The 55,434-nt window shown below is 64.7% G+C and carries 56 protein-coding genes and 7 pseudogenes (2 of these 63 cut by a window edge); 20 read left to right on the plus strand and 43 right to left on the minus strand.

Annotated elements, in window-relative coordinates; genetic code table 11:
• On the plus strand, positions 1-182 hold the final stretch of the coding sequence (locus ACRXBZ_RS28975; RefSeq protein WP_433881757.1) for a hypothetical protein. The gene continues 550 nt to the left of window position 1, outside the view; 182 of the gene's 732 nt are visible here — the last part of the coding sequence; its start codon lies beyond the left edge, outside the window; it ends in the stop codon at positions 180-182.
• Between the two features lie 188 nt (positions 183-370).
• Here the strand turns inward: ACRXBZ_RS28975 and ACRXBZ_RS28980 are convergent, their stop codons facing one another.
• A complete protein-coding gene (locus tag ACRXBZ_RS28980; protein WP_433881758.1) occupies positions 371-844 on the minus strand; it encodes a YunG family protein in 474 nt (157 codons plus the stop codon).
• A 373-nt stretch (positions 845-1,217) separates the two neighbouring features.
• Here ACRXBZ_RS28980 and ACRXBZ_RS28985 point away from each other — a divergent pair, with 373 nt between their 5' ends.
• From ACRXBZ_RS28985 to ACRXBZ_RS28995, 3 genes are all read left to right on the plus strand, one after another.
• Complete coding sequence (locus tag ACRXBZ_RS28985; protein WP_433881759.1) at positions 1,218-2,189, plus strand: pentapeptide repeat-containing protein; 972 nt, start codon at positions 1,218-1,220, stop codon at positions 2,187-2,189.
• A 475-nt stretch (positions 2,190-2,664) separates the two neighbouring features.
• Entirely contained in the window at positions 2,665-2,820 is a 156-nt protein-coding gene (locus ACRXBZ_RS28990) for a hypothetical protein (protein ID WP_433881760.1), read from the plus strand.
• Positions 2,821-2,851: 31 nt separating this feature from the next.
• A complete protein-coding gene (locus ACRXBZ_RS28995) occupies positions 2,852-3,085 on the plus strand; it encodes a hypothetical protein (RefSeq protein ID WP_433881761.1) in 234 nt (77 codons plus the stop codon).
• Between the two features lie 217 nt (positions 3,086-3,302).
• On the opposite strand, the gene ACRXBZ_RS29000 is transcribed toward ACRXBZ_RS28995, so the two are convergent.
• From ACRXBZ_RS29000 to ACRXBZ_RS29015, 4 genes and pseudogenes are all read right to left on the minus strand, one after another.
• Positions 3,303-3,935, minus strand: a complete 633-nt coding sequence (locus ACRXBZ_RS29000; RefSeq protein ID WP_433881762.1) for a hypothetical protein — start codon at positions 3,933-3,935, stop codon at positions 3,303-3,305.
• Between the two features lie 327 nt (positions 3,936-4,262).
• Positions 4,263-4,669 (minus strand): annotated as a pseudogene (locus ACRXBZ_RS29005) (phosphoenolpyruvate carboxykinase domain-containing protein); the annotation flags it as partial.
• A gap of 52 nt (positions 4,670-4,721) precedes the next feature.
• Positions 4,722-4,958 (minus strand): annotated as a pseudogene (locus ACRXBZ_RS29010) (ArsR/SmtB family transcription factor); the annotation flags it as partial.
• A 27-nt stretch (positions 4,959-4,985) separates the two neighbouring features.
• Complete coding sequence (locus ACRXBZ_RS29015; RefSeq protein WP_433881763.1) at positions 4,986-5,663, minus strand: GntR family transcriptional regulator; 678 nt, start codon at positions 5,661-5,663, stop codon at positions 4,986-4,988.
• A 271-nt stretch (positions 5,664-5,934) separates the two neighbouring features.
• On the opposite strand from ACRXBZ_RS29015, the gene ACRXBZ_RS29020 reads away from it, so the two are divergent.
• Positions 5,935-8,730 carry an FAD-binding and (Fe-S)-binding domain-containing protein gene (locus tag ACRXBZ_RS29020; protein WP_433884001.1) on the plus strand — a complete coding sequence of 932 codons (2,796 nt, stop codon included), beginning with the start codon at positions 5,935-5,937 and terminating at the stop codon, positions 8,728-8,730.
• A gap of 582 nt (positions 8,731-9,312) precedes the next feature.
• On the opposite strand, the gene ACRXBZ_RS29025 is transcribed toward ACRXBZ_RS29020, so the two are convergent.
• Positions 9,313-10,461, minus strand: coding sequence for a Glu/Leu/Phe/Val family dehydrogenase (locus ACRXBZ_RS29025; RefSeq protein WP_433881764.1), 1,149 nt, complete (start codon positions 10,459-10,461; stop codon positions 9,313-9,315).
• A gap of 475 nt (positions 10,462-10,936) precedes the next feature.
• Here ACRXBZ_RS29025 and ACRXBZ_RS29030 point away from each other — a divergent pair, with 475 nt between their 5' ends.
• Genes ACRXBZ_RS29030 through ACRXBZ_RS29040 form a run of 3 tightly spaced genes read left to right on the plus strand, consistent with a single transcriptional unit; the run spans position 10,937 to position 14,927 of the window.
• Entirely contained in the window at positions 10,937-12,100 is a 1,164-nt protein-coding gene (locus ACRXBZ_RS29030) for an NAD(P)/FAD-dependent oxidoreductase (RefSeq protein WP_433881765.1), read from the plus strand.
• Between the two features lie 58 nt (positions 12,101-12,158).
• Positions 12,159-13,901: a thiamine pyrophosphate-binding protein gene (locus ACRXBZ_RS29035; RefSeq protein ID WP_433881766.1), complete on the plus strand. Its 1,743-nt coding sequence runs from the start codon at positions 12,159-12,161 to the stop codon at positions 13,899-13,901.
• Between the two features lie 51 nt (positions 13,902-13,952).
• Complete coding sequence (locus tag ACRXBZ_RS29040) at positions 13,953-14,927, plus strand: LysR family transcriptional regulator (RefSeq protein WP_433881767.1); 975 nt, start codon at positions 13,953-13,955, stop codon at positions 14,925-14,927.
• A 24-nt stretch (positions 14,928-14,951) separates the two neighbouring features.
• Here ACRXBZ_RS29040 and ACRXBZ_RS29045 read toward each other — a convergent pair whose 3' ends face one another.
• Complete coding sequence (locus ACRXBZ_RS29045; protein ID WP_433881768.1) at positions 14,952-15,104, minus strand: hypothetical protein; 153 nt, start codon at positions 15,102-15,104, stop codon at positions 14,952-14,954.
• A 3-nt stretch (positions 15,105-15,107) separates the two neighbouring features.
• Here ACRXBZ_RS29045 and ACRXBZ_RS29050 point away from each other — a divergent pair.
• The 4 genes and pseudogenes from ACRXBZ_RS29050 to amaB form a co-directional block, all read left to right on the plus strand.
• Positions 15,108-16,064, plus strand: a pseudogene (locus ACRXBZ_RS29050) (VOC family protein); the annotation flags it as partial.
• A 47-nt stretch (positions 16,065-16,111) separates the two neighbouring features.
• Positions 16,112-16,264: pseudogene (locus ACRXBZ_RS42185) on the plus strand (hypothetical protein); the annotation flags it as partial.
• Between the two features lie 111 nt (positions 16,265-16,375).
• The gene (locus ACRXBZ_RS29055; protein ID WP_433884163.1) at positions 16,376-16,501 is read left to right on the plus strand and encodes a hypothetical protein; all 126 of its coding nucleotides are present in this window, start codon (positions 16,376-16,378) and stop codon (positions 16,499-16,501) included.
• A gap of 36 nt (positions 16,502-16,537) precedes the next feature.
• On the plus strand, positions 16,538-18,073 hold the full coding sequence (amaB, locus tag ACRXBZ_RS29060) for an L-piperidine-6-carboxylate dehydrogenase (RefSeq protein ID WP_433881769.1): 1,536 nt from the start codon (positions 16,538-16,540) through the stop codon (positions 18,071-18,073).
• A 475-nt stretch (positions 18,074-18,548) separates the two neighbouring features.
• Here amaB and ACRXBZ_RS29065 read toward each other — a convergent pair whose 3' ends face one another.
• Positions 18,549-18,914 (minus strand): hypothetical protein, encoded by a 366-nt coding sequence (locus ACRXBZ_RS29065; protein WP_433881770.1) that lies wholly within the window; start codon positions 18,912-18,914, stop codon positions 18,549-18,551.
• Between the two features lie 184 nt (positions 18,915-19,098).
• Here ACRXBZ_RS29065 and ACRXBZ_RS29070 point away from each other — a divergent pair, with 184 nt between their 5' ends.
• Positions 19,099-19,878, plus strand: coding sequence for an IS66 family transposase (locus ACRXBZ_RS29070; protein WP_433881771.1), 780 nt, complete (start codon positions 19,099-19,101; stop codon positions 19,876-19,878).
• A gap of 405 nt (positions 19,879-20,283) precedes the next feature.
• Positions 20,284-20,616, plus strand: a complete 333-nt coding sequence (locus tag ACRXBZ_RS29075) for an FCD domain-containing protein (protein WP_433881772.1) — start codon at positions 20,284-20,286, stop codon at positions 20,614-20,616.
• Between the two features lie 162 nt (positions 20,617-20,778).
• Here ACRXBZ_RS29075 and ACRXBZ_RS29080 read toward each other — a convergent pair whose 3' ends face one another.
• The 9 genes from ACRXBZ_RS29080 to ACRXBZ_RS29120 form a co-directional block, all read right to left on the minus strand.
• Complete coding sequence (locus tag ACRXBZ_RS29080; protein ID WP_433881773.1) at positions 20,779-22,119, minus strand: MFS transporter; 1,341 nt, start codon at positions 22,117-22,119, stop codon at positions 20,779-20,781.
• Positions 22,120-22,240: 121 nt separating this feature from the next.
• Positions 22,241-23,443, minus strand: a complete 1,203-nt coding sequence (locus tag ACRXBZ_RS29085) for a mandelate racemase/muconate lactonizing enzyme family protein (RefSeq protein ID WP_433881774.1) — start codon at positions 23,441-23,443, stop codon at positions 22,241-22,243.
• Positions 23,444-24,342: 899 nt separating this feature from the next.
• Complete coding sequence (locus ACRXBZ_RS29090) at positions 24,343-24,570, minus strand: hypothetical protein (protein ID WP_433881775.1); 228 nt, start codon at positions 24,568-24,570, stop codon at positions 24,343-24,345.
• Between the two features lie 781 nt (positions 24,571-25,351).
• A complete protein-coding gene (locus ACRXBZ_RS29095; protein WP_433881776.1) occupies positions 25,352-26,164 on the minus strand; it encodes an urease accessory protein UreD in 813 nt (270 codons plus the stop codon).
• Positions 26,161-26,862: an urease accessory protein UreG gene (ureG, locus tag ACRXBZ_RS29100; RefSeq protein WP_433884002.1), complete on the minus strand. Its 702-nt coding sequence runs from the start codon at positions 26,860-26,862 to the stop codon at positions 26,161-26,163. The genes ACRXBZ_RS29095 and ureG overlap by 4 nt, the downstream gene beginning before the upstream one ends.
• Positions 26,863-26,875: 13 nt before the next feature.
• Entirely contained in the window at positions 26,876-27,535 is a 660-nt protein-coding gene (locus ACRXBZ_RS29105) for an urease accessory protein UreF (protein ID WP_168587155.1), read from the minus strand.
• 10 nt (positions 27,536-27,545) lie between these two features.
• Positions 27,546-29,474 carry an urease subunit alpha gene (gene ureC / locus ACRXBZ_RS29110; protein ID WP_433881777.1) on the minus strand — a complete coding sequence of 643 codons (1,929 nt, stop codon included), beginning with the start codon at positions 29,472-29,474 and terminating at the stop codon, positions 27,546-27,548.
• The gene (locus ACRXBZ_RS29115) at positions 29,474-30,028 is read right to left on the minus strand and encodes an urease subunit beta (protein ID WP_433884003.1); all 555 of its coding nucleotides are present in this window, start codon (positions 30,026-30,028) and stop codon (positions 29,474-29,476) included. The genes ureC and ACRXBZ_RS29115 overlap by 1 nt, the downstream gene beginning before the upstream one ends.
• 2 nt (positions 30,029-30,030) lie before the next feature.
• Positions 30,031-30,354, minus strand: coding sequence for an urease subunit gamma (locus tag ACRXBZ_RS29120; RefSeq protein ID WP_168587156.1), 324 nt, complete (start codon positions 30,352-30,354; stop codon positions 30,031-30,033).
• Between the two features lie 955 nt (positions 30,355-31,309).
• On the opposite strand from ACRXBZ_RS29120, the pseudogene ACRXBZ_RS29125 reads away from it, so the two are divergent.
• The 4 genes and pseudogenes from ACRXBZ_RS29125 to ACRXBZ_RS29140 form a co-directional block, all read left to right on the plus strand.
• A pseudogene (locus ACRXBZ_RS29125) lies at positions 31,310-31,714 on the plus strand (amidohydrolase family protein); the annotation flags it as partial.
• Between the two features lie 88 nt (positions 31,715-31,802).
• Positions 31,803-32,765, plus strand: a complete 963-nt coding sequence (locus tag ACRXBZ_RS29130; protein WP_433881778.1) for an ABC transporter ATP-binding protein — start codon at positions 31,803-31,805, stop codon at positions 32,763-32,765.
• A complete protein-coding gene (locus tag ACRXBZ_RS29135; RefSeq protein WP_433881779.1) occupies positions 32,758-33,726 on the plus strand; it encodes an ABC transporter ATP-binding protein in 969 nt (322 codons plus the stop codon). The genes ACRXBZ_RS29130 and ACRXBZ_RS29135 overlap by 8 nt, the downstream gene beginning before the upstream one ends.
• 134 nt (positions 33,727-33,860) lie before the next feature.
• Positions 33,861-34,361: an Lrp/AsnC family transcriptional regulator gene (locus ACRXBZ_RS29140; RefSeq protein WP_433881780.1), complete on the plus strand. Its 501-nt coding sequence runs from the start codon at positions 33,861-33,863 to the stop codon at positions 34,359-34,361.
• Between the two features lie 256 nt (positions 34,362-34,617).
• Here the strand turns inward: ACRXBZ_RS29140 and ACRXBZ_RS29145 are convergent, their stop codons facing one another.
• The 16 genes and pseudogenes from ACRXBZ_RS29145 to ACRXBZ_RS29220 form a co-directional block, all read right to left on the minus strand.
• A complete protein-coding gene (locus ACRXBZ_RS29145) occupies positions 34,618-34,740 on the minus strand; it encodes a hypothetical protein (protein WP_433881781.1) in 123 nt (40 codons plus the stop codon).
• A gap of 88 nt (positions 34,741-34,828) precedes the next feature.
• Complete coding sequence (locus ACRXBZ_RS29150; RefSeq protein ID WP_433881782.1) at positions 34,829-35,800, minus strand: nucleoside hydrolase; 972 nt, start codon at positions 35,798-35,800, stop codon at positions 34,829-34,831.
• A 171-nt stretch (positions 35,801-35,971) separates the two neighbouring features.
• A pseudogene (locus ACRXBZ_RS29155) lies at positions 35,972-36,772 on the minus strand (PfkB family carbohydrate kinase); the annotation flags it as partial.
• A gap of 655 nt (positions 36,773-37,427) precedes the next feature.
• Positions 37,428-38,945, minus strand: a complete 1,518-nt coding sequence (locus ACRXBZ_RS29160; protein WP_433881783.1) for a peptide MFS transporter — start codon at positions 38,943-38,945, stop codon at positions 37,428-37,430.
• The gene (locus ACRXBZ_RS29165; RefSeq protein WP_433881784.1) at positions 38,942-40,381 is read right to left on the minus strand and encodes an NAD(P)/FAD-dependent oxidoreductase; all 1,440 of its coding nucleotides are present in this window, start codon (positions 40,379-40,381) and stop codon (positions 38,942-38,944) included. The genes ACRXBZ_RS29160 and ACRXBZ_RS29165 overlap by 4 nt, the downstream gene beginning before the upstream one ends.
• A 43-nt stretch (positions 40,382-40,424) precedes the next feature.
• A complete protein-coding gene (locus tag ACRXBZ_RS29170) occupies positions 40,425-40,997 on the minus strand; it encodes a helix-turn-helix domain-containing protein (RefSeq protein ID WP_433881785.1) in 573 nt (190 codons plus the stop codon).
• Positions 40,998-41,303: 306 nt separating this feature from the next.
• A complete protein-coding gene (locus tag ACRXBZ_RS29175; protein WP_433881786.1) occupies positions 41,304-41,687 on the minus strand; it encodes a response regulator transcription factor in 384 nt (127 codons plus the stop codon).
• Positions 41,665-42,099 carry a hypothetical protein gene (locus tag ACRXBZ_RS29180; protein ID WP_433881787.1) on the minus strand — a complete coding sequence of 145 codons (435 nt, stop codon included), beginning with the start codon at positions 42,097-42,099 and terminating at the stop codon, positions 41,665-41,667. The genes ACRXBZ_RS29175 and ACRXBZ_RS29180 overlap by 23 nt, the downstream gene beginning before the upstream one ends.
• A gap of 137 nt (positions 42,100-42,236) precedes the next feature.
• Entirely contained in the window at positions 42,237-42,656 is a 420-nt protein-coding gene (locus ACRXBZ_RS29185; protein WP_433881788.1) for a hypothetical protein, read from the minus strand.
• 373 nt (positions 42,657-43,029) lie between these two features.
• Positions 43,030-43,215, minus strand: coding sequence for a hypothetical protein (locus ACRXBZ_RS29190; RefSeq protein ID WP_433881789.1), 186 nt, complete (start codon positions 43,213-43,215; stop codon positions 43,030-43,032).
• 348 nt (positions 43,216-43,563) lie between these two features.
• On the minus strand, positions 43,564-44,019 hold the full coding sequence (locus ACRXBZ_RS29195; RefSeq protein ID WP_433881790.1) for a response regulator transcription factor: 456 nt from the start codon (positions 44,017-44,019) through the stop codon (positions 43,564-43,566).
• A gap of 35 nt (positions 44,020-44,054) precedes the next feature.
• Positions 44,055-44,180: pseudogene (locus ACRXBZ_RS29200) on the minus strand (helix-turn-helix domain-containing protein); the annotation flags it as partial.
• Complete coding sequence (locus ACRXBZ_RS29205) at positions 44,156-44,506, minus strand: RNA polymerase-binding protein RbpA (RefSeq protein ID WP_433884004.1); 351 nt, start codon at positions 44,504-44,506, stop codon at positions 44,156-44,158. The gene ACRXBZ_RS29205 and the pseudogene ACRXBZ_RS29200, both read right to left, overlap by 25 nt.
• Before the next feature lie 5 nt (positions 44,507-44,511).
• Entirely contained in the window at positions 44,512-45,024 is a 513-nt protein-coding gene (locus ACRXBZ_RS29210) for a hypothetical protein (protein WP_433881791.1), read from the minus strand.
• The gene (locus ACRXBZ_RS29215) at positions 45,021-45,167 is read right to left on the minus strand and encodes a hypothetical protein (protein WP_433881792.1); all 147 of its coding nucleotides are present in this window, start codon (positions 45,165-45,167) and stop codon (positions 45,021-45,023) included. Before ACRXBZ_RS29215 ends, ACRXBZ_RS29210 begins: the two co-directional genes overlap by 4 nt.
• Positions 45,164-45,373 (minus strand): hypothetical protein, encoded by a 210-nt coding sequence (locus ACRXBZ_RS29220; RefSeq protein ID WP_433881793.1) that lies wholly within the window; start codon positions 45,371-45,373, stop codon positions 45,164-45,166. Before ACRXBZ_RS29220 ends, ACRXBZ_RS29215 begins: the two co-directional genes overlap by 4 nt.
• Before the next feature lie 399 nt (positions 45,374-45,772).
• On the opposite strand from ACRXBZ_RS29220, the gene ACRXBZ_RS29225 reads away from it, so the two are divergent.
• A complete protein-coding gene (locus tag ACRXBZ_RS29225) occupies positions 45,773-46,168 on the plus strand; it encodes a hypothetical protein (RefSeq protein ID WP_433881794.1) in 396 nt (131 codons plus the stop codon).
• 273 nt (positions 46,169-46,441) lie between these two features.
• Here ACRXBZ_RS29225 and ACRXBZ_RS29230 read toward each other — a convergent pair whose 3' ends face one another.
• The 3 genes from ACRXBZ_RS29230 to ACRXBZ_RS29240 all read right to left on the minus strand — a co-directional run bounded on the left by ACRXBZ_RS29230 (position 46,442) and on the right by ACRXBZ_RS29240 (position 47,740).
• Positions 46,442-46,822 carry a hypothetical protein gene (locus tag ACRXBZ_RS29230; protein WP_433881795.1) on the minus strand — a complete coding sequence of 127 codons (381 nt, stop codon included), beginning with the start codon at positions 46,820-46,822 and terminating at the stop codon, positions 46,442-46,444.
• Entirely contained in the window at positions 46,809-47,132 is a 324-nt protein-coding gene (locus ACRXBZ_RS29235) for an AHH domain-containing protein (protein ID WP_433881796.1), read from the minus strand. Before ACRXBZ_RS29235 ends, ACRXBZ_RS29230 begins: the two co-directional genes overlap by 14 nt.
• 353 nt (positions 47,133-47,485) lie before the next feature.
• Positions 47,486-47,740, minus strand: a complete 255-nt coding sequence (locus tag ACRXBZ_RS29240; protein ID WP_433881797.1) for a hypothetical protein — start codon at positions 47,738-47,740, stop codon at positions 47,486-47,488.
• 657 nt (positions 47,741-48,397) lie between these two features.
• On the opposite strand from ACRXBZ_RS29240, the gene ACRXBZ_RS29245 reads away from it, so the two are divergent.
• Positions 48,398-49,471 carry an NsdA family TPR-like regulatory protein gene (locus ACRXBZ_RS29245; RefSeq protein ID WP_433881798.1) on the plus strand — a complete coding sequence of 358 codons (1,074 nt, stop codon included), beginning with the start codon at positions 48,398-48,400 and terminating at the stop codon, positions 49,469-49,471.
• Between the two features lie 474 nt (positions 49,472-49,945).
• On the opposite strand, the gene ACRXBZ_RS29250 is transcribed toward ACRXBZ_RS29245, so the two are convergent.
• From ACRXBZ_RS29250 to ACRXBZ_RS29280, 7 genes are all read right to left on the minus strand, one after another.
• The gene (locus tag ACRXBZ_RS29250) at positions 49,946-50,116 is read right to left on the minus strand and encodes a hypothetical protein (RefSeq protein ID WP_433881799.1); all 171 of its coding nucleotides are present in this window, start codon (positions 50,114-50,116) and stop codon (positions 49,946-49,948) included.
• Between the two features lie 4 nt (positions 50,117-50,120).
• Positions 50,121-50,267 (minus strand): hypothetical protein, encoded by a 147-nt coding sequence (locus ACRXBZ_RS29255; protein ID WP_433881800.1) that lies wholly within the window; start codon positions 50,265-50,267, stop codon positions 50,121-50,123.
• Positions 50,254-50,784 carry an AAA family ATPase gene (locus ACRXBZ_RS29260; RefSeq protein WP_433881801.1) on the minus strand — a complete coding sequence of 177 codons (531 nt, stop codon included), beginning with the start codon at positions 50,782-50,784 and terminating at the stop codon, positions 50,254-50,256. The genes ACRXBZ_RS29255 and ACRXBZ_RS29260 overlap by 14 nt, the downstream gene beginning before the upstream one ends.
• 302 nt (positions 50,785-51,086) lie before the next feature.
• Positions 51,087-52,088, minus strand: coding sequence for a family 2 encapsulin nanocompartment cargo protein polyprenyl transferase (locus ACRXBZ_RS29265; protein ID WP_433881802.1), 1,002 nt, complete (start codon positions 52,086-52,088; stop codon positions 51,087-51,089).
• A gap of 278 nt (positions 52,089-52,366) precedes the next feature.
• A complete protein-coding gene (locus ACRXBZ_RS29270; protein ID WP_433881803.1) occupies positions 52,367-53,212 on the minus strand; it encodes a terpene synthase family protein in 846 nt (281 codons plus the stop codon).
• Between the two features lie 67 nt (positions 53,213-53,279).
• Positions 53,280-54,515, minus strand: coding sequence for a cytochrome P450 (locus ACRXBZ_RS29275; protein WP_433881804.1), 1,236 nt, complete (start codon positions 54,513-54,515; stop codon positions 53,280-53,282).
• A 66-nt stretch (positions 54,516-54,581) separates the two neighbouring features.
• On the minus strand, positions 54,582-55,434 hold the 3' portion of the coding sequence (locus ACRXBZ_RS29280) for a prenyltransferase/squalene oxidase repeat-containing protein (protein ID WP_433881805.1). It continues 443 nt past the right edge of the window; the window shows 853 of its 1,296 coding nt (coding positions 444-1,296); the start codon falls outside the window, past its right edge; the stop codon is at positions 54,582-54,584.

Here is a 55,434-nt window from a genome sequence, read left to right on the forward strand (position 1 = left end):
GGCGTGATGTAGCAGAACGATTCGATGCCGTTCACCTCACTGCGCGTGGATTGGTGGATCTAGACGGTATAGAGTTTGAGACGCCATATGGCGTCGCCGCATTTCGCGGTTGGGGTTCAGAGTCGACAGCATGGCTCAGGGGCATCCCGTCCGGCAAATTGAGTCTAGTCACGAATCGCTAGGCAAGGATGGATACTTGACCGCTCGGGTCTCATAATGCAGGGATGAACTCCTGTGTTTACGCGGCTGCCCTCACGCCGCCCAGCACGAGGAAATCATCCGGCTGCGCCAAGCCGCCTCCGGCGGCAGCCGGGTGAGTCACCTTCCCTTTTGCGCGGACCACAGTGATCGGAACCTGCGTTGAAGCCAGTCAGAGGGCAGGGCTGGGGATGTGACCCAGGTGCTTGATGAGGCGCTCACGCAGGAGGAGATACTCCTCATAGCGACGAAGTCGGCCCGGCGGGCGCTTGACCACACGGCCTGCGGTGACGGTCTGGCCGAGTTGGAACTGCTCGCGCGTCAGGTCAAGCTCAACTCCAGTGGGCAGCCGGTTCCACCAATGAAAGCCATGCTGTTCCCCGTCGAAGTGGACTTCGCCGACCATGAGGTCTCCGCCGAAGATGTCGTTGACGATCAAGGCCGTGATGTCGCAGTGACCCCATGCAGGGTTGTCGGGCTGCCAGCCAGCGCGAGCAAGGTCGTCCGGGGAACAGGTGTCAGCCGCCCAACTAGCGCGAAGGGCCTTGTCGAGGACAAGCAGGTTCCAATGGGTCATGTCGGCAGCATCGCAGCCGCCACTGACATCGAAGAGGATAACCCGACTTCCGAGCGTGATTCCAGTCATCGGGGTCACGACATGTCTTCTGGAATACGACACACTCAATGAAGTGCGCATCGAAAGACGTCTGCAGCGGCCCCTGCACAATCGCCACACGAACTGATCTGCACACGACGTCTGCGGACACAAGTCACTCGGCGTTGACCCACGCTGCCGAGGGCGGTGCCAACACCTCGACGCTGCTGGCCTTTTCCGGGCACACGTCGGTCGCGTCGCTGGCGAAGTACGCGCGGGTGTCGCCAAGGCCCTGGCCCGCTGGCAGCAGGCCAGGATCCTGCCGTACGGCGACGGTGATACTCGGATTTGGGCGGACAACCCGATCAGAGTAATTGATCGAAAGTAGCGGCGTAGTGCGAATCACTACGAGCACACTTCGATCATGGCAGATTCTCCGAACGCTCCTGATCTCTTGCCGTTGGAAGGCGGCGATGACGCTACCGCGGCCGGGCAACCTTCGACGCGTCGCTGGCTGTTAGGCATCAGCCTGACGGTCGGCCTGAACCTCGCGATCACGGTGGCCGCCTTCGCTGGACTATCAGTGCAGTATGACAGCCTCAGCCTGGAACAAGATAAGCTCAGCCTGGAACAAAATAAGGCGGTCACTGAGCAAGTAACCAGCGCGTCGGAGATGATCAGCAGCGATGACTTCAATGCTCAGGCGGTGGGGTTCCGGGCGTTGGAGCGTGTCGCAAGAATCTCGCCCCCCGACCGAGATCGTGTCGTCGATCTCGCTGAAGCTTACCTCACCAACGGCAGGCCCATAGCCAAGGACATCTTGGGCTACACCACCGAGGGGCCGGTATCTGTGGCGAACGTGGGCACGCAGGCCGCGGTGGACGTGATTCGGGGCCGCGGCAGCGAAGAAGACCCGGAAGGGCCTGGTGAGCGTGCGTTCAAGCTCCCGGGCATGGTTGTTGAGGCGGTGCGATTCCACGGCGTGGTGATGCGTAAAACGCAAGGTCAGATGTGTACTGCCAGGATGTCCGTGTGGAACAAGGCTGACCTCCGGGGAAGCGATTTTTGGGGGTGCGGGTTCAAATGGGCGCGGTTCATCGACGCCAAGCTGAATGACGTGACGTTGACGGAGGCAGATCTGGAAGACGCGGTGTTCACCAACGCCGACCTCACTGGCGCCCACCTTGACCGCGTGAGGATCAACGAAAAAACCGTGTTTCGGGGCGCGGATCTCAGTCATGCCACGTTCGCGGGCACCGACCTGACGAACACAAACTTCGCCGACGTGAAGACGATCGCCGACGCGGACTTCTCGCAGGCGATAGGCGTTGAAAAGGCTCGGAACCTGAGGAATGCGCAAGGGGCTGCGTCGGCAATCTGGCCCTGGTCGAAATGATCAGCACTGGCCCGGAATGGCAGCGCCTGTTCGGCTTCACCGCAGGCTGCGGCGAAGCCGAGGTGGACCTGCAAGCCACTGCGGATGGTCGACGCGGGGCAAGACCGACCGACAAAACGCCCGGCCCCCAGGAAGCACTTCCGAGCGAAGCGTTGGTTTTTCGGCGCGTGCACCGGAGCAGGTGATCGCGCGCACCGTCGACACCGACGAGCAAGAGTGAATCGACGCCCCTGATCAGCGGGGTCTGCCCGCGCCAAGAGACGCGGGCAGACCCTGGACCGTTGCTCTTAGTCGGTCTCGTCCTCGTCCCGGGTCGAGGGGTCGCGCAGCGGGCGCAGCACGCCGGCCAGTTCCGGGGAGAGGAACGAGCGCCGAACGACACCTCGGCACCGCGAGCGGCGGCCGGGACCTGCACGATCTACGGCACTTCCGGCTCAGCCACGCCGGAGAGGACGGCGCCACCGAGGCCGACCTGATGAAGCTCTCCGGCCGCGAGGACCGCCGCACCCTCCAGCGGTACCTCAAGCCGTCCAAGGAGAGCACCCACCAACGGTTGGACGAGATCGACGCTCAACGCGGCACCTGGACACCCAGCGCGGAGGAACTCGCCGCCCGCATGGCCACGCACTGATCAGAATCATCGCAGGTCAGATGGTGAAACGTTGCCTGCCGCGCGAAAGCTACCGGAACGCCCGGTCCTCGGCCCGCCCCCACCTGCGACCCGGACCGACAAATGGGTCAACACCGCCACGCTGCTGCCGGCCGACAAGGCCATGTACGAGGTCACCGACCTGGTCGTCGCGCTAGGCCCCAAACCATCTCGCACCGGCGCCAGCCTGCGCGACACTCTCTACGAGGAACTCGAGGACGAGCTGCGCACATACCGCCGGTGGTAGGCAGCCCACCTGCCGAAACACCCAGCGTTGCACGGGTTTCCAGTTGAGTGTGCAACGTTCTCCTCAGTTGCTGGCCTATTTCGCTAGGGCCGCCGCGCCTAGGCGTTCAACGCCTCCTACGATCTCTCTCCGAGATAGCCGGGCTCGTGGCGTCCAGCCGCAAGCGCACGACGCCGCCCGCCGCGTCGCAACGCCTGGCGCTGAACGACGTGAGCTCTCACTGCACAACTTTCGGATCACTGCGTGCAACTTTTGTCGATTCGTACTGTGCTGTTCGGGCGATCGGCGCCGATTCGGCTTTCTTTGCCTTCGTCAGGTTGGCATCGTAGAAATCGCGACCGGACAGGTTGCGCACCAACGGAAAACGGAAGGCCGGGCATTCCGACTGCTGGACCGGGGCCCGGCCACCCGTGGCCTTCAGAGACGAACCGAACACCAAGAACTGGGGGAAGCAATGAATTTGAGGACGATGCTGCGGCGCACCGCTGTTGGGTTCGGCGCGCTGCTTACGGCAGGCGCCTTGTCCTTGACGGCGATAGCCCCACCGGCCACCGCTGAGACAGCTGACTGCGTCAGGTACCTGCAATCCAAGACCTACAAGCCCACCAAAACAAGGATCAACGCCTGCTACCGCGCCGGCCACCACACCGGTGGCCTCGATAAGCTCGTGAGACACTCGTTCTGCACTCAACGTTTGGTCGGCACCGGAGTAGCACCCTCCCACGCCGACACCGCATGCGACTGGGCTCAATACGAACAGTGAAAGAGCTGATGCTCTCGAACTGTCGAGCAGGATCAGCGACAGCAGCAGTCCGATCGGAACATGCGGTCCTGGCCACCCCGGAATCATCAATTATTCCGGGGTGCACTACTTGACCTCGGCCAGTTCTGCCGCGTGGCGGTAACCCAAGTGACCGGCGATCCCCACCGCACCGGCAGCCGTGGTGTAAACGGGGTCGGTTTCCTACCTGGTGCAGTGCGCGGTGGAGCCGGTCGATTCTTCGCAACAGCACGGACAGCACGGTCATATCTCGAACCCAGCTTCCAGCGCGGTGAGGCCCAGCGCCCGGTGAAGGGCCGGGCGCTGGGGTGTTCTCAGGGGTTGGTGGTCAGGGCTAGCGCAGCGAGTCGAGCTGGTTGCGGAGTTCGGCGGGCATTCCCCGATGCCGGCGAACTATTCCTCGATCATCGGGATCTCGGCACGCCATTCGTCGGTGTCGACCGCGAGTGCCGCGTCGACGTCGGCGGGATCGCAGTCGAGACCCGCCAGGTCGAGGTCGGCCGCAGTGGGGACGAGCCCGATGGGCGTGTCGGCGGCGTCGGCGGTGCCCTCGATGCGGTCGACGATCCACTTGAGCACGCGGGAGTTCTCGCGGAAGGCCACAGGAATCGCCGGTCCTCGCCGCGGCGGAACCAGTTGACGTGGAAGATCTTCGGCAGCTTGGCGGCGTCGGTGTGCTCGGCGATGTGCAGCCAGTGCCCGAAGTAGTCGCCGGCGTGGTAGCCGATGAACGGCAGCATCGCCATCGGGTCGCGGCGGACGACGCCGACCTTGCCGGTGGCCGCGGCGGTGGTCCCGCCTGATGTCCTGCACGCGGGCGAGTACCTGTCGTGCGGCATCGAGGACATCGGCGATGTCTGGCGAGCTCAGGGAGTACTCCACGCTGCCGCCGGCGCGGTCAGACGTGACGATGCCCGCGCTGCGGAGCACTGCGAGTTGCTGCGACAGCCGGGACGGTTCGATCTCGATGTCGTCGAAGAGTTGGCGTACCGTTTTCGGGCCGTCGTCGAGAAGCTCCAGCACCCGCACGCACACCGGGTGGCTCAGGGTGCGGAACAAGTCGGCCTTCGCGCGATTCAGGCGGCCATCCATTGCCCGTTCAAGAGCCAGATGTGTTGTTCATGGCTGTTCCAGGGACAACCATTCCCGGAGTTCGGTGCGGTGGGTAGCGATTAGCAGTTCGGCGGTGTTGAGCAGGTGTTCGTGCATGGTTCGGGCGGTCAGTTCGCGGTCGCCTGCGCGGATGGCTGCCGCGATCTCTTCGTGTTCGGCGAGGATTTCCGCCGGGCTGCGCGCACCGGGGATGGTTCGGCGGCCCTGCAACGAGATCGCGTCGCGCAGTCCTGCGACGAACTCCGCGAGCCGCTCGTTGCCGCTGGCCCGCAGGATGACGTCGTGGAACGCGCGGTCGGCGGCGAAGAACGCTTCGCGGTCGTCTTGTTGGGCCGTCATCTGGGCCAGTGCGGCGTCGAGTTCGGCCACGGGGAATGCCGGTTGTCCGGCGGCGCGCGCCGCTGCCGGTGGTTCTAGCAGCAGTCGCAGCGTGAAGACCTCGTTGATGTCCTTGTCGGTGCTGGTGAGGATCCGTGCGCCGCGGTTTCGCTCGATGCGCACCAGGCCCACGTTGGCCAGCTTTAAGAGTGCCTCGCGCACAGGGGTGCGCGAGACCCCGAAGCGCTCGCCGAGCTCTTGCGCGGAGTACAAGCGTCCCGGCGCGAGCTCACCGCTGAGGATCGCGTCACGCACCACGACGGCCAGGCGCTCACTCTTGGTGAGCTCCTCCGGCAACCGGTCCACTGCGCTCCTCCCGCTGTTGCCTTGAATCCTAGTAGCCGGCCGGTACGCCCAGCGCCGTCGGTCCGGCTGGGGAACAGCGGCTATGACGAACGGTCACTGAGGGCTCGCAGCCGTCGCGGCGGCTACGAAGTGCGGACTCGGTGCCTTCCACGAAACTAAGTTGGAATGTAACATGCAACTGTTGCATGCAACTATGCTGGCCGGTGCGGCGGAAGGTGGGGCAATGGTGGTCGAGGCGAAACCGGCAGCGTTGCTGCGGGAGCTCGAAACGATGCTGCCTGGGTTGGTTCGCATCGATGAGGCCACCCGCGCGGCCTACGCCTCGGATGCTTCGATCTATCGGCGAGTACCGGTTGCCGTTGTTGAACCCTGCTCGGCGGCCGACGTCGCGATGGTTGTCCGGGCGGCCGCCGCCGCAGGAGTTCCGGTGACCGCGCGTGGCGGAGGAACCTCGGTAGCGGGCAACGCCATCGGACGCGGCGTGGTGCTTGACTTCTCGAGGCGAATGGACAAGATCATCGAGATCGACGCACACGCCCGCACCGCACGTGTGCAACCCGGCGTGGTGCTCGACAACCTGCGCGCTGCAGCGAGCGAGCACGGGCTGACCTTCGGTCCGGATCCCTCCACCCATTCCCGCTGCACCATCGGTGGGATGATTGGCAACAACGCCTGCGGCTCGCACTCGGTGGCGTGGGGAACGACCGCTGACAATGTCGTCGAGCTGCGCATGGTGCGCGCTGACGGCAGCGAGGTGACCGTCACCGGTTCCTCCAGCGGTGACCCGGGTGTGGACGAACAGCTGCGCGCGCTTGTGGGCGACAACCTCGCGCTTCTGCGCACCGAACTGGGCCGGTTCGGTCGGCAGGTGTCCGGTTACGGGCTCCATTATCTGCTGCCGGAACGGGGCTTCGACGTGGCGAAAGCCTTGGTGGGCAGCGAAAGCACGTGCGGTGTGATCACCGAGGCGACCGTGCGCCTCGTCGATCCCCCTGCCGCCCGCGCCCTGCTGGTGCTTGGCTTCCCGGATGTCTACCTCGCTGCCGAGGTCGCACCGCAGCTGGCTTCGGCCGGGGCGATGACAGTTGAAGGCATGGCCGCCGACCTGCTCGCGGCGTTGCGATCGAGGCCGGGCAAGGCCAACGCTGGTGACGCGCTGCCAGTCGGCCAGGCGTGGCTGTACTGCGAGGCCGGAGGAGTGTCGTTGGCCGACGCGATGGCGCGGGCGCATGATCTCGCCCGGATCGCGCAGCGGGGAGGCGCGGTCACGTCGCTGGTGGTGACGGACGAGATGGAATCCCGGGCGCTGTGGCGGATCCGTGAGGCAGGCGCAGGCATAGTGACCCGGCTCGCCGACGGAGGCGAGGCTTGGCCGGGCTGGGAGGACTCCGCGGTGCCGCCCCGAAACCTGGCCGCTTACCTGCGAGATCTGTACGCGTTGCTGGATGCGCACGGCTTGCGAGGCGTCCCATTCGGGCACTTCGGCGAGGGCTGCGTGCACCTGCGGTTGGATTTCGAGCTCGGCAGTAGGGGAGGACTCGCCCGGTACCGGTCGTTCGTCGCCGAGGCCGCCGAGCTCGTGGCGGCGCACGGCGGGTCGGTCTCCGGCGAGCACGGTGACGGACGGGCCCGCTCTGAGCTGCTTGAGGCTATGTACTCAAAACCGATGCTGGACTGCTTCGCCGCGTTCAAGCACATCTTCGACCCCCAAGGGACGCTGAACCCCGATGTGCTGGTCGATCCCGCGCCGCTAGACGCGGATGTGCGGCCGGGCCCCTTGAGCCGTGCGCTCGAAGTAACGCCAGTGCATGCGCTGCACCGGGACCGCGGATCGTTCGCGGCAGCGGTGAACCGATGCGTCGGGGTCGGCGCTTGCCGATCGCTCGACTCCGGAAGCATGTGCCCGTCGTTCAAGGCGACCCGGGACGAGGTCCACTCCACTCGCGGGCGCGCCCGGGTGCTGGCGGAGATGCTGCGCGGCGAGTCCATTCTGGATGGATGGCGGGCGGCGGAAGTTCGCGATGCATTGGATTTGTGCTTGTCCTGCAAGGCATGTGCCAACGACTGCCCTGTCAACGTGGACATGGCTACCTACAAGGCCGAGTTCCAGCACCACCACTACGCCGGCCGCATGCGACCGCTGGCCCACTATTCGATGGGCTGGCTGCCGTTGTGGGCGAAGCTGGTCGCGTCGGTTCCCGGGCTGGCGCCCACGGCGAACGCACTGCTGTCGAAGCGACCGGTCGCGGCCCTGGTCAAGCGGCTCGGCGGGATCGAACAGCGCCGGGAGATGATCCGGTTCGCACCGCGGTCGTTGTCGCGGTGGATGCGGCGTCGTACGTCGCGCGGTGCACGGACGGTCGTGCTGTGGCCGGATACCTTCACCAACTTCCTCAGCCCGGACGTAGGACGGGCCGCAGTGGAAGTCCTTGAGGCGCTGGGGTATCGGGTTGTGCTGCCCGACGGTTTCGTCTGCTGTGGTCTGACCTGGCACTCGACGGGGCAGCTATCCAGCGCTCGCCGGGTGCTGGCGCGTTCGCTGGACGCACTCGGTCCGCACTTGGCTGCGGGGCGGACGATCATCGGGCTGGAGCCGTCCTGCACGGTAATGCTGCGTGACGAGGCGACCGAACTGCTGCCGGACGATCCGCGTGCCCAGCGCCTCGCCGCGCAGGTCCGGACCTTCGCCGAGTTCGTCGCCGCGCATGATGGGCCTTGGCCATTCGACCGGCTCAACATGCGCGCGGTGTCGCAGGTGCACTGCCACCAGGAGGCGAAGGGAAGCTACGACGCGGACTGCGAGGTGTTGGAGAGAGTCGGCGTCGACACCGATGTGGTCTCGGCCGGATGTTGCGGGCTGGCGGGCAACTTCGGCTTCGAACGCGGCCACTGGGAGGTTTCCCAAGCCTGCGCCGAGCAAGAACTCTTCCCGAAGATCCGTACCGCTGGGGCCGACGACCTGGTCCTGGCCGATGGGTTCTCGTGCCGCACCCAGATCGCTCAGGGCACCGACCGAGAAGGCACTCACCTAGCCAAGGTCCTCCACCAAGCCCTGCGCAAGTCTTAATTGATCAGTAGGGCGAATATGTAATGTTAGACGCCGCCGGCGGAAGCGGTCGCGACGTCTTGGGTAGCCGATCCTGCGGTGTCCACATTGGACGGTTGGGTGTGCGTGGTGCAGGACCGAGGACCGTGAGCGTTTTTCGGTGCTATGGCACCCAAAAACGCTCACGGCCTCGACACCAGGGCTGTCGCCAAGAGTGCAGTCAGGAGGAGTCAGGAGGGTTAGTTCTTTATTCACACATTGATCACATTGATCTTGAACACCCTTCTCCGCTACCCACTCACCGACCCCTCCCTTCACGTGATCTTCACGGAATAAATCATCTAGTTGTAGCCGCGGATGAGGTGACCTTCGTCAGCCTCGTTGACTAGGCCGTTGGGTAGGTTGGCTCGATCCGGAGATGCCCCAGGCGAGTCCGCTTGGTGCACTGAAGGTTGCTCCGGCATTGATAGGTGCGGTTTCTCCGCCGCCGCTTGGTGGTGCGACTCGGCTCCCTCCTTGGCGTGCGTGGGACCTGTCCCGGACCAGTGCGCCCAAGACCGTTCGTTCTCTGCGGTCGGGAGCGGCCCAGCGGGTCGGACGAAATCAAGTGAGCGGGATTCGGCCCTTGCTGCGCATGGCCTCACGGACGCGAGCCTCGGCGAGCTGCCGACCTGCCTGGTGCGGGGTGACGGAGCCACGCAGAGCGGTATCGAGAACCAGGTGGGCGTTGCTGCGGAGTTTGTCGGAGATAGTGCGGAACACGGTGTCTGTGTCGCCGCGGAAGCCGGAGTAGCGGCTGTCCATGGCGAAGGCGGCGGCGATGACGCCGCCGGCGTTGGCCACGAAGTCAGGCACGATGGTGATGCCGCGGTTGGCGAGGATCTGCTGCGCGCTCGGTGAGGTCGGCAGGTTCGCCCCCTCGACGACCAGGCTCGCCTTGAGTTGGTGGGCGATGTCGTCGTCGATGACGTCCTGCAGCGCGGCGGGGACGAGGACATCGCAGTCGACAAGGAGCTCTGCTCCGGCAGGCAGGACGTTGCCGACGGTCATGCGGGTGACGAAGGCGTCGCCGTGCTCGTCGCGGAGCCGGTTGAGCTCGGCCACGTCGAATCCCGCCGGGGTGTGCCGAGCTCCGTGGGCGGTGGAGATCGCGACGATGGTGGCCCCGAGCTCGGTAAGCCGGTCGGCGGCGGCGCGTCCGACGGCGCCGTAGCCCTGGATGGCGACGCGGGCACCTGACAGCGGCAGGCCGATGGCCTGGGCGCCGGCGTCGGCGGCCTCGGCGACTCCGAATCCGGTCACGCCGAGCTGGTCGTAGGCGACGCCGCCGAGGTGCGTGGGTGTGCCGACGGCGGCTCCGCGATCGCCGAGTTCGTCCTGGATGATCGCGGCGTCGTTTTCCGTAAGGCCCATGTCGAGGCCGAACACGTACTCGCGCGGCACCTCGTTGGACAGTGCGCGGGCGAATGCGCGCAGGATAGCTTCCTTGTCCGGCGCGGTGGGGTCGGCGGTGATGCCTGCCTTGGCTCCGCCGTAGAACAGGTCGACACCGGCCCACTTCCACGTCATGTTGCGGGCCAGGCGGGCGATCTCGGTGACGGTGACCGACGGGGCCATGCGGGTGCCACCCTTACCGACTCCCCGGGCAGTGTTGTCGATGACCAGCACGCCTTTCATGCCGGTGCGGCGGTGGGAGACAACGACGATCTTCTCTGGGCCCCAGTCGTCGATCAGGTCGAGCGAGTTGGTCATGATCCATCCTCCGCGCGGGCGGGCTGTGCGGCCATCGGTGGGCCGTCGACTTAGCCTGACGATGCGGGAAGCACCTGGAACATCCAAGCCCGCAAGTGCAAGACATTCTTCACCGCGCCCAACGGAATCTGGAACTGCCTCAATCACCATGAACGAGTACATCAAGATGTTCTTAAACTCATTGTTGATGGTGTGGAGCTCGAACGCTTAAGTTCGTCGGTGCTCTCTGGTTAGCATGTTTGAGCCGAGTCGGGAGCGAACCAGCGAAAAGGCGGAGAACCTTGATTCTTCGCCTTTCAGAACCAGGGCGTCCCGCTTGACCTGGAGCGTCAGTGTAGTCCACGCGACTATGCAGGTTTAATCGCTCTTGAAATCGATGAATTGGAACTGACGCTTGGTTCCCTTGCCGTGTCGTTGCTCTCCGGGTGAGGTTGTTGACGAGCATGGCGAAGCCAATTCCCGAGGGGGATCGTAGATGACACCGTTGAGCGGCGGACGTGTTGTGATTGTCGGTGGCGGCGTGATCGGCGCTTCCATCGCCTACAACCTGAGCATTCGCGGATACCGCGACATCACGGTGCTCGAGCGCAATCTCGTCGGCGAAGGGGCCACCGCCCACGCCACCGGAGGGATCAGGCACCAGTTCTCTTCGCGGGTCAACATCGAGCTCGTCAAGCGCTCGGTCCCGTTCTGGGAGAGCTTCACCGAGCAGACGGGGTGCTCGTTCGATTTCCGGCGGCACGGCTACCTGTTCCTCATCTCCGACGAGGCCCAGTTCGAGTCCTTCAAGCGCAATGTCGCCCTGCAGAGATCGCTCGGGGTCGACGTCGAGGTGCTGACTCCCGATGACGTCAGGAAAATCTTCCCCGCGACGCGCACCGACGACCTGGTCGGTGCGACATACACCCCCGGCGACGGTTCTGCGTCACCGGCTGACGCGGTGGCCGGTTTCCTGCGGGTCGCGCGAGCCAACGGGGCGGAGGTCCGCCAGCAGACCTACTTCATCGGACTCAACACGGCCGCCGACGGCTCCATCAAATTCGTCCAGACCTCGGATGGACCGGTTGAGGCCGAACGGGTCATCATCGCGGCGGGTCCGCAGGCACGGCAGGTGGGCAACCAGTGCGGTGTGGACATCCCGGTCTTCCCGCACTCGCGTCAGGCCTTCTCCACCGCTCCGCTCGCCAAGATCGACGCCAGCCTTCCACTGGCGGTCGACATGGCATCAGGCGCTTACGTCCACCCCGAGGCCAGCGGCGGAACCGCGGTTATCGGCGGCAACGACCGTGCCGTCGCCAGTAGTGACACCGCCAGCGTCGACTGGTCGCGAGTATGCGACCTCGCCGAGGCGCTCAGCCACCGGTTCCCGTACCTCGACGACCTGGAAATCACCAACGGATGGGCGGGCCTGCGCGAGATGACGCCCGACGATCACGCCATCGTCGGTCCGGTCCCGAACAAACCCGGCCTCTGGATCGCCGCCGGGTTCTCCGGGCACGGCTTCATGCAATCGCCCGCTGTCGGCCAGTGCCTCGCGGAGTGGTTCCTCGACGGCAGTCCCGGTCTCGATCTCGCCGCACTGTCGCTGTCCCGGTTCGGAAGTACGGCGAAGCCCGAGCTCGAGAACGCCGTCTTCTGAACCAGCCTGCCGCCCGCACTGCCGACGAGACACTTAATCCTGCTTGATGGAGCATCCAATGACTCATCGTCCCGACACGACCGATAGCGCCCCCACCGGGGCCCACCTGCTGGTCGATTCCCTGATCGGCCACGGCATCGACACCATCTTCGGCGTCCCCGGCGACACCGGGGTCAACCTCTACGATGTCCTAGCCTCGCGGAAGGACCGGATCCGGCACGTGTTGGCTCGCGATGAGCGGGACTCGGGCTACATGGCTGACGGGTTCGCCCGGACTGGACGCCGGCTCGCCGTGTGCGAGGCGTCAAGCGGCGCCGGTGCGGTCTACCTCGCGAGCGGTCTCGCGGAGGCCTTCGCGTCGAGCATCCCGGTCCTGGCGATCACCACCGACATTCACCGCAGCAGTCGCGGTTCCGGGGCGATCACCGAGATCGACCAGGTGAAGCTGTTCAGCGCCGTTACGAAGTGGCAGAAGGTAGCGGAGCGGGCCGAAGACATCCCCGCGCTCGTGGCCGAGGCGGTGGGTGCGGCACTCGGTGGGCGACCAGCTCCCGTCGTCCTCATCTGCCCGGAGGACGTGCTCGACGAGCACGCGGACGTCGAACCGAGTCGGGGGCGCTGCGTCGTGCCGACCGATACCCCGGCCGCTCCTGCGGAAACGCTCACGCAAGCAGCCGAGGTTCTGCGGCGCGCGCAAAGCCCCGTCATCCTCGCCGGCGGCGGTGTGCACGCCTCGGGCGCCTGGGACGAGCTTCGCCTGTTCGCCGAGCACCTCGGGGCGCCGGTCGCCACGACCATCCACGGGAAATCGTCGTTCCCGGAAAACCACGCTCTCTCGCTGGGAGTGGCGGGTGGGAACGGGTCACGCGGCTACGCCAACCCCCGGCTCGCCGAGGCAGACGCGGTGCTGATCGTCGGCAGCCGCAGCAACTCGACTGACACCAACGGGTTCACCGCGCCGCCACAAAACGGCCCCGCGGTCGTGCAGATCGACATCGACGAGAGCCGGGCAGGGCGGAACTTCCCGGGAGGCATCGGGCTCGTGGGCGACGCGGCGACGGTCCTGCGACAGCTGCGCGAAATACTTCCGTCCGCGTCTGAGGGAACCGTACGGAATCGCACTGTCGAGATCGCCGCTGCCCGGCACCAGTGGGACGAGGAGACGTCGGTCCCCCTGCTGCCCACCGAGGACGGCTCGCTTCAGCCGCGCGAAATCGTTCGTACGCTGCACCGCGCGCTCGGCCCGGACTGCTGGGTGGCGGCCGACCCCGGCACACCAACTCCGAATCTTTCGGCCTTCTGGGAGACCGACGGCACGGCATGGCGTGTCGTGATCCCGCGAGGGCATGGCCCCATGGGGTACTCGATCTCCGCTGCGATCGGCATCTCGCTGGCCCACCCAGGCGACCGAGTGCTCTGCCTGACCACCGAGGGCAGCCTCGCCATGGGCGTCGCTGACTGGGAGACCGCCGGTCGGCTGAGGCTTCCGATCACGTATGTCGTCCTCGACAACTCCTCCTTCGCGTGGATCAAGATGCTGCAGCACTTGTTCATGCAGCGCCGCTACTTCCAGGTCGACCCGGGCCCCATCAACCCGGTGCTGCTGGCGCAGGGCATGGGATTGCCCGCATCCCTGGCTGGGGATCTCGACGAGCTCGAGCTGCTGGTCAAGCAGTCGGCGGCCACCGAAGGACCCTCCGTCATCCACGTCCGGGTCCCAGAACACAAGGACTCTCCTCCGCCGGTCGCGCCGTGGCAGACTGCGCTTGCGAATCCGGCGGCCAGCAGGCCGGTGTACTGAGCTCATCGACGACCGAAGGACCGGGCGAGGGATGTGGACGGGAGGTGGACGATGCTGAATTTCATCCATCTGCAGACCTTGCAGGCCGTCCTCGAGACGGGGTCGCTCAGCGCCGCCGGGAAGAAGCTCGGGTACACGACCTCCGCTGTCTCACAACAGATCTCAGCACTGGAACGCAGCCTGGGCGTTCAGCTGTTCGAGCGCGGGCCGCGCAACCTCTGGCCCACTGCGGCGGCGCAGCAGGTCAATGAGATCGCGAGCGGCATCCTCGCCAGACTGGATGAGTTCGAGGAGGAGATGCGAGGCGCCGCCCGCGGCGATCGCGGGCGACTCCGACTCGCCTCGTTCCCCAGCATCGGCTCCCGTCTGCTGCCGCGGGCCCTGTCCCCGCTCGTGGCGCGGTTCCCGGACGCGGAGTTCACCGTCCACGACGAGACCCGGTCGTCAGCCATTGCCGAAACGATCCGCTCCATGAGAGCCGATCTCGGATTGGTCTTCGAGTACGACGCCGTCCCGGAAGCATGGCCCGACGACCTCGCCGTTCATCCGATCCTGGACGAGCAGATCGTCGTACTGGCGGGCGTGAACGGCAGCAGGTCGCTGGCTCCGACAGTCGATCTCGCCTCGCTCTCGGACAAAATCTGGGTCGCCAACAGGCCGGACTCGACGGGTCGGGCGAACCTGGAGTACTGGTGCTCCCAGGCCGGGTTCGCCCCCCACGTCAGGTTCGAGACGAACGACTTCGACGTGATCCGGGGAATCGTGCGCGAGAACCTTGCCATTGCGTTTGTGCCGGCGCTCGCGCTAGGGGTAGATCCCACCATCACGATGCATCGCATTTCCGGTCGGCGCCCTCGGCGCAAGATCCGGGCTGTGCATCGGTCGGCAGATCAAAACCCCCTGCTCGTTGAGACGATCGCAGCGATCAACGAAGCAGCGGATCATTTCATCACGTGGACGAAGAGTGGATTCGGTACGGACACCGTCCACGAGGCCCTGGCCGCCCGCGGCCGACCGAGCCGGTAGATCCCGCCTGGAGACATGGCAGATTCAGGTTTGCTGACCTGAGAGCGCGTCCTGGTTCTGCTGAGCGGAGACCTGCGCTTTGCGTGTCCGGCCCGCGCTGACCGTCATCGACGACGAGCGGACTCCGTCGTTGATTCGCTCGCCCGCGTCCTTTTGAGCCTTGAAGAAGGAGTGCACCGCATGACAATCGTCCCCACTTGGAAGTTGAGGGCCCGCTTCGCGGCGGCGTTGTCGAGCATGTATGCGCAGGAGGTCCCGGCGTACGGCGACCTCGTGGAGGTCTCCGCGTCGGTCAACCGCGACGTGCTTGCCCGGCAGGGGGACAGCGCGGAGCGGCTCGGGAGCATCGAGCGGGTCACCGCCGAACGGCATGGAGCGATCCGCGTCGGGACCCCGCGGGAGCTGGCGCAGGTAGCGCGAATCTTCGCCGCGCTCGGGATGTACCCGGTCGGCTTCTATGATCTGCGAGAGGCCGCCCGCAGCGCTGTCCCGGTCGTGTCGACCGCATTCCGTCCGATTGACGGCGACGAACTGGCCCGCAACCCGTTTCGCGTGTTCACCTCCATGCTCGCCGTCGACGACGAACGGTTCTTCGACGATGACCTCCGCGCGCGGCTGCGAAACTTCCTCCATTCCCGCGAGCTGTTCCCACCGGCGCTCCTCAAGCTTGCGTCGCGGGCCGAGGCCGCAGGGGGACTGCTTTCCGACGAGGCCGAGTTGTTCCTTCAGCACGCGGTGGGTGCTTTCAAACTCTCGCCGCAGCCCGTCGACAGGTCCTGGTACGAAGAGTTGGAGAGGGTCTCGGCGGTCGCCGCGGACATCGGCGGTGTTCGGAATACTCACATCAACCACCTGACTCCGCGGGTGCTGGACATCGATGAGCTCTACCGCAGGATGAACGACCGCGGTATCACCATGATCGACGCCATCCAGGGCCCACCGCGGTGGCAGGGCCCAGACGTCCTGCTCCGGCAGACGTCCTTCAAGGCGCTCGCAGAGCCACGCCTGATGCGGGCGCAGGACGGTTCGGTCAGTCAGGGAACGCTGCGCGTCCGCTTCGGCGAGGTCGAGGCACGGGGTATCGCCTTGACCAGCAGTGGCCGGGCTCGTTACGACGCCCTGCTTGTTGAGACCGCCGCAAGGCGGACGCCCCCAATGTGGATAGGGACGCGATCGCTCGACAGGTGTGGAGCGAGGGCTTCCCGAACAACGAACAAACGCTCGACGACGAGGGACTCGGTTTCTTCACCTATCAGCTGGCACCCGACCGCCCGGTCGGTCGCGAGAGGCCTCCTGCCTCGATCCGTGAACTGCGCGAGGCGGGTTGGGTACGAGCGGAACCGGTCGTCTACGAGGACTTCCTGCCCCGGTCTGCGGCTGGAATCTTCCAGTCGAACCTGACCGGCGAAGGATCCCGCGACGCGAACCAGGCAGGAGCGACCTACGACATGAACTGGATGGCCGCCGCCATCGACCGTCCTGTGCACGACCCGTTCGAGCTCTACGAACAGCAGCGGATCGCCTCCATCCAGGCCATCGCACAATCGCTGGATCTAGCCGGTGCCATTTCCTGACCCCTTCCGCAACCGACCAATCGACGAGAAGGCCTCATGACCAACACAACGGCATTCCTGCCCAACACCGACACGCTCTTTGAGCGCGCGCTCCGCGCCCTGCGCAACGTCGGCGCGAGCGTTCCTCGCGGCCACGGCGTGCACGGTCGAACCCCGTTGACGGGTGCGAACCTCTTCGAACTGCAGGCATGCACAGCGGATGACGCAGCGGCGGCCGTCGACGCGGCGCAGGCCGCGTTCCTGCAGTGGCGGACCGTTCCCGCCCCGCGCCGGGGCGAGCTGGTCCGCCGGCTCGGTGAGCTCCTCCGCCGGCACAAGACCGACCTGGCCGACCTGATCACGATCGAGGTCGGCAAGATCCGCTCCGAGGCCCTCGGCGAGGTTCAGGAGATGATCGACATCTGCGAGTTCGCCGCGGGCCTGTCACGGCAGCTGTACGGCAAGACCATCGCCTCGGAGAGGCCCGGCCACCGCCTCGCCGAGACCTGGCACCCGCTCGGCGTCGTCGGTGTGATCTCCGCATTCAACTTCCCCGCAGCCGTGTGGTCGTGGAACACCGCGATCGCGCTGGTGTGCGGCGACACCGTGGTCTGGAAACCGTCCGAGCTCACCCCGCTCATCTCACTGGCGGCCAACCACCTCCTCGCCCGGGCCTGCGACGAGACCGGTGTTCCCCAAGACGTCCACCGGCTCGTCCTCGGCGACCGCGGCGTCGGCGAGCAACTGGTCGACAACCCCGCTGTGGCACTGGTCAGCGCGACGGGCTCGACCCGGATGGGACGGGAGGTCGGGCCGCGGGTTGCAGCGCGGTTCGGACGGTCGCTGCTCGAACTCGGCGGAAACAATGCGGCCATCGTCGCACCGACCGCGGACATCGACCTCGCCACGCAGGCCATCGTGTTCGCTGCTGCGGGCACCGCAGGCCAGCGGTGCACGACCCTGCGCCGCATCATCGTCCACGCGGACATCGCCGAGGAGCTGCTGGATCGGCTGACCGCTGCCTACGCCAAGCTGCCGATCGGGAACCCCTTCGACGACGGCACATTGGTCGGGCCGCTGATCAACACAGCCGCGTTCGACTCGATGCAGGACGCGATCACGCGAGCCCAAGGCGAAGGCGGGAGCTTGCTGGTCGGGGGCGGCCGGCGGCTGGCCGAGGAGGCACCTGACGCCGCGTTCGTCGAGCCGGCAATCGTGCGGATCTCCGACCAGAACGGTGTCGCCCGCGAGGAGACCTTCGCCCCGCTCGTCTACGTTCTGACCTACAGCGACTTCGACGAAGCGCTGCGCCTGCACAACGATGTGCCGCAGGGACTGTCTTCCTGCATCTTCACCAACGACCAGCGCGAGGCAGAGCGCTTCTTGGCCGCCGACGGCTCGGACTGCGGCATCGCCAACGTCAACATCGGAACATCCGGCGCGGAGATCGGTGGAGCCTTCGGCGGAGAGAAGGAAACCGGCGGCGGACGCGAGTCTGGCAGCGACGCTTGGCGGTCCTACATGCGGCGCTCCACCAACATTGTCAACTACTCCACCGAGCTGGCCCTCGCGCAGAACGTCACCTTCCTCTGACCACCGGTCAAGGCCGTTGGTCCTGCTGCGGCAACGAGCCCGCAGCAGGACCAACATCGAAGGGTGGCGGAGCTGCGCTCGGCATGCCGCGGTTGTTTAAAGATCCTTTTCGGTTTTTGGGTAAGATGGCATATAGGGAAAGGCGGGTGTGACCCGCAGCGTTTGGGCTGAAACCTTTTCAACAGGAGTAATGAACATGCCGATTTACAGCGCTGAAATCAATGAAGCTCGGTTGATTCCGGGGCTCGGCAACAAGACATGAAAGAAATGGAAGCATTGGCGGATCTTCTTGTCAAACGTATGAAAAAATATCTCCTCACTGAGGCCATGAGCCGACAATGGGAACAAAAGAGAAGCCGATCTTAGTCGTGGCCCCGCCACCCGCAGCGATGCCCCGCACCCACGGTGCGGGGCATCGCCACATCACGGACACTGTGCGGCTTGTTCACATCACGACGCTTGTTCACATCAGCCGTTACAGTGCGTACAGGGCGATTGGGGCGTTTGTTTTGATCATGGCCATCAGGTGGCCCGCGAGAAGGGCCTGAAGCTTCATAGCCTGTTCCCGCAGAATCCCGCGGAAATCGTGTCCATCATGGCTTGGGTTGAGCTGGTGGGGCGTGTCTGGCTTGATCTTGTTGGCTTGATCGTCGATCATTGTGGCCGTGTCCGTACCGCCCGAGCAGCCTGCGCCGTCGTATGAGCAGCTTGCGGAATTGGTGACGGCGCTGTCGGCCGAGGTGGCGGCACTGCGGGCGGAGAACGCGGAGCTGAAGCGCAGGTTGGGGATGGATTCGACGAATTCCTCGACCCCGCCGTAGCAGGATTCGCTTGCGGCCAAGGGGAAACGCCGCGCGCAGCGCTCACAGCGGGTGCGATCGAAGGACCGTAAGCCGGGCGGCCAACCCGGGCATCCAGGCTCGGGTTTGCAGCGTGTGGTGAAGCTGGATCGCAGTGAGACCGCGCCCGAGCCTGCGTAGTGTTCGGGCTGTGGCACGGATCTGGCAGAGGGCCGGGATGCGGGGATGTCTTGGACGCAGGTCTGGGATACCCCATCGATCCGGCTGCAGCGGGTGCAGTACCGGCTGCCGAAATGGCAGTGTGGCAGTTGCGGGAAGACCACGACCGCGGCGGTGCCTTTCGGGCAGGCCGGGGCGGTGTGCTACGGGCCGAACGTCAACGCCGCGGCGGTCCTGCTGTCCTCGACCGGGAATGTGCCGGTGGAGCGCACCGCGACGCTGATGGAAGCGTTGCTGGGCGCTGCAGTGTCGACCGGGTTCGTCGCCCGCGCGCACGAACGTGTCGCTGAGGCGTTGGATCAGGCAGGATTCGATGACGCGATGCGCGCCGTGCTGGCCGCCGAACCGGTGCTGTGCGCGGACGAAACACCGGTCAACATCGCGTACCCCGACACTGGCGAGGACGGCGACCTGCTAGCCGACCTGCGTGCCCGCTACGACAAAGCCGTCGCTTGGGGAATCGCCACCAACCGCCACCGCGACTGGGACAAAGGCAACCACCCTGGCTACAACCTCGCCACCCGACTGGCCGGCAAAGCCGGCCAAGTCTGGCTGTTCACCAGGGTGTTCGCGGTGCCCTGGACCAACAACGCCTCGGAACAAGCACTCAAAAGCCCGAAATTGCACCAGAAAGTCTCCGGCTACTGGCACACCCTGGCCACCCTGGCCCGGTTCTGCCGAGTCCGTTCCTACCTGACCAGCGCCACCAACCACGGGCGACGCGCCATCGACGCCATCCACGCCGCCCTCACCGGCAACCCCTGGATGCCACCGGTCACAGCCTGACCACAAAGATCAAACCGCCCAGCGTCCTGTTCAGCCCTGAATGGACACCGGAAATCCCAGTGCAGCATCGTCACGCCGGCCATCACGAAGTCCGCGATGACATCACCGTGGATACCGCGGGCCTTGGTCACCGTGACGCTGCCTAGCCGGTCCCGGACCGCAAGCAGCGAATCGACGCCGGCGCCGGTGCACTGAAACCACCGCAGCTTGCCGGCTCGCTCGAACACCTCCACTGGGAAGCGGAGGGCAAGCAGCGCGTCCGCCTCCCCAATGTGCCGCTCAAGCCTGTCGGAGTCCGGTGCAATGATGGCGCGAACCTGTGGGAAACGGTCCCCGATAAGCCGCGCATTGGATTCAGCGGCGGGATGACTCAGGACAATCGGCAGCTCCGCTTGTCCACGCCCATTGCGCGAGGCATCCGACGTGGGCGTGCGGGCAACCGCCACCCGTGAGCTGGACCGGATGAGGCGGGCCGGGCTGGACTTCCACCTGGGCATCATCGCGCTCGCCCGCTCGCCAAGCCTCGACACCTTCGCGGCGAAGCTGTTCACCCAGCTCCACCTCGCCTACCACCAGACCACCGACCCGGCCGAATTCCACGCCTCATACTTCAAGCGCAACGCCCAGATCTGCACGCTGCTCGAGGAAGGCCGAAACACCGAGGCATCCAACGAGATGCGCCGGTACCTCCAAGACGCCCAGGCACACCTGCTGAGCGCGATCAGCACCCGAGACTGAACGGGCGACGGCTGGCCGCCGCTTCGCAGGGATCTCAACCACGTTCATCCGGCGTCGCGCGGTGAACGGGATCCTCCTCGCCGCGGGGCCGAACCGGCGTAGGGATTCGTCCACCGCCAGCCACCGCTGCGCGGGCGCGCGGGAGACAGCCTCAGGGCCGGTTCATTCGTCGATGCGCTTGCGGTAGGTCTCTTCGAGCAGCAGCGCGCACACCACGGAGATGACTGCGGAGGCGATGACGTAGACCGAGATGGAGTCCGTGTTCCCCGTCGCCGTCACCAGCCACGCCGCCACCAGCGGTGCCGGTGTGCTGGTCACGATTCCGGACAGCTGGAACGCTAGCGACGCCCCGGTGTAACGCATGCGCAACGGGTATTGCTCGGTGTAGAGCGGCCCGTTGATCCCGCCGGTCGCCGCGTGTCCGATCCCGAGGGCCCCGATCATGGCAAGCCAGACGAGTGGCTGGGTCTCCGAGCTGAGCAGGGCGAAGAACGGGAATGCCCAGGCACCGATGAACAGAGACCCGAAGATGTAAACCGGTTTCCGCCCGATGCGGTCCGACAACGCGGCGAAGACGGGCTGCATGACCAGGTCGACGGCGGCCGCGATCATCAGGGCTTCCAGCAGGAAGGATCGAGGCATCCCCAACTGCTCGGTCGCGTAGGATCCGGTGTAGACGGTGAAGATGTAGTAGCCCGTGTTGCACGCGAACTGGACGAGCGCGAGAAGAATGGTTTTGCGCTTGGCAGTGGCCAGGACCTCCGCGATCGGGAGCTGTGCGGCCCTGGTTTCCTCCACCTGCTGGCGGAATGCCTTGGGGTCCTCGAGCACGGTGCGCAGCCAGTATCCGACCACCACCAACGCGATGCTGAGCAGGAATGGAACCCGCCAGCCCCAGCTGAAGAAGGCTTCGTCCGGCAGCGTCGAGGCCAGCGCGACGACAGCGGTGGAGAGCAACAGCCCGGCGGGCACACCCATCTGAACAGCAGCACCGTACAACCCGCGTCGCCTGGGCGGTGCGTGTTCGACGACGATCAGCGCCGCGCCGCCCCATTCCCCACCGAGCGCCAGCCCCTGGACCATCCTCAGCAGGATCAGCAGGATCGGTGCGAAGATTCCGGCCGCCGCGTAGGACGGCAGAACTCCGATGAGGAAGGTGCTGCCGCCCATCATGATGAGCGTGATCATCAGCATCTTCTTACGGCTGAACCGGTCGCCGAAGTGGCCGAAGACCACCCCGCCGATGGGCCGCAGGAGCCACGAGACGGAGAAACTGGCCAGGGATGCGAACGTGGCCACGCCGGGCGAGAGGTTGCTGAAGAAGACCCGGGGGAAGATCAGTGCCGACGCCGTTCCGTAGAGGAAGTAGTCGTACCACTCGATCGTTGTCCCGATGAACGACGCGCGGGCGGCTCGCCGCACCTGCGAGAGCTGTTCGGCGGTGGATGTCCTGGTCGCCTCGGAGTGTGGTGACAACTCCAAGTCCGCAGGCTTCTGGCTCATGGCGTCAGTCCTTCTGGTGTGACGACGGGGCGAGGTGGAGGTTGAGTTCTGTTGAGTGGTGGCGGCGAGTGGGTGCTGCCATGGGCCCCTTCCGATCTGCCGGGAACGGGGCGAACGGGTTTTACTCGAGCGCCTTTTTGTCGACGTGGTGACGGGTGTGTGCGAGGGCGCGGACCTTGTCCTCGTCGACGTCGATTCCGAGCCCTGGACCGAGCGGAGGAAGGACAGCGCCGCGTTCGTACCCGATGCCATCGTGCGTGAGGTCATCGACTAGGAGTTGCGGGCCGAACAATTCGCAGCCGTAGGACAACGGGATCCCTGAGCCTGCGAACGCGAGGTAGGCGGCAGTTCCGATGCTGCTCTCGATCATGCATCCGAGGTATCCCTCGATGCCCGACGTTTCCGCTACAGCGGCAACATGGCGGGCTTGCTCCAGGCTGCCGTGCTTGGCGACCTTGTAGACGAACACACGAGCAGCATCGGAGCCGGCGAGCGCCGTCGCGTCAGCGAGTGTTTGCAGGGACTCGTCTGCGGCGATCGGTATCCGGGTCGCGGTTTGCAGCGCGGCCATCCCGGCGATGTCATCCGCGGCCAAGGGTTGTTCGACGAAGGCGATGTCGAGCTGCTCCAGTACTGGCAACGCGCGGCCGGCTTGGGCGCGGCTCCAGCCCTGGTTAGCGTCGATCCGCAGCGAGACGTGGGGCCCCAGCGCTTCTCGAATGGCCGTGACGCGGGCGAGTTCGGCATGCAGCGGAAGAGCGCCAGCTTTGATCTTGAATATTTCGAATCCGGCTTCCCGTCGCTCGGCCGCTTCAACGATGTCCTGCTCGACGGTGCGCCCTGCGAGGCTCCAGCTCAGCGGTATCGTGCCAGGGTGGTGGCCGCCCCACAGAGCGCCGAGCGGGATACCCAGGGTACGAGCGCGGAGGTCCGCGAGTGCGATGTCCAACGCCGCCTTGGCGAACCGGTTGCCGCGGATATCGGCATGTGCGTCGACAAGGCCGCACGCGGAGTGGATCGGGCGACCGACCAGCCGCGGCAGGAGGTACTTGGCGAGCGTCGCGACGACGGATTCGGCGCTTTCCTCCGACCAGTGCGGCCCACCGAGCAGGGTCACCTCGCCCCAGCCGCTAGTTCCGTCGTCGGAGGTTGCGCGGACGACGACGAGATCGGCCACCACCGCGGTGCCGAAGGACATGACGTGCCCTCGGCGTAGTTTGACCGGGACATGCCAGACGTCGAGGCCGACGATCTTGGGGCTTATGACGCCGAAACCCGCGACCGGCGCATCCGGTCCGGCTTCAGTAAGGTCGCTACAAGTCATCGCATCGCATCCTTCGTTCCGCCGCGCTGTCGCGGTTGGTCAACATATCCCGGTGGGTCGATTGGCGACCGCCGCGCGGTGTGCACTTTGTAGCTCCGTGTCCCAGCTCACAGCAAGGGAGTCTGGAACAGTTCTTCTTCACGGCCGTTCAGGAGATCTGCAGCATGCTTGATCCGAAACGTCGGTGAAACACGATCCAAATAAAATCTCAGCCACCGATCGCCTGGTGTAAATCTCCACTCCGATCGCATACGCACCAGTGTTCGAGTCGGACTGTCCTTTCGAATCCAGTCGGATCAGGCGTTTGTGCTCATGGTCAGGCGTGTGCTTATCAGTGGTTGGACGTGCTGCTGCCGCACTTGGCTGGCGTGGTGGCTGAGAGGATCGATCAGACCGTACGCTGACCCGTGTTGTACTGCGCTGAACGGTGCCGAGCTGCACTGCCTTGACCTGCGTTTTCTCTGTTTCTGCAGCTCACTGTCTCTGTGGACACAACTTCGCTCCCATGAGGGAGCAGTGGGACGGTCTGATCCGTGACTTCGGCTAGACCCTGAAGCGCGAGAACAAGTCGGCCAACACCATCGAGATCTACAGCTCGACGGCGCGCCGGTTCGCCGACTGGGTTGAGGCACACGACCGGCTCGGCTTTCCCGCCGACGTCGTGCGCGCCGACGTTGGCGACTGGATCATCGAGCTGCTGGAAACCCGCAAACCCTCGACGGCCAACGGCCGATTCCGCGCGCTGCAACAGTTCTGGAACTTCCTTGTCGACGAGGAAGAGATCACGACCTCGCCCATGACCGGGATGAAACCGCCGCACGTGCCGGAGTCCCCGGTACCTGTCATTCCATTGACGAGCATCAAGGCGTTGCTCAAACAGTGCGACGGCCGAGACATGATCAGCCCTCGGGATCCGCGATCATCCGTCTGCTCATCGACACGGTGGCCGGCCGTCGGAAGTCGTCGGCATCATGGTCGACGATCTCGACGTGGACCAAGACCAGGTGCTTGTCCTCGGCAAGGGCAGCCGCCCGGGAGGTCTCCGTCCTGTACGAGAACGAAATCAGGGAACTGATCTTCCTGTCCGCCGTCCCGAGGTCAAGTCCATTAAGGAACGCGTCAGGCAAGTTCCGAAGGAGATCCGCCAGCGTGGCGGCTACATCAGCCCGCAAGCCACGGACGGCCAGCTTGTCGACTTGCAGGACGAGGTCGCCCGCAAGCAGCGCGAGCGCGCCGCGGTCAGCGAAGCCCGGATGCGGGCACTCAACGCCGCCCGGGGCGTGGTCGATTCGATCAGTTCGGCCGCATCGAACTGTCCTGGATGCTCGGCACCGAACCGGAGCTGGACCCGAGACCAAGCCTCTGACGGTGAGCATCTACCTCAGTAAGGATCGGCGGCTGACCGCCGCGCAATGCCGGAAGCTCGCGCCGGTCACGGGGGCGGCAGGTCAAGAAGTTCTACGTCGAGAGGTACGGCGAAAAGCCGCCGGTCATCGAGGGCATCGTGGGCCGCCACACCGTGACGGTGGCGCAGTACCAGGAACAGCACCGGCCGCTGTTCGACGCTGCCTGGGAACTGCTCCGCGACCAGCTGCCTGACGCCGCCTGACCAACCCGAGCCACCTCAACGGGCATCGCAACCGCGGTGCCCGTTTTCTATTGCAGGAGGAAAACCCCGCCATCGCGACGTAGCGGCGACGGAGCCGCCCATCGAGCATCCGCCCAGGACGACCAGCGGCAGCTCCAACCGGTCCAGCAGGGCCAGGATGTCGGCGGCCGGACTTTCCGCTACCGATCCGACGCGCCGCCGCGGCGAAGGTCGTCACCTGGCCGTGAGTGATTTTGGGTGCCATAGCACCGAAAAACGCTCACGGGCATTCGGTGGAGGCGCGACGAAGTTGGTCGAGGCTATGGCGTGTCGGTGAGCCCAGCCAGGGTCAAGCCTTTGGCCGAGATTCGGGTTGCTTCCTCCACGTGCTTGGCTAGCACGCTGATGACCAGTGCTGGGCCCCCTGCCAAGGGGAGTAGGCAACTACCTGGGGCCAGTAGTTGTGCTGGTACGTCGTGCGTGGCGCTGTGCCACCACAGGTCGGGGCGGACGAGCAGGGTTTGTTGCAGCACTTGGGCTCCAGCGGTGATGGCCGGCCCCATGCTGCCCGGGGCCTCGTCTCCGATGGCGGTTTCTTGGTCCCACAACGGTTTTCCGTTGAGCGTGACCCTGATGTGGGAGAGAGCCATGGCCGGGAGCCTGCCGTGCAGGCCCAGCGCCAGGGTCTCCCGGTAGATGAGGCTGGCGCCATCGCGGAGTTCAATGCTGGTGGTGGTGTGGTGACGACTACCTCCGCCGTAGATGGTTGGTTGCGGTGCCCACAGGAGACGTCCGCCGGTATCGACATGGATGTGCGTTGCGATATGGGAGGGGTGCTGGTCGGAGGAGGGCAGCGCGACGGCGGCTGCGGCACTGCCGAATTCCAGGGCCGCACCGCGTCCCACATCGACGTCGACGGTGTAGTGGTCGCCGCCCAGCGGGCCGGCGCAGGAGCCGCTCATGAGCACCCGGAGTGGCGCGGTGTCGGCTCGGCCGACCTGCTGGAGGTGGTAAGGGGGCTCTCCGAACATCTGGGTTGGCACGGTCAGGCCCCGTTTTCCCTGCCGGACGGTGAGGCGGGCCCGCGCACGAATGCCGGTTCGCCCCACGGTGGGAGCGGCAGAGCGGGTCATGATCGTCCGGAACGGGCCGGTTGCCGCACGTCTAGCAGATGCCGAATCCAGTCGACCACGTGCGAGGCAGCCGGGTCCTGCTGCAGGGAGTTCATGACCGTGGGTCGGCCTTCCCTTCTGGCTTGGCCGTCATGGATCATGCGGTCGGGGTCGGCACCCACATAGGGCGCCAGGTCGACCTTGTTGATGACGAGGAGGTCTGCGCTGGTGACCCCCAGACCGCCTTTGCGGGGAACGTCGTCGCCGCCGGCAACATCGAGTACGAAGATCCAGGCGTCCACCAGCCCCCGGCTGAAGGTCATGGTGAGATTGTCGCCGCCGCTTTCGATGAGCAGCAGGTCCAGGGGCTCGCCGTCTTGGGCCCGCGCCTTCCTTGCCAACTCTTCGGCGGCTTCCAGGTTGGCCGAAATGTCGTCGCGTACGGCGCTGTGGGGGCAGGCTCCTGTCTCCACGGCGACGATGCGTTCGGGCGGGAGTGCGCCCCGGTTTTTGAGGTAGTCGGCGTCCTCGGTGGTGTAGATGTCATTGGTCACGACACCCAGTCGAAGCTGTTCCCGTAGCTGTTCACAGATCGCGGCCACCAGTGCGGTCTTGCCGACTCCGACCGGGCCGCCGATGCCCACCCACAGGCCCCGTTCGGCTGGGTCTCCCGGTGGGGCCGCGACTGGGGTGCTGACCGTTCCACCACCCCAGTGCAGATTATGGTTGTCGTCACGATGCAAAGAGATGCACCTCCATGGCGGCGTGTTGTTCGGCGTAGACCTCAAGCAAGGGTGCGGCCCTGGACGGCAGCGTCCCGGCGGCGACGAGCATGGCCGCGTTGTCGGCGACGGCATCCGCCGCACCCGACAGTTCCGCCAGCACTCCGGAGACTTGGAACGGGTCCAGGCCCAGGAGCCGGAGAGCGGCTGCGGCCGGAGTGGTGATGGAGTCGACTGCCGCCAGCAGCGCCGCCTCGCGCGGGGTGAGTTCGGCCGCAGCCGACAGGCATCCCAGGACCACCGGGTGGTGCGGACCGTCTGGCGTTTCTGCAGCGGCAGCCAGCCGCTGGGACCACCACAGGTGCCGTGCTGTGCGCAGCATCTGCCGGCCAAGCCGCCGGGAGATGGACCGCAGCGCCGGCGAAGGCGTGCGGGCATCCGCCTCGGCGTCCAGGTGCGCAAGGTCAGCGCCGCTGGCGGCGGCTGCGGCCAGTCCCGCCGCAGTGCTGCCGGTGGTGTGCAGCCGGCCCCGGCAGAACTCCCGCAGTTCGTCAATGGTGCGCACCACTCCGGTCGCGACCGCAGTCTCGACTCCGCCTGAGTGCGCGTGGCCACCGGTAGGCAGTCGACCATCAGCCAGCAGAAGCGCTGCTGCGTGCAGGATGGGCATGCGAGCGCTCCTAGAACAGGGAATACCGTTGCGTCATCGGAATACGTTCCGGTGGTGATGCTGGCGCCGGATACTCCTGGCCGTCGATGGTCACGACGTAGGAGTCCTCCGCGTTCTCCTCCTTGTTCCCGACGTGAATCGTGGGCAGGGCAGCGTTTTTCTTCATGTTCTTCTTGTTCAGTTCACCGGTCGGTTTGATCGGCACCCACGGCGTTTCGGTTCCGAGGGCGTCTTTGCTGGGCGTCGCCACCGGAGCCACGAACACGCGCGTGCACGAGGTCACCGCCTTGCCCGAACTGCCCCAGTTGATGCGCCCCCAGTAGGGCTCCGGCTGCGACACGGATGCGTTCGGGTCACCACACACTGCCCAGACCTGAACTCCGGCCTGCAACACCATCTCGGCGCGGACTCCGAAAAACCGCGGATCCCACAGCACCAGGTCCGCGTACTTGCCGACCTCAATGGACCCGATGTCGTCGTCCATGCCTTGGGCGATCGCCGGATTGATGGTGTACTTGGCGATGTAGCGCTTGGCACGCTCGTTGTCGTGGCGCATGTCCATGTCGCCGGCCTGATCCCGGTCCGGGAACTGCCCCTGCATCGTGTCGGCCCAGTACTGCTTCATCACGTGAGCCGTCTGCCAGGTGCGCATCACCAGTTCCCCGACACGTCCCATGGCCAGCGCGTCGGAACTGGTGATGGACAGCGCTCCGAGATCGTGCAGCACGTTCTCCGCGAAGATGGTGTGCCGCCGGACCCGGCTTTCGGCGAAGGCGATGTCGTTCGGGTCTCGCGAGTTCAGATGGTGCGCAAGGATCACCATCCACTTGGCCTCCGCGGCGGTGTTCCTCGTCAATGGCAGGGTCGGATTCGTCGACGCCGGAAGAACTTTGTCCATCGATGCCAACTGCAGGATATCGGGGGCGTGCCCGCCGCCGGATCCCTCGGTATGAAAGCTGTGAATGCTGCGGCCACTGTTTCTGATGACCTGCGCTGTGCTTTCGTAGAACCCGGCCTCGTTGAGGGTGTCCGAATGCAGTGACACCTGCAGCCCGAACTCGTTCGCTGCGGCGAGCGCATCTCTGAGGGCTACCGGGGTCGCCCCCCAGTCTTCGTGGATCTTCAGGCCGCAGGCACCCGCCTTGGCCTGGCTTTCCAGCGCCTTCCACGCTTGTTGGCCGCCGCCTGCGCTGCCTTTGCCATGCAGACCGATGTTGAGCGGCACGGTGTCCATTGCCTTGATCGCCTGTTGAATGTTCCAGGCGCCAGGGGTCGCGGTCGTTGCCAGACTGCCGGTGGCCATTCCCGTGCCGCCACCAACGCAGGTGGTGATACCACCGCTGAGCGCATGCGCGGCCAGCTCAGGCAGAAGGAAGTGCACGTGCGTGTCGATCGCCCCGGCCGTGAGGATCTTTCCGTTGCCGGCGATGATCTCGGTCTCCGGGCCGATCACGAGATCGTTCACCGGGTCATTTGTGTGGGTCTTGATCGGAAGATCTGCGGCCCGCACATCGCTCATGCACTGGGGGTTACCTGCTTTGCCGATGGCGTAAATCTTGCCGTCCCGCAGCGCCACGTCCGCCTTGACGATGCCCCACCAGTCCAGGATCAGCGCGCCGGTGATGACCGTGTCCGGGGTGCCTTGCTCACGGGAGGAGGAGGCTTGGCCCATCGACTCGCGGATGACCTTGCCGCCGCCGAACACCACCTCGTTGCCGCTGCCGTGCTGGCCCCGGCTGTAGTCTTCCTCGACCTCGATGCAGATGTCAGTGTCGGCCAGCCGGACTCGGTCGCCCTTCGTGGGGCCGAAGCTCTCGCAGTAGGCCTGTCGGTCAATCGTCCTGACGGGGGTGGGCAGCGGGACGGGTTGATCCGTCCCGTGAAGCCGCTTCAGGGAGGCGGGAAACTCCCGCGAATCACGCCCGGTTTCCTCGCTCATCACGCGTCTCCCCTGGCAGTGTCCGAGCCACGCACGGCATCCTGACCAACCGAAGCCGACTGAAAGGTTTCGGCGTCGTCTGAGTCTTTTTCCTGCTCTGGGTACCAGACCCAGTTCTTGAGGTTTCCTCGCGTGCTCAGCCCTGTTACCGTCCCGTCACCGGCGAGCGCCACGAGGGGCACCTCGTAGGTGCATCCCGGCTCGAACCGCCACGCTGTCCCCGCCCGGATATCCAGTCGGTATCCGGCGGTCCGTTTCCGTTTTTCTTCCTCGCTGACCGGATCCCCGTCTGCGCCGGCAAGGACCGCGAGACCTTTTGGCCCGGTTATTACCGCCGGCCCGACGTTCGCCGAGGCGTCGGACTCGGTGTTGGCGTACCCGGAGTTGGCCTCGTAGAAGTGGAAGTGTGACCCTACCTGAATGGCCCGGGTTCCGAAGTTCTTGACCCACACCGTGCGCCGCCACGGCATACCCTCCGGCAGAGGCGGAGGCGGGACGGGTTCGTCGTTGAAGGAAACGGGCTCGTCACCGGGGATCACTTGCCCGGGAACCATGCTCACACCGACACCTCGTCCTGCTGGATCGGCTTTTGCAGCACAACCATCTTGGTGCCATCCGGAAATGTCGCTTCGACGGCGAGGTCACGCATCATCTCGGGCACCCCTTCCATACATTCGCTGTGCCGTACCACCTTGGTGGCGCTGTCCATGAGTTGCGGAACGTCCTGACGGCCGGCTCGGGCTTCTTCCAGAATGTAGGCAGTGATGATCGCCATCGCCTCGGGATAGTTGAGCTGAACTCCTTGGGAACGCCGCGTGCGGGCAAGGTCGGCGGCAACATGCACCAGCAACATTTCACGATCTCTCGGGGACAAACGCATGGATGGCGCCTCCACTTGAATCTGGTTCGGGCGCACGCGCGGACGCGTGCTGCACTTCGGGAAAGACAATCAGCTCGTAGGGACTTGCGCCCTCAATCTGAGCAACTCGCACGGGTATGTCTCAAAGCGCCGACACCAGCGCTGTGCACTGTCGGCTTGTCCCCAGCGGAGCTTCGGGAGGCACCACCGCCGTCCGCATTCGGTGCATCATGGCAACGGTGGCGTGAAGATCGCATGCGATCGCGATATGGCCGCAGGAAGTGACTTCGTCAGAGCCGGCACATGCCGCTTGAGGGGGATCACAACCCGGAATGACAGTGGCGGGCCCGACAAACAGAGGTGTCGGGAGCCGTCCCGTATTCGGGCGTGGCGTAGTCCTTCTGCGGGATAAAGCCGCAACACTCGGGGCGTTCGATGAGCACAGTGCGACCCTAGAGCAAGAGCGGGCAGCCCTTGCTCTGGCAGAAGCATGAAAGATTAACCCATTCGGGTGGTTACATGCTGCGACGAGCACATCGGAGTGGGGTATGGAGTGTGCGCCTGCCAACAGATGTGCCAGCGCCGCATAGCAGAAATTCCATAGTGGACATTGATTGTCCTTTGATTTCCGGGTTGGGTTGGGGCATTTCTCATGCTGCCGGAGTGAATGTTCCTGGGCGGCGGTTGAGATTTCCTGCTCAATTGGGACCCTCGGTAAACGACGAGTCTTCGGTGCCGGTCAGTGCGTGTCGTGGCCGCGAGGTAGTCGGCCCAGCTGGTGTTCGCAGGGCTAAGAAGCGCGCCCCAACTTCCGGAGGTCCATTGTGGACTATCGCTGGGGCGTAGAGCGTCCGGGCACCCGGACCCTGGACCTGGCCGGCACCACGTTGTTGCCGGGCCTGACCGATGCCCAGTGCATCTGAACCTTCCGGGAGACGGGTCCGAGTTCGAGGCCTGGGCGCGGGAGAGCGATGGGGTGCTGGTCGCGGCCAGCGACCACGCCGCCCGGATCGCGCTGGAGGCGGGCATCACGACGCTTCGGGACACCGGTTCGCGTGGCAGCACCGTTTTCGACCTGCGCCGGGCCGCCGAGCTCGGCCGGGGACGCATTCCCCGGCTGCTCATCTGCGGCCACCCGCTGACCATCACCGGCGGCCATACCTGGCCGTTCGGTGGCGAGGCGGATGGCGTCGAGGGGGTCCGCGGGGCGGTGCGGCGGCTGAACAAGGCGGGCGCCGACTGGATCAAGGTGATCGGCTCGGGTGGGGGCACGAAAGGCACCCTGGTGCACCGGGCGGCCTTCACCCGGGCCGAGCTCGCCGCGATCGCCGAGGAGGCCCACCGGCTCGAGCTCAAGGTGACCGTGCACACCGTCTGCGCCGAGTCGCTCGAGGACGCCATCGAGGCAGGTGTGGACGGCATCGAACACGGCCTGTTCCTGGGCTCCCGTCCTGGAAGTCGTGGATCTCGTGGCCGAGTTTCCGTCCGGCAACGGGCATGTCACCGTGATCGACGGGGTGAGCTTCTCGGTCGCGCCCGGCGCGAGCGTCGGCCTGGTCGGCGAGTCGGGCTCGGGGAAGAGCATGACCGCGATGTCGGTCGTCGGGATGCTCCCGGCCCCCGGGCGGGCAACGGGTGGTTCGGTGCGCTTCCGCGGTCAGGACATTACCGACGCCTCCGGGAAGTCGATGCGTGCGTTGCGGGGCAAGGAGATCGGCCTTGTCCTGCAGGACCCGATGACGGCGTTGAACCCGGTACAGCGAATCGGCTCCCAGATCGTGGAGGCGATCCGCGCGCATCAGCACATCGCCAAGTCCGCCGCGCAGGCGCGGGCCGTCGAACTACTCGGACAGCTGGGCATCCCGTCGCCGGAGAAGCGGTTCCACGAGTACCCACACCGGCTGAGCGGCGGCATGCGGCAGCGGGTGGTCCTCGCGATCGCCCTGGCCAACGATCCCAGCCTGCTCGTGCTCGACGAACCCACCACCGCGCTCGACGTGACGGTGCACGCAGATCCTGGACCTGATCAAGGAGCTGCGGTCCCGGGTCGCCACGGCGATCGTGATGATCACCCACGATGTGGGTGTGGTGACCGAGATCTGCGACGAGGTCATCGTGATGTACGGGGGCGGGTGATGGAGCACGCGTCTGCCGCGCGGCTGCTCACCGATCCGCTGCACCCCTACACGATCGGCCTGCTCGGTGCGGTGCCCTCGGCCGAGCGCAGGGGAAAGCCGTTCGCGACCATCCCCGGGGTGGTCCCCTCGCCGGCCGGCATGCCGCGCGGCTGCCCCTTTTCCAACCGGTGCACGAAGGTCATGACCATATGTCAGGACAGGCCGCCGGTGATTCGGTTCCCCGACGGGCGATCGGTCGCGTGCTGGCTGTATGAACACGTCGGCGTCTCGAACGAGGAGGTGGCACATGGTTGAGGTTCCGCTCCTGGAACTCCGGGACGTGCGAACGCACTTCTCGGTGAAAAACCGGGATGGTGGCCGCTCGCGCGGCATCGTGAAGGCCGTCGACGGGGTCTCGTTCACCATCCGCGAGGGCGAAACCCTGGGCCTGGTCGGCGAATCGGGCTGTGGTAAGAGCACGCTCGGGCGCACGATCATGAACCTGGAGCGGGCGAGTTCCGGCTCGATCCGCCTGGCCGGTCAGGACATCACCCGAGCCGGGCCCCGTACGCTTCAGCGGACCCGCGCGCAGGTGCAGATGATCTTCCAGGACCCGATGAGCTCCCTGGACCCCCGGATGCGCGTGGAGCGGATCGTCGGCGAGGGCCTTGCCGTCCAGGGGGTTGGCCGCCGGGAGCGGGCCGCGAGCGTGGCCGAGGCGCTGGAACGCGTCGGTCTACGCCGTGACCAGATGCGGCGTTATCCACAGCAGTTCAGCGGCGGTCAGCGGCAGCGGATCGGGATCGCCCGCGCGCTGGTGATGAACCCGAAGCTGGTGATCGCCGACGAGGCCGTCTCCGCGCTGGACGTGTCGGTCCAGGCGCAGGTGCTCAATCTCATGAGTGACCTGCAACGGGATCTGGGTCTGGCGTATCTGTTCATCTCGCACGACCTCGCCGTTGTCGAGCATGTGAGCAAGCGCGTCGGGGTGATGTATCTCGGGAAACTGGTGGAGTTGGCCGAGACGGGGGCGCTCTACGCGAACCCGCGCATGCCCTACACGGAGGCGTTGCTCTCCGCGATCCCGGCAGGCGAGGCCGGCGGCCGGGAGCGAATCGTGCTCTCGGGAAGTCTGCCCAGCCCGCTTGACCCGCCGAGTGGCTGCCGTTTCCGTACTCGCTGTTGGAAGGCTCGGGATGTGTGTGCTGTCGAAGAGCCCGCGCTGCGCGAGGTTCGGCCAGGCCATTGGGCCGCGTGTCACTTCGCCGATGCATGATCGACGAGATCAAGTGCATACTCGGCGGACGATCGCATCTGCGAGCCGCATGCCGTGCGACATGAGGGAGATGTTGGTATGGCGAACTGGGATTTCGCTGCTGGTGACCGGGAGCGAAACGACAGACCGAGTTCGTGCTGGGTGACTCCCGGAAAGCCGATCTCGATGCGATCGATCTCCGGCTGCTGAACCTGCTCGCCGATGACGCCCGGGCCAGCCAGCGCAAGATCGCCCGGGAGTTGCGTATCTCCGCCCCAACCGTCGGTGAGCGCATTGCGCGGCTCGAACGCGAAGGCGTGATCCGCGGTTACCGAGCGGAGGTGGACTGGGGTGCGCTCGGCTTCCCGATGCAGGTGTTCGCCTCCATCATCGCTGCCTCCAACCAGGCGACCGTGCTGAAGGCGCTGCACGAGATCCGGGAGGTCGAGCAGGTGTCCGTGGTCACTGGCTCGATGGATCTGCTGGCGCGACTGCGGGTGCGAGACCCAACGCACCTGCGCAAGGTTCTGCTGGAGGCGATCTGGCAGATTCCCGGTGTGGTTCGGGTCGAAACCCTGGTGAGTCTTGCCGAGACGACCCATAAGGACTACCTGCAGGGGATGATCGGCGTGCTGCAAGGGGATCAGGAGTCCTGAGCGCGGGGTGTGCGCGGTGCAGGACCAAGGCCCGTGAGCGTTTTTCGGTGCTATGGCACCCAAAATCACTCACGGCCAGGTGGCGACCTTCGCCGCGGCGGCGTGTGGGGTCCGACGACCGCCACGATCAGACCACCGATCAGCATCCGCCAGAGTCGGGTCAGCAGTCTGCAGCGGGAGAGGAACCCGATGGTGAGCCCAACCGCCACGGCGACGGGCATGAACGCGAAGCTGATCGGGTTGAACACACCCTTGATCAGGCTTTGGAGATGCCCACGACCGCGCCGACCCATGGACCGGCGATCATGGCCACGACGCCGGTCCCGATGGTGTCGACGTAGATCGGTAAGCGCAACAGGGTGGCAATTTCCGCGGCCACGAAGTTGATCGATACCCCGACGGGATCAACAGCATCGACAACAGTGTGAAGTCGTGTCGCAGGCCCCGTGGGGCGTGATGAACGGTAATCATGCGGAGCCTCCTCGGCAAAGTGGAGGGGTAGTGAGGGTCGAACGCAACAGACGGACGAAGAGGTCGGCATCGGCGTCGAGGGCGACGTCGGCTCCGGCCGGGCGACCGGAACGGTCATGGGTGTCGATGACCGTGCGGCCGTACGTGTACTCGCCGGTCTGCTCGACGACGACGTTCGCTCTGGTCAGCCTCAAGACGTTCGGATCGACGAGGTAGGCGAGGCAGAGCGGGTCGTGCACTGGTGCCGTGTTCGGTACGGCCATCGGTTGGGTCTTGGCGTAGCCCTCGATCCGTTCCCGGATCAGGACCGCAGCGAGGGTAGCCGCGGCCGTACCGGATGCCGCGAGCTCGTCGCAGTCGGCGGCCGAGACCAAGGCCCGGTGTGTGGCGTCGAGGGTGACGAGCGTCAGCCGCGGGAAACCCGCGCTCAGCACGATCGCGGCGGCCGCGGGATCGTGCCAGATGTTGGCCTCCGCGGCCGGGGTCACATTGCCGACCTCGTGGCCGCCGCCCATGATCACCAGCTCGGGGACGTTCGCGGCGATCGCCGGATCGAGGATCAAGGCGGCGGCCAGGTTGGTCAGCGGCGCGGTGGCGACCAGGACGACGTCCGACGGACGCCGGTAGGTCTCCAGCAGGTACTCCACCGCGCCGGTCTCCGCCGTGCGGAGAGAGGTCGGCGGGGCGGCGAACTTCGCCCTGTGGACCAGGTGCCCAGTGCGCTTGCCTGGATCCGGGCCGTGGTGCAGTCGTGCGGGTCCGATCGGGGCGCCCAGGCCACTGTGCACGGGCACGTCCGAGCGACCGATGGCGTCGAGGACGCGCAAAGTGTTGTCCGTGCAGACCTCGACGGGAAGGTTGCCGCACACAGTGGTGCAGCCGACGAGCTCGAGGTCCGGATGGAGCGCGGCCAACATGATCGCCACGGCATCATCACTACCGGTGTCAACGTCCAGAGTCACCTTCACAGAAGGGTCCCTTCAGGTCGGCAGCCGCACGAGCGGCGCAGAATCAGGTGCGGGGGAAACGAGGGGTAGCCGGCCGCGCCAGCCCCGCCGGCCAGGGCCGGCCGTTGAGCACATAGCTCACCACGGCGGGCGATGTGCCCGCCAAGCATGCGCGTCGAGTCATGGCTTCGCTCATGACTTGACCAACGAAGGCGCCGTCGCGGCCTCGAGCCGGGCCGATGCCGCAGCGACGGCCGCGACAGCGGCAGCTGTCAACGAGTATCCGGCAGCAAGCCGCGCAGCCAGCATCCCCACGAACTCGTCTCCCGCACCCACCGTGCTCCCGACAGACGCGACGCCAACCGCCGGGACATGAGTAACGCCGCCATCGGCCGCGACGAAAGCGCCGTCCGCGCCCGCGGTGACCACGACATCGCAGGCGAAGAACGCCGACAACCCGTCGGCCCCGACCGAAGGACCCGTGGCCGGGGAACCGGGCCGGCCAATCGCCGCCAGCAGCGTGGCCGCCTCGTGCTCATTAACCACGAGAGGATTCACGACGCTCAAAAGCTGGAAGTCCAGCTCGCGAAACGGAGCGAGGTTGAGCACGACGCGAACGCCTATTTCCCCGGCTCGGCACAAGATCTCTTCGAGTGTCTCCCGTGACACCTCACCCTGGCACAGCACCAGGTTAGCGGCAGCCATCTCTCCCACGAGCACCTCGACGTCCGCTGGCGTCATGGCGGTGTTCGCTCCGGGAATAACGACGATCTGATTCTCTCCCGCAGAGTCCACGGCGATGTGCGCGGCGCCCGTCGGGTAGCCGCTCACGGTCCGCACAAGCGAAGTGTCGATGCCAGCCGAGTCCAGCGCCGAGCGGACGACGTCTGCGGACTCGTCGTCACCAATTCGGCCGGCGAGCCTAACGGCCGCGCCCGCGCGGGCCGCGGCGGCGGCCTGGTTTGCGCCCTTGCCTCCGAGCTCAGTGTGGAAGCCGTGATCATTTCTGGCCTGTCGATGATCAAACCGCGTGTGCTGCGGGGGGTTCTGGCCGCGATGGAAGCGGCGCCCGCCAGCGAGCTCTGGTCACTGTTCCGGCTGTCACGATGGACTTCGTGGCGCGTATTATCTACCGGGACACGGCACTCGTAAGAATCGGCATTGTCACTCACGACGGGACGGGTACCGGTCGTGAGTGGTGGTTCCGGTAAGAGCCGGGATTGTCACTCATGACGGGATGGGCATCGGTCGTGAGTGATTGTTCCGGTAAGAGCCGGGATTGCCGCTCACGACCGGACGGGCGCCGGTCGTGAGTGACTGTTCCGTTCCAAAAACACCCGGGTGGTCCCGAGATCCAGCGCCCGCCACCGAGGACGCCCACCACGGCGGCCATTGGCCTTGGGCACGCCGTTCTACGTCCCTTCGGTTCCTGACTCTGGACAAGCCAGAAACCCAGACGAAGCAACGGCGTGCCCCCGTCTCTGGGCCCAAAAACCCAGCTCATACCACCCACGGAAACGTCACAAGAGCCCTTCTTTTCTGGTGTTCTTGCAGCTCACTGTCTCTTGTGGACACAACTTGCGTATAAGAGGTCGCAGCAGGGTGTTGCGTCATCCAAGTGCGTTCTGCTGTCACTTCTTGGACCGGGTCAGCGTTCCAGGCCTGCGCCCAGGAGACGTCCCAGCGGTCCGCGCCCGGCGAGGAGTGCTAGGCCGATTCCGATGCCGCACACGGCGGTGACGGTGAAGTAGGAGGCGTTGTTGATCGCGGTGAACAGCTGGCCGAGCAGGCCTGCCAGGGATGAGCCCAACGCGAGCGTGAGGAAGTTAAGGCCGACCATTTGTGACCGGAACTTCTTGGGACCGATCTTCGTGGCCAGGGACAGCCCGATCGGGCCGACGAAGACTTCTGAGGAACCGGCCGCGATCATGAACAGGAGAATGAGGGCCAGTGGGATCTCGGCGTCTCCGGTGGCCTCGGAGATGATGAGCAGGAACAGGTAGGCGCAGCCGATCTGGGTCAGTCCGATGGCGAACTTGGTCACGGGCCCGGGTTGCCGCTGTCCCAAGGTGTTCCACATCCGGGCGATGAGCGGGGTGATGAGGACGGCCGCCAGTGGGCTGACGGTCGTGATCCAGGCGACCGGGAACGTCCATCCGCCGATGTGCAGGTCGATGCGTTCGGTGATGAGGATCGATATCGCGGTGAACTTCTGGAACAGGAAACCGAAGTAAACACCGGAGGCCAGGAAGAGGGGAAGATAGCCCAGGATGCGCCGGCGCTCGTCGCTGGTGACGGCCGATGACGTGGTCATAGTGAGGAAGTACGCGGTCGCAGCCAGCAGCGCGGCGACGGTCACCACTGTGGACAGATTCTCCGCCCGGAGCAGTCCGGTGGCGAGCGCCGATCCCACGGCGGCGACGAAGACGAGGCCCACAATGACGACGAGCGGGCGGCGGTTCGGGGGCAGGGGGTTGTTGACGATCCGGGCACGCTCGGGCAGGTGCTTCATCGAAGCGAGGTACTGGACCAGCGCCGCCACCATGCCGATAGCTGCCAGTCCGAATCCGTAGTGGAAACCCAGTTCGTTCTGGGCGAGGCCGGTGGTGAGCGGACCGACCACCGCACCGATGTTGATGGCCATGTAGAAGTAGGAGAAACCGGCATCCCGATAACGCTCGTCGGGGTTGTGGTCCAGCACGAAGCCGACGATCGAGGTGATGTTCGTCTTCAGCGCCCCGGTGCCGACAACGATGCACACCAGACCGATTCCCAGCCCGGCAAAGCCGGGCGCGAAGGCGAGCACCAGATGCCCGGCGGTGATGACGATTGCGCCGGACAGCACCATGTGCTGCGGGCTGACGAGCCGATCGCCCAGCCATGCCCCGAAGATCTGGGACAGGTACACGGCGCCGCCGTAGGCACCGACGATGCCCGCCGCGACGGCCGGGGCCACGGCAAGGCCGCCGGCTGCCAGCGCGTAAAGCAGGTAGAATGAAAGGATGCCCTGAAGACCGTAAAAGGAGTAGCGCTCCCACAACTCAGTGAAGGCCATACTCCACAGGCCGCGCCGGGGCGAATTCCCTGACTGCCCTGACGTTTCGGGCGATGCCTTGTCGGGATTGCCGCCTGCAGCCGTCGTGTTCTGGTGCGGTGTGGTGCTCATTCGCTAAGTCCTGCCAGTCGCGAGCCGAAACGAGCAATGAGAGAAGTGTCCTGGGAATGCCTGCGTTCTTCCCACCAGTCGGCGACGCCGAAGAGCCGGTACATGGCGTGAACCCCGATCCAGCGGATGGGTTCAGGCTCCCAGCGCCCAGAGTCGTGATCGTTCCACGGTAGGCGCGTCAGCTCAGTATCACGCCCGGCCGCCCGGTCCAAGAGGGTCTTGGCCGCGAGATGGGTAGCGGTGACGCCGTGCCCGGCGAAACCGCGCGCGACGCCGATTCTGGTGGTTGGATCGAACGTGATCCCGGCGCACCAGTCGCGGGTCACGCCGATGGCGCCCCGCCAGGCGTGTTCAATGCTGAACTGCACATCTGGGAAGAAGAGTTGGAGCCGTTCACGCAGGGTTCTTACGGTGCGGGCGTCCACCTCGCCTCGGCCGGGAGTGCCGGAGTTGAAGGCGTAAGGCGTACCGCGGCCGCCGATGGCGATGCGGTCGTCGGCGGTGCGCTGCGCATAGACGAAGGTGTGCGCGGCATCGCCCAGACATTCCCGCGCCTGCCAGCCGATCCTGTCCCACACATGAGTTGGGAGCTGGTTGGTGACGACCATGGAGGAGTTGACGGGGATGACCTCGCGCTTGCCGAGACCGCGGATGGCACCGTCAACCTGCCCGGAATAGGCTTCCAGGCAAGCAAGAATGGTCCTGGCCCGCACGGTCCCGCGTGACGTGGTCACAACACCGGGCGCGATACGGGTGGCGCGTGTGCCCTCCACGATGCGTACGCCCTTGCTTTCCGCTGCCTGCGCAAGGCCGTGAACGAGCTTGGCTGGATCGACGCGCGCCGTGGTGCGGGTCAACACGCCGCCTAGCGCCGGCCGGATGGTGATCCGCTTTTTCACGGCGTCAGCGTCAAGTAGTTCAAGGTCCTCGGCACGGTAGCCGTTCGCGAGATCCGCGGCGTAGGTCTGTTCGAGGCGTTTCATCGCAGCCGGGGTGGTGGCCACGCGCAGGTGCCCACCCCGCTGCTGGTCCGCCTGGATGCCTTCTTGATCCAGGATGCGGAGTATTTCGTCGACGGCGCCGTCCATCTCTTGCTGGAAGGCGTCGACGGCAGCGGCGCCATTGCGCCCCCGCTTGCGCGCGGCCTTGGCATACACGGCGCGATTGCCCGGGATGAGCGGCGAGAGCCAGCCGCCATTACGGCCGGAGGCACCGTATCCGACCTCCTCCGCCTCGAGAACGGTCACGGTCATCCCGGGGTTCTCCACCGCCGCGTGATACGCGGCCCAGAGCCCAGTCAAGCCACCGCCCACAACGACGAGGTTCTGTTCCTCGTCGGGTAGGTCGGCTTGAGCCCGCGCTGGGCCCGCCGACGCATCCGCGGTGCGACCGGTCGCCATCCAGTGCGAAATCTCTCCGTTGCGATACGGGGACATCAGTAACTCCAACAAGGGCGCGCCAGTGACTAGGTGGGAAGGTTCAATAGGTGGGGGGTGCCAAAGCCCACAGGATTCGAGCCTCTTGGGAGCCGGTGGCTTCAACAACCCGGTGAGGGTCGCTGCTGTGATAGTGAATCGAGTCCAGGGCGGAAAGCATGTGGCGCTGCTCGCGGACCCACACCTCCACCTCACCGGACAGGACCAGGAGCAGTTCTTCGGAGCTGCCGTGGGTGTAGGGCTCCACGCCGGTGGAACCACCAGGACCGAAGTGCCCGAGCAGTACCTCCAGGTGATCGAAGGATCCTGGGGTGAGCTTGACCTTCGTGGCGCCGTCACCGAATGACATGCCGTGGGTGTCGCGGAACCGCAGCACCGGGCTGGCCGTGGACTCGCCCTGCTCGAAGAGATCACCGACCGTGAGTTTCAGGACCCCGCACAGCCGCTGAAGGGTGCGTACGCTCGCGTTGACCTGGTCGCGCTCGACCTGAGACAGGTAGCCCTCGGTGAGACCGGACTGGTTGGCCACGTCTCTCAGCGTCAGCTGAAGAGCTCGTCTACGCCGACGCAGGCGAGCACCGGTACCCGCTCGGACGTCGGGATATGCCTTCGACATGGCGGGAAACCTAACAGGACATTGATATGATCACAATGCCTTTTGGCCTCATCAAATTTTTCTTTGATCCACCGGGCTGGTGCAGGCGGGTTGTGAGTGTGTTGAGACGCCGGCTGTCACTGAAGGGGCTCTGTAGAGCTCTGCCGCTCTCCGCACGCCAGGATGGGTCCCCCGGCTGTCGCCAGGGCTGCCATGAAGGTCCGCCGCTCGCCGTTCCCCGAGGACAACAGTGAGTGCTTCGCGGAGCTGCGTGTTCTCTGTGCGACAGGGCGACGGTCGGGTCGGTGGCGGTGATCGTGGCGCCGATCAGGTTGATGATCGTTTCGTCAGACAATCCCTGACCCAGGTGACGATCTGCACCCGAGAGGTGACTCCGAGCTTGGAGAGAATGTGCTCGACATGCGTTTCGGCGGTGCGCTGCGAGATCACCAACGCTTGGGCAATGTCCTTGTTCGACAGCCCTTGCGTGACCAGCATGGCGACCTCCTGCTCCCGCCGGGTCAGTACTGGCAAAGCGGAATCCGCGGCAGGAACCTGGGCTAGCGTCGGAGTCGCCGGAGCCTGTTCACCGAGCGCGTAGGACACCGCCTGGTCAACGCTTAGCTGCGTGCCCTGCTGATAGGCCTTTTCGTATGCCTGATCACCCAGGACTTTTCTGGCTTGGCGCTCACTGTCGCGGTGCCACCGCAATCAATAACTCGCGTTGAGCAGGGGGCTGCTGCCCAGGAGCTTCCACAGCGGGCTCGACGGCACCGAACAGTCGAGCGGCCCGCCCCGCGTCACCGCGATCCATCGCCACCAGACCCAGCTGCTCGATGCACAGCGCCAGGCCCAGCGGGTCATTGAAGTTGCGCTTTATGCGAAGGGCGGCCAGTGCCTCCTCTTCTGCTGCCTGAACGTCGCCGGCGAGCCGCCGAGCATGCCCCAGGTACCAGCGCATCCAGGCCAGCATCCACTCCTCGCTGGCCCGCTCACAGATCGACCGGCCTTCCGCACACTTGGCCACCGCTAGGTAGTAGTCGCGGTGCCGACGCCGCAGCAGCGTCTCCTCGCCACGGGCGGCCAGCTGCTCTCGCCTGTACTGGCGGATGGTCTCCAGCATCCGGTTACCGCGTCGCGGTACCGCCCTGCACCGGGGACGCCACTGACTTTTCCACCAGTCCGGACACGGCGTCGAGGATGTCCTCGTCGGCTAGTCCGGCACCGGCACACACCTGCTCGGCCGCCTCGAGATCGAACTCACCCGCGAACACCGGCAGCCGAGCCCACAACACCTGCTCGGCCGGCGAGTACAGGTCGAAACTCCATTCCACCGCTGCCCGCAACGTCTGCTGTCGGGCGGGCGCCATCCGGTGCCCGGTGGTGAGAAACCGGAACCGGTCCTGACGCAGCTGCCGTCAGCACGTGCTCACAGTTGTCCAGCAGGATCAACAACCGCTTGTCCGCCAGGAACTCCACCAGGACGGTCAGCGGCTCCCGCGCCGACTGATCCGGCAACTCCAGGGCCGCCGTCATCGCGTTCACCAGTATTCCGGGGTCCTGCAGCTGGGCCGGCTCCACCAGTCGCACGCCATCCGGGAACGCCCGTTGCAGCTCCCGGGCCACGTGCAGTGCCAGCCGGGTCTTGCCCCCCCCGGCGACCAGCGGAACGATTTTCAACGCGGGTAACGTCCCTCTCAGTCTCATTCCCATCAGTTCGTCCGTTCGCTTTCTCTTCGCAGTGTTGGCCGGGTACCCAAGTAAGAAGAAGGCGGCACGCTGGCCTGGTCGTTGCGGCCGCCAATGACGTAACCAACCACGACGGGGCACCGGACCGGATGGCCTTGGGCTGTGAACGCGGCAGGGAGATACGGGATCTCGGCCTTGGTGATCGCACCAGCTCGCCCGCGCCGGCCGGGTGCCGCGTGATGCCGGATCCCCGGGTACCGACATCAAGCGCCCATCAGGCGGGGAGCCGTCTCGCCCACAGGACCCGGCGCGACGAGACGACTCGACCCTCACAGGCGTGCGCCAGTGATGCGGGATCCGCACCTCAGCGCATGTGGAAAAGCGCCCCGATAGGAGCAATGAGGTGTGCCGCGTCGTAGGTGGTGGCGGAGAACGCTCGCGCGAAGGAGGAGAACTCCCCCATGGTCACCCGCACCTGCGCGACCAGGGCGAGTATGCCCACGCACAGAACCACTACGAAGATCACGGCTCCGATGGCTTTCTCAAGCATGCGACCTGTTTTCGGTTAGAGAGCCAGCGCGGAGCACTGCGCTCCGCGCTGGCGCTTCATCAACTACTGAAATCGAAGGGGCTGCGCCCGCCCTAGCGGTCGTTTCTACGATCCACGCGAAGTAGGCGGGCGAGTCGGTGGCGATTAAGAATCAAAGTAGCTCCTCATCGATTGGCTCATTTTGGAATAGGCAATGTTTTACCCCTGCCTGCTGGTGCAGGTCGATTTGATGACCGAGTCAGCGCCAGCTCGACGTGCTCTAATCCGGACTCGTAGGCGAACACGGCAAAATAATGTCGATTCTTGAGGTTCAGTTTGTTTCTGATCTCTTTTAGGCGCGATTTGACGCTATTCCTCTTCAATGTATTCGAGTTTTGCGATTGCATGGTTGGTCAGCCCTTGGGTGACGAGTTTGATTGTTCTTATTTCCCGATCATGCAAGAGGTTTACCTGACCTGGATCGAACGGAGTGTCAATCAAGTTGAAGGGGGCGTTGAAAACTGCGCGCATGTACGTTACGTTGACCTGTTGGTGCGCCCAACTGGGGAACGCGAACCCAGTCTCGTACAGTGCCGCGACGAGGTGGGTGCGGTCCCGTGCCCTAAGATCGCGGCGGATTCTGTAAAGATGGGTCTTGACTGTGTACGCGCTTAAATATCTTTGTCTTGCGATCTCGTCGATGTTGTAGTCACGAAGCAGGCTCAGGACAATACGGCGTCGCGCCGGAGTCAGACGAGAAAGCTGGCTCGGGCCCCATTCGCCGGGCTTCCATGAGGGGCGTTTGTGGATATGCATTCCGGTCATTTGTTCTGATGTTGTCGTTCCTGTTGTGGGGCCGATCAGTGGCAGCGGCGGGCCAGCCGCTCGAGGTCGAGGATGAGCACGCTCTGGCCCTCGAGCCGCAGCCAACCGCGGCGCGCGAAGTCCGCCAGCGCCTTGTTCACGGTCTCCCGCGAGGCGCCGACGTACTACGCGTTTCCTTTCCCCGCAGCGCGGCCAACCGCTGGTTGAGCAGCTCATCAAGTTCCGGGATGGTGCGCCGCTCCAGCAGCATGTCCCAGTGAGTGCGCGGTGGCTTGGCCTTCTTCTGCTCCGGCTCGCTGCCGTCGATGCGCTTCGATGCGGTGCCGTGCATGCGGCACTCCCAGGTCGGCGGCACGTCAGCGTCGCCGGAGAACGGCACCGCGAACTTGTGGCTCTGGGGACAGGAGTACTGGACCGTCCGATATGGGGCCGCACCCTGATCGCCAGGTCTGGAAAGACTGGCGTGGTAGCCACGATTCCCGGCCACAGCCGTCACGCGACCTCCCCCAGTTCGTGCAGCGTGGTGCACTCCACGACCGACGTACCGCTAGACTCTCGGCACGTCCCCGGCAGATAGCTGCTGCCGGGGACGTTCTCTGTGCCGGTCCTGGTTGGCGGCCCGGTCATCGAGCATTCAAGTGCCTTGATGTGCCGCACCAGGTTCGGCATCCGCAGCGTCGACACCGTCTCGATGGCGTGCCGCCCCGACACCGATTCCTCCGCGTACGGACGTAGAGCGCGCGGTTCGACAAGATCATCGACCCATGCCGGAGCGCTGGCCAAACACGCTAGATGCGGCTGGTAGCGCGGCCAGCGGGCCGCGGGGAGATACCCGGTGCAGGTCTCCAGTTCATCTGCCAGTTTGTGGCCGCACGCCAGGTCCCCAGTCCCGGGCAGGCGGCAGTGCACCACGGACTCGCTCGGGCTCGCCGCCCACTCCACTGCCTCGATCTCGGCTACCCTCTCGGAGAATGACCGAGGCAGGGACTTTAGCAGGCGGTTCATTCTTTTCCCTCCGGCGACAACGCCAAAGACGACAGATGCTGGGTTTCCGTTTCAGCCGGGCTGATGATCAACCACCACAAACCCGCTCCCAAAGCTCCGGCAAGGCCCACCACGACCAGCAGGGCGAACGCCAGATCGTTCACGCCCCCACCGCCTTGCGCCGTGCGCTCTGAACGGCAGCGATCTGGATGCCAATCGCGATGTACAACGCCTCAGCCTGTGTGGTGTCCAGCAGCCGCTCTTCACCTGCCACACGTAGCCACACGGTCGACTGGGTATGCCCGACCACGACGTCACGATCCTGGCCAGTGCGATCACGGCACGTCACGGCTCTCAGCTCGTTCAACATGCTTTCCTCTCCTTGGGAAACGGCCGGGATGCCAGGGACGGGGGCACCGGCATCCCGGCCGCGTTTAGGTGCCTCCCCACGCCAAGGAACCCAAAAGACGCCGGGAGGCTGCTCTGCCGGTGGCAACGGCCCGTGATCCGCGCGTGTAGCGGACTCGGAACCACCGGCCGAGCGGTCTCGAAGTCCGCAGCAACGCTTGCCAAGGCATCGCAAAGATGTTTGGAGGCTCCGCCTACAGTGTTCGGTAACTGGTCGAATCATGTCGATCACTCATTGTCATCGCCATGACACGATCGCTGACATTTACTGCCTTCTACTGACATCTGCCGCGAAACCTCGCCAGAAAGGAACTGCGGTACTTACTGTGTACTTACGATTCCTTGTCTGCTAGGGAGCAAAATGGCAGAGAACGCCGCACCGCGCACGCGTCTTGAGCAGCTGCTCCATCAACGGCATATGACGATTGAAGACCTGATCCGGAAGTTCCACGCTATGTCCGAGGCGCTTTCCGAGCGTCAGGCGTACCGGTGGGCAGCCGGCGAAGTTCGTAGGTTGCCGTATCCACATTCGCAGGCAGCGCTGGAGAAAGTCTTCGGAGAACCGGCACAGCGTTTGCTTGGCCCTCCCTACGGGATCGACGCAATCACAGTCAGCCATGGCTCGCCAGCTGTTCAACACGGCACTGATCGCAGCGACTGGCAAGGCCGGCTCCTCTCCATCGCCGCAGAGCGAGCCCGTGAGTTCCTTTCAAGAACGGACGCGTGCGAGCAGCTAACCAGCCCCAGACAAGCCTGAGGTTACGCCTGGAACCCGCCTGGCACTAGGAGGCTGGTGTTTTTCGGGAAGTACCCGGCAGGTGCCCCGAACTTCGAGGCTTAGGGTGGACTGATTCGATCGGCGACCGTCTTTCCGACCGTCTACGGCGATCTCAGCCCCGCACGATTTGTCCGGGTCGGTCTTTCGATGAAAATGAGGCCGTTCGACACCAGCCACCTAGGGCCAGGCCTCCCCGCCCGACGGTGTGGAAGGGCTTGTGAGAGAGGGGAAACGCCCTTTCCTACATTGGGGCTACTGCTGGGATTTAGCCGCCTGCTTGCGCCGCCACTGCACGATGGCCATGTCGGCATCCTCAGCCACAAGCCCGATCTCGTCGTCCTCGGCCAGGCTTTCAAGTACGGGCAGGGCTTCCTGCTCATGACCGCGGCTCAGCAGGTAGGTTCCAGCTGCACACCGGACCGCCGCTTGCTGGTCCTCTGCCAAGAGTGGTAGCAGGACAGCCGCAGTGGTTCCTTGCTTATCCCACTCTGCCACCTGGGCGTTGGTGGCGTCGGTGTACTGGTCCGCTTCTGCGACGTTCGGTTCTGGGGCCTTGAGCGCAGCCTCGCCGGCGCGGACGTGGGCGCAGAACTCGTCTCGTGCCTGGGTAAGTGCTTCATCACTGGTCGTCATCCTGTACCTCCTTGAACGCCCGCCGAACCGCCCGCAGGCCCCTTGTGTGCTGCTCATCCCAGCCCATGCCGTTCATGGCATCTCGCAGCGTCATATCGCTATCCCGCAGCTTGCGGGAGTACCGGGCGCTGATCCTACGGTGCACCGGTACGGGCAACCAGATCATGTTGTCGGTGGTGTTGATCCTTTCTGTGGAGAAGCCGCTGCGGTGCTGCTTGGACTGCGACTGCTCCACAATGTGGTGCAGCTCGTGTCCTGGCTTGGGGCCGAGTGCCCGTTTCGCCGCACTGAACGACGGGAACGACCGCACTCGGCCTTCCTCTTCGGCAACCGTCTTGGGGATCGGCTGATCCCGTTTGGTGGGTGCGGAGGCAGCCGGTGGCGAGGCTCTGCCAGGACTAACGCCTCCGCTTCCACCGCCTTGGTGATACTGCGCGGCTTCCTGAATCCTGCTGCGCAGTCCGGCCAAACCTCGGACGATCCCTGTTCCTACTGCGATGACCTGCTGGGCTTGTCCGATGATGTCGGAGTCCAGGCCTGTGATCTCAGCGACTTGATCCCGAACTGCTTCAAGGTCGTCGCAGAGCTTGTTTGCCAAGTCAAGCGGTATGGAATCGGCAGCAGTCCGCAACTGCCCTGCTCGGTCACCGACTGTTCCGCCAGTCATCCTTGCTGGTGGTAGGTCGCCTTCTCCACGATCATCAAACGGAGCTGTTCAAGGCCTGCCGCAAGCTGGCTGGTCTCGTTGGACACCGCACTGATCTGCCCGTGCAGTTCCTGGGCTGATGCGGTGTCGCCCAGAATGCCGACCACCTGCTGTTGAACCCCTTCGAGCCGTCTCTGTAATTCCTGGGCACCATCCACGGGAACCTCCTCGGACAGCGCCTGCAACTGTTGTGCCTGCTCAGCAATGGACACTTTAAGAACACCTCTTTTCGACAAAGTAATGGAAAATTGCGTGACAGGATGGAACCGCCCCCGGTGCCGGTCGGGGGGTGTCAACGACACCGGGGGCGGAGCTTATAAGCGGTGCAATCCCTTGAGTAGTTTTTCGAGGACTTCACGAGTCGGGGGAGCCCATGAAGTCGGAAGGGCCAAGTTTGGGCGCGTCGACAATCCCGGCAGGTCAAGCACGCCCTCGATGCGCGGCCAAGGATCGCGTGCGGAAGGGCGGTAGTGCCTATCCATTGCTGGGGGCACTGTTACTTGGGCCGGCGCAGGCGTCCTCGTGGCGGTTAAGCTCCCCGAGGTCGGCGTACTCCTTTCCGCATCGATAACAGGAGTGGGAAAGCCGAGCGTGCCACTGCTCGGTTGTTTCCCCCTTCCGGCGCTGCATGTGCGGTCGGACTGCGTTCCAGGTCATCGTTTACCCGCCCCGGAATCCGGTGCTGTTGCTTCCTACTTGAGCCGTTTGTGGGTCAGGGGTGTCCGCTAACTGGACCGGGCCGGAACGTGGCGGCCGCTGGCTTGAGCAGTCGAGCATTCATGTCTTAACTATCGATGTAGTCAGCCAGGAGCAGGAGGGCAGATCACCAGGGCACCTTGAGGGCAGATCGGGATGGCATCATTACAAGGGTGGCCAAGAACGAGCAGCTGATCGCTGCGCGGCACCGCACCCCCTCGCCTCACGTGCCGGGCGAGTGCATGTCACGGGCGGAACTAGCCGAGGCAGCCAACGCGTGGCTCATCGACCACGGCCAACGGCAAGGCGCGCTTGATGCACACTACGTGGGCCGGCTCGAACAGGGCAGGGTCCGCTGGCCGGGACGGGAGTACCGGGCAGCCTTCCGCGCCGTACTGGGCGTCAAACTAGATTTAGAGCTAGGGTTTCGCCCACCAGCCCGCCGGGGGCATGAGCTTAAGGCCGCAGTAGATCCAGGTGATGTCCTAAGTCCTGGTGAGGACGAGAGGCTGACAAGAGCGGCGGGCGGGCTTGTAAGCGCCGACCAGGCAGCACTGGAGGCGATCGAAGGCGTGCTCCGCAGTGTGCGGCGGCTGGAGGACCAGACCTCAGCAGCCGCGGTGCTGCCGACCGTGCTGAACCAACGGGATTTGATCGAACGTGTGGCCCACGACCTGCGCAGTCCGCTGCGCGCCAAGGCCGTGGGCCTAGCATCGGAGATCCACCAGTACTTAGGGTGGCTCCACCTACCACAAGACAACCCAGGCGAGGCAATCGTCCAGCTGGACCGTGCGGCTGTCCTCGCGCTGGAGGCAGACGACCCCGTCCGGCTCGCAACTGCCTTGAGTTTCCAGTCGTATACCTACCAGCAGACCGGTGATTGGCGGCGAGCTGAGGCGCTGGCTGCAGCGGCAGCCAGAGATGACCGCGTATACCCAGGACTACGGACCTACCTGCACTACCAGCGAGCAGAGATTCTGGCGAGGCAAGGGGAAGGAAAGGACGCGGCGCGCCTCCTCAGCGAGGCTGACGCAATAGTGGAGAACCTGCCGCCGGCTGAGGAGCTGCCGGAATCAGGTTACTGGTACGTGCCCGCGTTTTTCCTGGGTGAACGCGCCTTTGTGCTTCAGGCCCTCGGGGATACGCAAGCGGCACGGCGGTCAGCTGCCGAGTGCCTCTCGGCACTGCCGGAAGAGTGGCGCAACAGTGAATGGGCGGCAGAACGACGCCAACTGGGGGAAGAGTAGCGGGCGTACCCGAACGACCGGGCCCTCCCTACCGTATTCCGGGTCAGTACTGGCAAAGCGGAATCCGCGGCAGGAACCTGGGCTAGCGTCGGAGTCGCCGGAGCCTGTTCACCGAGCGCGTAGGACACCGCCTGGTCAACGCTTAGCTGCGTGCCCTGCTGATAGGCCTTTTCGTATGCCTGATCACCCAGGACTTTTCTGGCTTGGCGCTCACTGTCGCGGTGCCACCGCAATCAATAACTCGCGTTGAGCAGGGGGTTGCTGCCCAGGAGCTTCCACAGCGGGCTCGACGGCACCGAACAGTCGAGCGGCCCGCCCCGCGTCACCGCGATCCATCGCCACCAGACCCAGCTGCTCGATGCACAGCGCCAGGCCCAGCGGGTCATTGAAGTTGCGCTTTATGCGAAGGGCGGCCAGTGCCTCCTCTTCTGCTGCCTGAACGTCGCCGGCGAGCCGCCGAGCATGCCCCAGGTATCAGCGCATCCAGGCCAGCATCCACTCCTCGCTGGCCCGCTCACAGATCGACCGGCCTTCCGCACACTTGGCCACCGCTAGGTAGTAGTCGCGGTGCCGACGCCGCAGCAGCGTCTCCTCGCCACGGGCGGCCAGCTGCTCTCGCCCGTACTGGCGGATGGTCTCCAGCATCCGGTTACCGCGTCGCGGTACCGCCCTGCACCGGGGACACCACTGACTTTTCCACCAGTCCGGACACGGCGTCGAGGATGTCCTCGTCGGCTAGTCCGGCACCGGCACACACCTGCTCGGCCGCCTCGAGATCGAACTCACCCGCGAACACCGGCAGCCGAGCCCACAACACCTGCTCGGCCGGCGAGTACAGGTCGAAACTCCATTCCACCGCTGCCCGCAACGTCTGCTGTCGGGCGGGCGCCATCCGGTGCCCGGTGGTGAGAAACCGGAACCGGTCCTGACGCAGCTGCCGTCAGCACGTGCTCACAGTTGTCCAGCAGGATCAACAACCGCTTGTCCGCCAGGAACTCCACCAGGACGGTCAGCGGCTCCCGCGCCGACTGATCCGGCAACTCCAGGGCCGCCGTCATCGCGTTCACCAGTATTCCGGGGTCCTGCAGCTGGGCCGGCTCCACCAGTCGCACGCCATCCGGGAACGCCCGTTGCAGCTCCCGGGCCACGTGCAGTGCCAGCCGGGTCTTGCCCACCCCAGCCGGACCGGTCAACGTCACCAACCGTGACCCCGACAGCCGCTTCTTCATCTCAGCAGACAGTTGCCGCCGACCCACAAAGCTCGTCAGTTCGGTGGGAAGCTGCCCGACACGGGTCTGGAGCACAGTACTCATCGCCAGTCCTCGATACCGAGCGTACGAGGGCTACGCAGTCAGGGCCAGTGCCGTGACCGCCTGGGTGTGCGCTGTTTGATCATGATCCGACAGGCTGGAGCGGTATGTGGCTGAGCGGGCGCGAGCGCGTGAGCTGGATGCCGGTGAGGCAAACGGCTGTTGCACAGAGCCGCCGGTGTTCCGGTAGTTGTCTATGGGCTCCGACCTAGGTTTGGGTGCGTTCGTCGACCCGCATCCGGGCACGCCGTCGGGGTGGAGTTGGCTTGGCCAACCCCGATCGCCTGCACCCGTACATGATCTACTCAGTGGTTGCGGTGCAGGACAAGGCTGGCGAGGCCGGTCAGACCAGCGCGGGCGGCGGGTACGCAGTCCGCGGCGTCCAGACAAGCAACGGCCGCCGTCATTTCCTCGTCCGCACGGGTACGCGCCCAGTCACGGCCCCCGGCCAATTCCACCAGCTCACAAGCTCGATCGACCCGGATCGGGTCCTCGGCCGCATAAACTGCGGCCAGCTCCGCGCCCGCAGGTGTGCCGGAGGCCAGTGCCGCAATGACCGGCAGCGACTTCTTTCGCCGCGCCAAATCCGATCCCACCGGCTTGCCGGTCACCTGTGGATCGCCCCAGATCCCCAACAGGTCGTCCACCAGCTGGAACGCGATCCCGAGGTGGATGCCGAATCGGCGAAGTAGCTCCACCCGATCGGCATCAACACCGGCGGTGAGTGCGCCCAGGGCGCACGACGTGCCTAGCAGGGACGCGGTCTTACCTTCGACCATGCTGATGCACTCGGCCAGATCTACCTGAGCACGCTGTTCGAAGGCCACGTCGGCGAGCTGTCCGGCACACAGCTCGATCACGGATTCGTTGAGCCAGCGCAGCGCCGTCGCCGTCCACGGAAAGTCCAGATCAGACAACACTTTATTGGCCAGCGCGACCATTGCGTCCCCAGCCAGGATCGCCTGCGGGATGCCGAACACCGACCAGGCAGTTGGTCGATGCCTGCGCAGCTGGTCGGCATCCATCACGTCGTCGTGCAGTAAGGAGAAGTTGTGCACCAACTCCACCGCCACCGCAGCTGACAGCGCGTCGACGCCCGATCCGCCCACCGCCTCGGCCGACAGGAGTACCAGCGCAGGACGCACGGCCTTGCCTGTATTGCCATCGACCGGCGTTCCGTCGGCGTCCCACCACCCGAAGTGGTATCCGGCGAACCGGCGAAGCATGCCAGGCAGGCGGTCGACGGCTGCACGCAACTCGTCGTCCAAGATCTGCCGTTGCCACGACAATAGGTCAGATGCCGTCATCGCGTCCCTACCTCTCGGTGTGGGTGTGATCTGGTCATTCGTGGAGCCGGAGGGGCCAGGTGCTCCGGGTGTGCTGTCATTTCGGGGTTGGATGGCTGAAGGAAATCGGTCAGCCGGCTGCGGGCCCAATTGCTGGATATCTTCCCCGCGCTGGACCTGACCGACCGGGCCCGGTCTTGCTGCTGACCGGCACACCGGCCGCGATCCGCCGCGCCGGCGTCAAACGTGTCGAGGACTGCCTCATCCGCGACCGCAGTGCCACCGAGCCACGCCACCCGTCACCGCGGCGGCCTGACAATCGCATCAGGTATCTCCTTCGCTGCGCGATACCATTCGGAGGAGCGATATATCTGCGTGGCTGCGTGGATGAGTTCATCGTAGAACGGCACTACACCCGAAGCTGTCAACTCAGAAAATCGACCGAGATCCCCGGTTCTCCTCGCATATTCACACCGTCGCTCCTCGAGCATACCAACGACACGGTCTGCCGCTTTGTCCATCGGAAGCTGCCACGCTTCACGGCCGACCAGTACGAGGTTGAAATTTTCCTCGATCTCTCTTTTCGCGGAGAAAAGGTCATTGGTCCATCCGATGTAATCGGCTACCAGGCCGGCAAGAGCCGCGTCTTCTCCGGACGTTGAAACTGGAATTCCGCGCAACGCGCGCTCGACGCCAAGAAAGGTCATTACCGGAACATAGCGGCGTACCTGGATAAATCTATCAAGTGGCATCGTGACGCCGTCGTCGATAGCTTCGTATTTGATCACCATGGAATCAGCCATGCGTCGAAAGGAACCGGCAAGAACAGGCCACTCGTTTGGCGGGGTCAGAGATGTCAAACGTTCCCAAAAATCAGCAAAAACCTTGGCGGGTGATCCTAGTGATGAGGCTGGGGTTTTGAACTCAACGGCACGATGCATGCTGTCTGCAATGTTGCGCACCAGATCGACGTTGACCGCCAGTCTGTCGTCAATTTTTCTGACGGAATGGCCGTCTACGAGGTAGTAAAATAGCATGAAGAGCTTTCGTGCCGCCGACCGTTCGTCATCAAGCTGCTGCAGCCAGTTTGTAGCAGATTCGATGTGCTGCAGCATTGATTTCAGATTCCGTTCGGCCGGAGCCATTTCTCTCCCTTGGCTGCTATAATTTTTGGAGGCGTGAACCCGAACGAATGTCATGCCGACTAGCGGCTTACGGCAATTCGGCATCAGTAGATACCAGAAAATCACTCAAAGCCCGCAACGGAAACCTAGGCAGATGATGAGTGCTTTGTCCGGAGACCAAACGGAGATTCGGAAAATTATGTGCAAGTCTGTCGAGTGCGATGGAAAGTTCCAGTCGAGCGAGTGCGGCACCCACGCAGTGGTGCGGTCCACCACCGAAGGCTAGGTGGGAACGAGCGTTCGACCGCTCGGTCAGGAATTTATTGGCCTCGGGGAAAACCTCTTTGTCGCGGCTTCCTGCGCCGAACGCCAAGAATATTCTAGACCCCTTAGGAATAGGAGTTCCGGCTATTTCGCAATCAGCTTTCGCGGTCCGAAAAAATCCGCTGATCGGGCCATCGAACCGGAGACCTTCCTCAACCAAGGCTGACGACTTCACGGAACCCTCAGTCAACTCACGCCAGCCGGTCGGCGTGGTAAGCAGCCTATATGTGATAGATGCGAGAGCCTGTGCGGTTGACTCATGCCCCGCGGAAATAAACGTCGGAATCTGCGCCACCACTTCATCAGCCGTCATCTTATTCCCGCGGATATCGCTGTGCAGCATGTAGCTGATGAGATCTTCGCGCGGATGCTTCAAACGGTCCGCCACTATACTACGGCTCATAGCGACAAAGTCGCGCAACCCCTTGAGGCATCTCTGTTGCACCTCGGCGGGCGGAGTCTCCCGAGGGAGTAGTACCGAAATACGCAGTTCCGTCCATTCTCGGCACGAATCATGGTATTCTTCCGGAACGCCGAGAACGGACAAGATCACAGACAGCGGAAAGGGATACGCAAATTCTGAAATAAAGCTGAAAGTCGACCTGCTGCTCATGCGCTCAATTAAGGAGTCGGCGACCCGGATGATCTGGGGCTCGTAGGAGTTGAGTATACGCGCGGTGAAGCCGCGGCCCGCCACGGCGCGGATTCTGGCATGTTCGGGACCATCGATGGACCCCATAGGAGGCGCGTTGCCACGCCAGGTCTCCAAGGCGTGAAGCAAATCAGGAGACAGTGTTTTCGGCGGGCGAGGGTTGTGATCACGACACGAGAAGAGAGCGCTATCCCGAAGTACCCGCTCAATGTCCGAATGCCTGGTGACACACCACGCTTCAAGGCGATCGGAATAGAACACCGGGCGCGTCTCTTGAGCGGAAAAGAGATAAGGATAAGGATCCTCCCGGTGAGTAGAAAAGGGATCGAAATCGACAGACTTAGGCACCCGTAGCCCCTTATTGGTCAAATCGCTACTAGTATCGCGTTCTATCGTCAGAGTTGCCTCAACGCATCATCTCTTGCCGTTCCCTAATGCGAACTTTAAGAAATCGTGGAGTCCGGTGGAGGCGAACGCGTGAGTGTGTGACGGATAATGGTTCAGAAGTGGCCGAGGGCCTGCCATAAACGGAGAGCCAACCCAGGTGCCTTGATCGCTCTGATTGCCTATGAGAAAATTTGCCGCGTTGTGCAGCACTTGGTCTGGTGTTTCTTTCGATCTGGCAAGCACCGAGAGGGCAAGGCCAGTCGCGGCGGCAGACGAACTGGAGTCGTGATCAAAGGCAGGCCATCCCCCGTCGGCACGCTGCCGGGTGATCAGATCTTGGGCCGCGCGACGGCTGGTCTTGTGGTCGATGCCGATAGCAACGCTAATCTCCCGCACCGCATAGCTTTTTGTCGGATACCAATGAGCGGCCCACCCGGCTTCTTCGTACTGCTTAACCAGCCATCGCACAGCCCGCGAAGTATCGAGGGAGGTCATGGAGTGGATGGTCGCCGCAGAAACAACGTGAGCCGTCACGTCAGGAGACGGGACATCGTCAGCGGACTGCCAGGTCATCCACAATCCATCATCACGTTGAACGCGACGTAAGTAGTCCACAGCGCGGCTTGTTACTCGACGCCCCGCTGCGCTTCCCGCTAGCGCCAGGAGCGCGGCGCCAGTTGTATCGTTATCTGATTCAAGACCCCTTTTGCACGCCCAGCCGCCATCATCGGACTGAGTTCGTGCAACGAAGCTCAACGCGGCGTCCAATGATTTTTCATCGAATAGTCGGTACCCGCGCAGGGCGCGAACCATGAGCGCGGTGTCCCAGATATCAAATGGAAGATAACGCCATGTTCCGTCAGTGCATTGGTTTTCAAGT

The sequence above is a fragment of the Saccharopolyspora hattusasensis genome, from assembly GCF_050972075.1.
Classification (GTDB): domain Bacteria; phylum Actinomycetota; class Actinomycetes; order Mycobacteriales; family Pseudonocardiaceae; genus Saccharopolyspora; species Saccharopolyspora hattusasensis.

Excerpts from the sequence above, each read along its gene's own strand:
- ACRXBZ_RS28980 (WP_433881758.1), bottom strand. The coding sequence starts at position 844 with ATGACTGGAATCACGCTCGGAAGTCGGGTTATCCTCTTCGATGTCAGT.
- ACRXBZ_RS28985 (WP_433881759.1), top strand. The coding sequence starts at position 1,218 with ATGGCAGATTCTCCGAACGCTCCTGATCTCTTGCCGTTGGAAGGCGGC.
- ACRXBZ_RS28990 (WP_433881760.1), top strand. The coding sequence starts at position 2,665 with ATGAAGCTCTCCGGCCGCGAGGACCGCCGCACCCTCCAGCGGTACCTC.
- ACRXBZ_RS29000 (WP_433881762.1), bottom strand. The coding sequence starts at position 3,935 with ATGATTCCGGGGTGGCCAGGACCGCATGTTCCGATCGGACTGCTGCTG.
- ACRXBZ_RS29020 (WP_433884001.1), top strand. The coding sequence starts at position 5,935 with ATGCTGCCTGGGTTGGTTCGCATCGATGAGGCCACCCGCGCGGCCTAC.
- ACRXBZ_RS29025 (WP_433881764.1), bottom strand. The coding sequence starts at position 10,461 with ATGACCAACTCGCTCGACCTGATCGACGACTGGGGCCCAGAGAAGATC.
- ACRXBZ_RS29030 (WP_433881765.1), top strand. The coding sequence starts at position 10,937 with ATGACACCGTTGAGCGGCGGACGTGTTGTGATTGTCGGTGGCGGCGTG.
- ACRXBZ_RS29035 (WP_433881766.1), top strand. The coding sequence starts at position 12,159 with ATGACTCATCGTCCCGACACGACCGATAGCGCCCCCACCGGGGCCCAC.
- ACRXBZ_RS29040 (WP_433881767.1), top strand. The coding sequence starts at position 13,953 with ATGCTGAATTTCATCCATCTGCAGACCTTGCAGGCCGTCCTCGAGACG.
- ACRXBZ_RS29055 (WP_433884163.1), top strand. The coding sequence starts at position 16,376 with ATGAACTGGATGGCCGCCGCCATCGACCGTCCTGTGCACGACCCGTTC.
- amaB (WP_433881769.1), top strand. The coding sequence starts at position 16,538 with ATGACCAACACAACGGCATTCCTGCCCAACACCGACACGCTCTTTGAG.
- ACRXBZ_RS29070 (WP_433881771.1), top strand. The coding sequence starts at position 19,099 with ATGTCTTGGACGCAGGTCTGGGATACCCCATCGATCCGGCTGCAGCGG.
- ACRXBZ_RS29080 (WP_433881773.1), bottom strand. The coding sequence starts at position 22,119 with ATGAGCCAGAAGCCTGCGGACTTGGAGTTGTCACCACACTCCGAGGCG.
- ACRXBZ_RS29085 (WP_433881774.1), bottom strand. The coding sequence starts at position 23,443 with ATGACTTGTAGCGACCTTACTGAAGCCGGACCGGATGCGCCGGTCGCG.
- ACRXBZ_RS29095 (WP_433881776.1), bottom strand. The coding sequence starts at position 26,164 with ATGACCCGCTCTGCCGCTCCCACCGTGGGGCGAACCGGCATTCGTGCG.
- ACRXBZ_RS29105 (WP_168587155.1), bottom strand. The coding sequence starts at position 27,535 with ATGCCCATCCTGCACGCAGCAGCGCTTCTGCTGGCTGATGGTCGACTG.
- ureC (WP_433881777.1), bottom strand. The coding sequence starts at position 29,474 with ATGAGCGAGGAAACCGGGCGTGATTCGCGGGAGTTTCCCGCCTCCCTG.
- ACRXBZ_RS29115 (WP_433884003.1), bottom strand. The coding sequence starts at position 30,028 with ATGGTTCCCGGGCAAGTGATCCCCGGTGACGAGCCCGTTTCCTTCAAC.
- ACRXBZ_RS29120 (WP_168587156.1), bottom strand. The coding sequence starts at position 30,354 with ATGCGTTTGTCCCCGAGAGATCGTGAAATGTTGCTGGTGCATGTTGCC.
- ACRXBZ_RS29135 (WP_433881779.1), top strand. The coding sequence starts at position 32,758 with ATGGTTGAGGTTCCGCTCCTGGAACTCCGGGACGTGCGAACGCACTTC.
- ACRXBZ_RS29160 (WP_433881783.1), bottom strand. The coding sequence starts at position 38,945 with ATGAGCACCACACCGCACCAGAACACGACGGCTGCAGGCGGCAATCCC.
- ACRXBZ_RS29165 (WP_433881784.1), bottom strand. The coding sequence starts at position 40,381 with ATGTCCCCGTATCGCAACGGAGAGATTTCGCACTGGATGGCGACCGGT.
- ACRXBZ_RS29170 (WP_433881785.1), bottom strand. The coding sequence starts at position 40,997 with ATGTCGAAGGCATATCCCGACGTCCGAGCGGGTACCGGTGCTCGCCTG.
- ACRXBZ_RS29180 (WP_433881787.1), bottom strand. The coding sequence starts at position 42,099 with ATGCTGGAGACCATCCGCCAGTACAGGCGAGAGCAGCTGGCCGCCCGT.
- ACRXBZ_RS29190 (WP_433881789.1), bottom strand. The coding sequence starts at position 43,215 with ATGCTTGAGAAAGCCATCGGAGCCGTGATCTTCGTAGTGGTTCTGTGC.
- ACRXBZ_RS29195 (WP_433881790.1), bottom strand. The coding sequence starts at position 44,019 with ATGACCGGAATGCATATCCACAAACGCCCCTCATGGAAGCCCGGCGAA.
- ACRXBZ_RS29210 (WP_433881791.1), bottom strand. The coding sequence starts at position 45,024 with ATGAACCGCCTGCTAAAGTCCCTGCCTCGGTCATTCTCCGAGAGGGTA.
- ACRXBZ_RS29220 (WP_433881793.1), bottom strand. The coding sequence starts at position 45,373 with ATGTTGAACGAGCTGAGAGCCGTGACGTGCCGTGATCGCACTGGCCAG.
- ACRXBZ_RS29225 (WP_433881794.1), top strand. The coding sequence starts at position 45,773 with ATGGCAGAGAACGCCGCACCGCGCACGCGTCTTGAGCAGCTGCTCCAT.
- ACRXBZ_RS29230 (WP_433881795.1), bottom strand. The coding sequence starts at position 46,822 with ATGACGACCAGTGATGAAGCACTTACCCAGGCACGAGACGAGTTCTGC.
- ACRXBZ_RS29250 (WP_433881799.1), bottom strand. The coding sequence starts at position 50,116 with ATGCTGGAGACCATCCGCCAGTACGGGCGAGAGCAGCTGGCCGCCCGT.
- ACRXBZ_RS29260 (WP_433881801.1), bottom strand. The coding sequence starts at position 50,784 with ATGAGTACTGTGCTCCAGACCCGTGTCGGGCAGCTTCCCACCGAACTG.
- ACRXBZ_RS29265 (WP_433881802.1), bottom strand. The coding sequence starts at position 52,088 with ATGACGGCATCTGACCTATTGTCGTGGCAACGGCAGATCTTGGACGAC.
- ACRXBZ_RS29270 (WP_433881803.1), bottom strand. The coding sequence starts at position 53,212 with ATGGCTCCGGCCGAACGGAATCTGAAATCAATGCTGCAGCACATCGAA.